Source organism: Agarivorans sp. QJM3NY_25 (assembly GCF_050870875.2).
Lineage (GTDB): Bacteria > Pseudomonadota > Gammaproteobacteria > Enterobacterales > Celerinatantimonadaceae > Agarivorans.
Genome location: NZ_CP194041.2, coordinates 4,264,437 through 4,322,107, shown reverse-complemented (window position 1 = coordinate 4,322,107; position 57,671 = coordinate 4,264,437). Strand labels below are relative to the sequence as shown.

At 45.0% G+C, this 57,671-nt stretch carries 52 protein-coding genes and 1 pseudogene (1 of these 53 only partly in view); 25 read left to right on the top strand and 28 right to left on the bottom strand.

The window, feature by feature from the left end:
- Positions 1-254: 254 nt before the first annotated feature.
- Positions 255-464: a hypothetical protein gene (locus ACRRSW_RS19720; protein WP_432455859.1), complete on the bottom strand. Its 210-nt coding sequence runs from the start codon at positions 462-464 to the stop codon at positions 255-257.
- A gap of 165 nt (positions 465-629) precedes the next feature.
- Here ACRRSW_RS19720 and ACRRSW_RS19715 point away from each other — a divergent pair, with 165 nt between their 5' ends.
- The 9 genes from ACRRSW_RS19715 to ACRRSW_RS19675 all read left to right on the top strand — a co-directional run bounded on the left by ACRRSW_RS19715 (position 630) and on the right by ACRRSW_RS19675 (position 8,660).
- A complete protein-coding gene (locus ACRRSW_RS19715) occupies positions 630-1,433 on the top strand; it encodes a helix-turn-helix transcriptional regulator (protein ID WP_432455860.1) in 804 nt (267 codons plus the stop codon).
- Between the two features lie 203 nt (positions 1,434-1,636).
- Positions 1,637-2,707 (top strand): ABC transporter ATP-binding protein, encoded by a 1,071-nt coding sequence (locus ACRRSW_RS19710; protein ID WP_432455861.1) that lies wholly within the window; start codon positions 1,637-1,639, stop codon positions 2,705-2,707.
- The gene (locus tag ACRRSW_RS19705) at positions 2,707-3,630 is read left to right on the top strand and encodes an ABC transporter permease (protein WP_432455862.1); all 924 of its coding nucleotides are present in this window, start codon (positions 2,707-2,709) and stop codon (positions 3,628-3,630) included. The genes ACRRSW_RS19710 and ACRRSW_RS19705 overlap by 1 nt, the downstream gene beginning before the upstream one ends.
- Positions 3,630-4,448 carry an ABC transporter permease gene (locus ACRRSW_RS19700; protein WP_432456136.1) on the top strand — a complete coding sequence of 273 codons (819 nt, stop codon included), beginning with the start codon at positions 3,630-3,632 and terminating at the stop codon, positions 4,446-4,448. The genes ACRRSW_RS19705 and ACRRSW_RS19700 overlap by 1 nt, the downstream gene beginning before the upstream one ends.
- Positions 4,449-4,464: 16 nt before the next feature.
- The gene (locus tag ACRRSW_RS19695) at positions 4,465-5,490 is read left to right on the top strand and encodes an extracellular solute-binding protein (protein ID WP_432455863.1); all 1,026 of its coding nucleotides are present in this window, start codon (positions 4,465-4,467) and stop codon (positions 5,488-5,490) included.
- Positions 5,491-5,518: 28 nt separating this feature from the next.
- On the top strand, positions 5,519-6,286 hold the full coding sequence (locus ACRRSW_RS19690) for a carbon-nitrogen hydrolase family protein (RefSeq protein WP_432455864.1): 768 nt from the start codon (positions 5,519-5,521) through the stop codon (positions 6,284-6,286).
- Entirely contained in the window at positions 6,287-7,651 is a 1,365-nt protein-coding gene (locus ACRRSW_RS19685) for an aminotransferase class III-fold pyridoxal phosphate-dependent enzyme (protein WP_432460236.1), read from the top strand.
- Between the two features lie 270 nt (positions 7,652-7,921).
- A complete protein-coding gene (locus tag ACRRSW_RS19680) occupies positions 7,922-8,167 on the top strand; it encodes a hypothetical protein (protein ID WP_432460235.1) in 246 nt (81 codons plus the stop codon).
- Positions 8,157-8,660 (top strand): hypothetical protein, encoded by a 504-nt coding sequence (locus ACRRSW_RS19675; protein WP_432460234.1) that lies wholly within the window; start codon positions 8,157-8,159, stop codon positions 8,658-8,660. Before ACRRSW_RS19680 ends, ACRRSW_RS19675 begins: the two co-directional genes overlap by 11 nt.
- A 56-nt stretch (positions 8,661-8,716) precedes the next feature.
- On the opposite strand, the gene ACRRSW_RS19670 is transcribed toward ACRRSW_RS19675, so the two are convergent.
- Positions 8,717-9,298, bottom strand: a complete 582-nt coding sequence (locus ACRRSW_RS19670) for an excalibur calcium-binding domain-containing protein (RefSeq protein ID WP_432460233.1) — start codon at positions 9,296-9,298, stop codon at positions 8,717-8,719.
- Positions 9,299-9,493: 195 nt separating this feature from the next.
- On the opposite strand from ACRRSW_RS19670, the gene ACRRSW_RS19665 reads away from it, so the two are divergent.
- The 3 genes from ACRRSW_RS19665 (at position 9,494) to ACRRSW_RS19655 (ending at position 11,431) form a co-directional block, all read left to right on the top strand.
- Positions 9,494-9,934 (top strand): hypothetical protein, encoded by a 441-nt coding sequence (locus tag ACRRSW_RS19665; RefSeq protein WP_432460232.1) that lies wholly within the window; start codon positions 9,494-9,496, stop codon positions 9,932-9,934.
- A gap of 339 nt (positions 9,935-10,273) precedes the next feature.
- Positions 10,274-10,537: a hypothetical protein gene (locus ACRRSW_RS19660; RefSeq protein ID WP_432460231.1), complete on the top strand. Its 264-nt coding sequence runs from the start codon at positions 10,274-10,276 to the stop codon at positions 10,535-10,537.
- 156 nt (positions 10,538-10,693) lie between these two features.
- Positions 10,694-11,431: a sce7726 family protein gene (locus ACRRSW_RS19655; RefSeq protein ID WP_432460230.1), complete on the top strand. Its 738-nt coding sequence runs from the start codon at positions 10,694-10,696 to the stop codon at positions 11,429-11,431.
- A 29-nt stretch (positions 11,432-11,460) separates the two neighbouring features.
- On the opposite strand, the gene ACRRSW_RS19650 is transcribed toward ACRRSW_RS19655, so the two are convergent.
- The 12 genes from ACRRSW_RS19650 to ACRRSW_RS19595 form a co-directional block, all read right to left on the bottom strand.
- A complete protein-coding gene (locus ACRRSW_RS19650; protein WP_432460229.1) occupies positions 11,461-12,588 on the bottom strand; it encodes a beta family protein in 1,128 nt (375 codons plus the stop codon).
- A gap of 1 nt (position 12,589) precedes the next feature.
- Positions 12,590-13,087 carry an ImmA/IrrE family metallo-endopeptidase gene (locus ACRRSW_RS19645; RefSeq protein WP_432460228.1) on the bottom strand — a complete coding sequence of 166 codons (498 nt, stop codon included), beginning with the start codon at positions 13,085-13,087 and terminating at the stop codon, positions 12,590-12,592.
- Entirely contained in the window at positions 13,084-13,725 is a 642-nt protein-coding gene (locus ACRRSW_RS19640; RefSeq protein WP_432460227.1) for a hypothetical protein, read from the bottom strand. The genes ACRRSW_RS19645 and ACRRSW_RS19640 overlap by 4 nt, the downstream gene beginning before the upstream one ends.
- 611 nt (positions 13,726-14,336) lie before the next feature.
- Entirely contained in the window at positions 14,337-14,636 is a 300-nt protein-coding gene (fis, locus tag ACRRSW_RS19635) for a DNA-binding transcriptional regulator Fis (protein WP_016402072.1), read from the bottom strand.
- Positions 14,637-14,672: 36 nt separating this feature from the next.
- Complete coding sequence (gene dusB / locus ACRRSW_RS19630; protein WP_432455887.1) at positions 14,673-15,629, bottom strand: tRNA dihydrouridine synthase DusB; 957 nt, start codon at positions 15,627-15,629, stop codon at positions 14,673-14,675.
- A 163-nt stretch (positions 15,630-15,792) separates the two neighbouring features.
- Positions 15,793-16,671, bottom strand: coding sequence for a 50S ribosomal protein L11 methyltransferase (gene prmA, locus ACRRSW_RS19625; RefSeq protein WP_432455888.1), 879 nt, complete (start codon positions 16,669-16,671; stop codon positions 15,793-15,795).
- Between the two features lie 83 nt (positions 16,672-16,754).
- On the bottom strand, positions 16,755-17,135 hold the full coding sequence (locus tag ACRRSW_RS19620; protein ID WP_432455889.1) for a hypothetical protein: 381 nt from the start codon (positions 17,133-17,135) through the stop codon (positions 16,755-16,757).
- 98 nt (positions 17,136-17,233) lie between these two features.
- The gene (locus tag ACRRSW_RS19615; protein WP_432455890.1) at positions 17,234-17,641 is read right to left on the bottom strand and encodes a hypothetical protein; all 408 of its coding nucleotides are present in this window, start codon (positions 17,639-17,641) and stop codon (positions 17,234-17,236) included.
- 375 nt (positions 17,642-18,016) lie between these two features.
- Positions 18,017-19,360, bottom strand: coding sequence for an acetyl-CoA carboxylase biotin carboxylase subunit (accC, locus tag ACRRSW_RS19610; protein WP_432455891.1), 1,344 nt, complete (start codon positions 19,358-19,360; stop codon positions 18,017-18,019).
- Between the two features lie 12 nt (positions 19,361-19,372).
- The gene (gene accB / locus ACRRSW_RS19605; protein WP_432455892.1) at positions 19,373-19,810 is read right to left on the bottom strand and encodes an acetyl-CoA carboxylase biotin carboxyl carrier protein; all 438 of its coding nucleotides are present in this window, start codon (positions 19,808-19,810) and stop codon (positions 19,373-19,375) included.
- Positions 19,811-19,847: 37 nt separating this feature from the next.
- On the bottom strand, positions 19,848-20,294 hold the full coding sequence (gene aroQ / locus ACRRSW_RS19600; RefSeq protein WP_432455893.1) for a type II 3-dehydroquinate dehydratase: 447 nt from the start codon (positions 20,292-20,294) through the stop codon (positions 19,848-19,850).
- A 143-nt stretch (positions 20,295-20,437) separates the two neighbouring features.
- Positions 20,438-21,823 (bottom strand): MATE family efflux transporter, encoded by a 1,386-nt coding sequence (locus tag ACRRSW_RS19595; protein WP_432460226.1) that lies wholly within the window; start codon positions 21,821-21,823, stop codon positions 20,438-20,440.
- Positions 21,824-21,955: 132 nt separating this feature from the next.
- Between ACRRSW_RS19595 and ACRRSW_RS19590 the strand changes: the two genes are divergently transcribed.
- Positions 21,956-22,804: an AraC family transcriptional regulator gene (locus ACRRSW_RS19590; RefSeq protein ID WP_432460225.1), complete on the top strand. Its 849-nt coding sequence runs from the start codon at positions 21,956-21,958 to the stop codon at positions 22,802-22,804.
- Here ACRRSW_RS19590 and ACRRSW_RS19585 read toward each other — a convergent pair.
- On the bottom strand, positions 22,801-23,430 hold the full coding sequence (locus tag ACRRSW_RS19585; RefSeq protein ID WP_432460224.1) for a TetR/AcrR family transcriptional regulator: 630 nt from the start codon (positions 23,428-23,430) through the stop codon (positions 22,801-22,803). The two genes, ACRRSW_RS19590 and ACRRSW_RS19585, sit on opposite strands and share 4 nt — an antisense overlap.
- Positions 23,431-23,604: 174 nt before the next feature.
- On the opposite strand from ACRRSW_RS19585, the gene ACRRSW_RS19580 reads away from it, so the two are divergent.
- Complete coding sequence (locus tag ACRRSW_RS19580) at positions 23,605-24,843, top strand: efflux RND transporter periplasmic adaptor subunit (RefSeq protein WP_432460223.1); 1,239 nt, start codon at positions 23,605-23,607, stop codon at positions 24,841-24,843.
- 5 nt (positions 24,844-24,848) lie between these two features.
- Positions 24,849-28,029: pseudogene (locus ACRRSW_RS19575) on the top strand (efflux RND transporter permease subunit).
- Between the two features lie 174 nt (positions 28,030-28,203).
- Here the strand turns inward: ACRRSW_RS19575 and ACRRSW_RS19570 are convergent.
- The 4 genes from ACRRSW_RS19570 to ACRRSW_RS19555 all read right to left on the bottom strand — a co-directional run bounded on the left by ACRRSW_RS19570 (position 28,204) and on the right by ACRRSW_RS19555 (position 33,434).
- Positions 28,204-28,569, bottom strand: a complete 366-nt coding sequence (locus ACRRSW_RS19570; RefSeq protein WP_432455899.1) for a rhodanese-like domain-containing protein — start codon at positions 28,567-28,569, stop codon at positions 28,204-28,206.
- A gap of 277 nt (positions 28,570-28,846) precedes the next feature.
- The gene (gene acs / locus ACRRSW_RS19565; protein WP_432460222.1) at positions 28,847-30,799 is read right to left on the bottom strand and encodes an acetate--CoA ligase; all 1,953 of its coding nucleotides are present in this window, start codon (positions 30,797-30,799) and stop codon (positions 28,847-28,849) included.
- A 194-nt stretch (positions 30,800-30,993) separates the two neighbouring features.
- Complete coding sequence (locus tag ACRRSW_RS19560) at positions 30,994-31,626, bottom strand: 3'-5' exonuclease (RefSeq protein ID WP_432455901.1); 633 nt, start codon at positions 31,624-31,626, stop codon at positions 30,994-30,996.
- Between the two features lie 8 nt (positions 31,627-31,634).
- The gene (locus tag ACRRSW_RS19555) at positions 31,635-33,434 is read right to left on the bottom strand and encodes a DUF294 nucleotidyltransferase-like domain-containing protein (RefSeq protein WP_432460221.1); all 1,800 of its coding nucleotides are present in this window, start codon (positions 33,432-33,434) and stop codon (positions 31,635-31,637) included.
- Between the two features lie 306 nt (positions 33,435-33,740).
- Between ACRRSW_RS19555 and ACRRSW_RS19550 the strand changes: the two genes are divergently transcribed.
- Positions 33,741-37,274 carry a PAS domain-containing hybrid sensor histidine kinase/response regulator gene (locus ACRRSW_RS19550; RefSeq protein WP_432460220.1) on the top strand — a complete coding sequence of 1,178 codons (3,534 nt, stop codon included), beginning with the start codon at positions 33,741-33,743 and terminating at the stop codon, positions 37,272-37,274.
- A 50-nt stretch (positions 37,275-37,324) separates the two neighbouring features.
- On the opposite strand, the gene ACRRSW_RS19545 is transcribed toward ACRRSW_RS19550, so the two are convergent.
- From ACRRSW_RS19545 to ACRRSW_RS19520, 6 genes are all read right to left on the bottom strand, one after another.
- Entirely contained in the window at positions 37,325-37,984 is a 660-nt protein-coding gene (locus ACRRSW_RS19545; RefSeq protein ID WP_432460219.1) for a response regulator transcription factor, read from the bottom strand.
- Positions 37,985-38,051: 67 nt separating this feature from the next.
- Positions 38,052-38,660 (bottom strand): LysE family translocator, encoded by a 609-nt coding sequence (locus tag ACRRSW_RS19540; protein ID WP_432455905.1) that lies wholly within the window; start codon positions 38,658-38,660, stop codon positions 38,052-38,054.
- Positions 38,661-38,810: 150 nt separating this feature from the next.
- On the bottom strand, positions 38,811-39,185 hold the full coding sequence (locus ACRRSW_RS19535; protein WP_432460217.1) for a DUF5522 domain-containing protein: 375 nt from the start codon (positions 39,183-39,185) through the stop codon (positions 38,811-38,813).
- 70 nt (positions 39,186-39,255) lie between these two features.
- Positions 39,256-40,152 (bottom strand): LysR family transcriptional regulator, encoded by an 897-nt coding sequence (locus tag ACRRSW_RS19530; protein WP_432460216.1) that lies wholly within the window; start codon positions 40,150-40,152, stop codon positions 39,256-39,258.
- A 175-nt stretch (positions 40,153-40,327) separates the two neighbouring features.
- Entirely contained in the window at positions 40,328-41,104 is a 777-nt protein-coding gene (locus tag ACRRSW_RS19525; protein WP_432455908.1) for a substrate-binding periplasmic protein, read from the bottom strand.
- 110 nt (positions 41,105-41,214) lie between these two features.
- Complete coding sequence (locus ACRRSW_RS19520) at positions 41,215-43,002, bottom strand: protein-disulfide reductase DsbD (RefSeq protein ID WP_432460215.1); 1,788 nt, start codon at positions 43,000-43,002, stop codon at positions 41,215-41,217.
- Positions 43,003-43,409: 407 nt separating this feature from the next.
- On the opposite strand from ACRRSW_RS19520, the gene ACRRSW_RS19515 reads away from it, so the two are divergent.
- Positions 43,410-43,892 carry an FxsA family protein gene (locus ACRRSW_RS19515; protein ID WP_432455910.1) on the top strand — a complete coding sequence of 161 codons (483 nt, stop codon included), beginning with the start codon at positions 43,410-43,412 and terminating at the stop codon, positions 43,890-43,892.
- A 54-nt stretch (positions 43,893-43,946) separates the two neighbouring features.
- Here the strand turns inward: ACRRSW_RS19515 and ACRRSW_RS19510 are convergent, their stop codons facing one another.
- The gene (locus ACRRSW_RS19510; protein ID WP_432460214.1) at positions 43,947-44,129 is read right to left on the bottom strand and encodes a hypothetical protein; all 183 of its coding nucleotides are present in this window, start codon (positions 44,127-44,129) and stop codon (positions 43,947-43,949) included.
- A gap of 327 nt (positions 44,130-44,456) precedes the next feature.
- Here ACRRSW_RS19510 and ACRRSW_RS19505 point away from each other — a divergent pair, with 327 nt between their 5' ends.
- Together ACRRSW_RS19505 and groL are read left to right on the top strand one after the other, a co-directional pair.
- Positions 44,457-44,747: a co-chaperone GroES gene (locus ACRRSW_RS19505; protein WP_432455912.1), complete on the top strand. Its 291-nt coding sequence runs from the start codon at positions 44,457-44,459 to the stop codon at positions 44,745-44,747.
- A gap of 47 nt (positions 44,748-44,794) precedes the next feature.
- Positions 44,795-46,450, top strand: coding sequence for a chaperonin GroEL (groL, locus tag ACRRSW_RS19500; RefSeq protein WP_432455913.1), 1,656 nt, complete (start codon positions 44,795-44,797; stop codon positions 46,448-46,450).
- Positions 46,451-46,712: 262 nt separating this feature from the next.
- On the opposite strand, the gene ACRRSW_RS19495 is transcribed toward groL, so the two are convergent.
- Positions 46,713-47,840, bottom strand: a complete 1,128-nt coding sequence (locus ACRRSW_RS19495) for a DUF481 domain-containing protein (protein WP_432460213.1) — start codon at positions 47,838-47,840, stop codon at positions 46,713-46,715.
- Between the two features lie 373 nt (positions 47,841-48,213).
- A complete protein-coding gene (locus tag ACRRSW_RS19490) occupies positions 48,214-48,786 on the bottom strand; it encodes a TetR/AcrR family transcriptional regulator (protein ID WP_432460212.1) in 573 nt (190 codons plus the stop codon).
- Positions 48,787-49,026: 240 nt separating this feature from the next.
- On the opposite strand from ACRRSW_RS19490, the gene ACRRSW_RS19485 reads away from it, so the two are divergent.
- The 6 genes from ACRRSW_RS19485 to ACRRSW_RS19460 form a co-directional block, all read left to right on the top strand.
- The gene (locus ACRRSW_RS19485; RefSeq protein WP_432460211.1) at positions 49,027-49,671 is read left to right on the top strand and encodes a peroxiredoxin-like family protein; all 645 of its coding nucleotides are present in this window, start codon (positions 49,027-49,029) and stop codon (positions 49,669-49,671) included.
- Between the two features lie 294 nt (positions 49,672-49,965).
- Entirely contained in the window at positions 49,966-50,814 is an 849-nt protein-coding gene (locus ACRRSW_RS19480) for an AraC family transcriptional regulator (RefSeq protein ID WP_432460210.1), read from the top strand.
- Between the two features lie 353 nt (positions 50,815-51,167).
- On the top strand, positions 51,168-53,189 hold the full coding sequence (locus ACRRSW_RS19475; protein WP_432460209.1) for a TonB-dependent receptor: 2,022 nt from the start codon (positions 51,168-51,170) through the stop codon (positions 53,187-53,189).
- A gap of 138 nt (positions 53,190-53,327) precedes the next feature.
- Positions 53,328-55,637: a penicillin acylase family protein gene (locus tag ACRRSW_RS19470; RefSeq protein ID WP_432460208.1), complete on the top strand. Its 2,310-nt coding sequence runs from the start codon at positions 53,328-53,330 to the stop codon at positions 55,635-55,637.
- A gap of 114 nt (positions 55,638-55,751) precedes the next feature.
- Entirely contained in the window at positions 55,752-56,672 is a 921-nt protein-coding gene (fepB, locus tag ACRRSW_RS19465) for a Fe2+-enterobactin ABC transporter substrate-binding protein (RefSeq protein ID WP_432460207.1), read from the top strand.
- A 69-nt stretch (positions 56,673-56,741) separates the two neighbouring features.
- On the top strand, positions 56,742-57,671 hold the 5' portion of the coding sequence (locus ACRRSW_RS19460; protein ID WP_432460206.1) for a FecCD family ABC transporter permease. Its footprint extends 36 nt past the window's final position; 930 of the gene's 966 nt are visible here — the first part of the coding sequence; its start codon is at positions 56,742-56,744; its stop codon lies beyond the right edge, outside the window.

Below are 57,671 nucleotides of genomic sequence, written 5' to 3'. Positions count from 1 at the left end.
TGCCAAGTGGAAATGACGCTTGGCTGGAAAGCGGCTTTCGTGTCATAGGCGTCACCGACTTACTTCGCTCAACTCATCATCCGTGAAGTGTTCCGGCAGGTCTTCTTGCAACGGTATTTACTGCTGGGCTTGTCGTATATTCTTGCGGGAAATCATTCAGCCACATCTATTGCAGTGATTTTTAATATAAGCGTGTGGTCACCAATGGCTGAGATCATATGGCGATGATGGTCAGCTTAATTGTATTCCTGAGTTTAAATCGTAAGGTCGTCACTTCCTTGGCTTCGTGCAATGGTTTGATTTACACCGAGAACTGCTTGGTAAGCTTTTTTGATGTTAGATTGAACCGCTTTCTGATTGCCAGAAGTACTATTGTGAGCGACAAGTTGAGCCAGTTCTTCGATGATGTTGTTGCGGCGTTTTCTACCGAACTGAGAATTTGACTCAATAGTGTTGGCAGCCATCGCTTGGCTCTATGATTAGGGCTAATCACATCAACTCTATGTTTGTTGCTGGTTACATAAGCTGTAAACTCGTTAAAAAGTCATAAAACATGCAATCTTGGGGGGATATAACTCCAGCATAGTATGCTTAAATAGTGGCGAAGGCATTTCAGGAGAAGACTAAATATGAGCAAGATATTTGGTGCCAAGCATGATAAAGCACTGGCTGACTTAGTCTGTTCTTTAGGTAGTGCTAGTTTTCCTGAGGCGCTGAGTCATTTTGTAGGTAAGTTGGTTAATTTTGACAACCTTATCATCATTGTATACCACAAGGACCATACTCCAGAAGAGCTCTACAGAGAGTCAAATAATCCACAAGTATACGAAAAAATGCAGACCCATTATTTAAGCGGTGCCTACATGTTGGATCCGTTTTATCATGTTGTATGCAGAGGTATTCAAACGGGTATCCATAATATTTTTGATCTTGCGCCAGATCAGTTTAAACATACTAGTTATTTCAGTGAATATTATAATCAAACCACTCTGATCGATGAATTTGCTTTACTTGCCCGACTTGGGCATGAATCGACTTTAACGGCTTGTTTTGGAAGGGATAAAGTACGAGGGATCCCGTATAGTAAAGTCGAGTTAAAGTATATAAAATCACTTGAAAACGTATTGTCTGCGCTATGTTCACAACATTGGAAAGGCTATCAGCCCAAAGAGGGTAAAAATGTTGTCTTACCTCCTGTCACCGAGCGTCTTCGCGATGCAATGACAAGCCAGTATCGCATCACACTTAGTCCTCGCCAAGCAGAAGTTGCCTTCTATATATTACAGGGGCATTCATCGTTATCCATCTCTCTCAACCTCAGTATCAGTAAAGAGACCGTGAAAGTATTTCGTAAACAACTGTACTCTAAATGCAAAATTAGTTCACAAGCGGAATTGTTTGCATTGTTAATGCCGGTTATTTCAACCCTTTAGACTCCAATATTCATGCCACTTGATGGTGAGTGGTGCTTGTTCCTTCGTTTGCTAGCCATATCCGTCAGTCCTTTCCTCATTGAGTTACCACTGTTTAATGTTTGCTCAATATGTTTCATAACCCTCTAGGGTTATATACCCCTAAATTCAGTTGCTATATCGTTAAAACATGAATCTAAGGGGTATCAAGGGGATAATTAACGATGGCACACAATGTATCGGTGGGGATTGATAATGTGGTTAAGCGCTATGGATCCTTCACTGCTTTACATGGCGTTTCTCTCGATATACGGGAAAACGAGTTCTTTACCCTGCTTGGACCATCCGGCTGCGGAAAAACAACTTTATTAAGGTGTATCGCTGGCTTCGAAGATGTCAGTGAGGGGAGCATTCGCCTGCATAATAAAGACCTTACTGGTTTGCAAGCGCATCAACGCCCGGTTAATACGGTTTTTCAACAATACGCTCTGTTTCCGCATATGACGGTAGAACAGAATGTGATGTTTGGTCTGTTGTGTAGTGGCTGGGATCGACGAGAGGCCGTTCGCCGAGCAGATGACATGTTGAAGCTGGTTCAACTGGCCGAATATGCCGATCGTAAACCTACCCAATTATCTGGTGGCCAACAGCAACGGGTCGCTTTGGCCCGTGCTCTGGCGCCTCGCCCTAAAATATTGCTTCTTGATGAACCTCTCTCGGCTCTCGATCTGAAGTTACGTCAGGCTGTGCGTGTTCAGCTCAAAGAGATCCAACGGGAAACTGGTATTGCTTTTGTGTTTGTGACTCATGATCAAGAAGAGGCATTAACGATGTCGGATCGCATTGCTGTGATGTCGAACGGACATGTTCAGCAGGTCGGAACACCAAAAGAGGTTTATGAAGTACCCGTTAATCGGTTTGTGGCTGATTTTATCGGTGAAACGAATCTTTTGGATGTTGAGGTGCAATCGGTTACCAATGGAACTGCACAGATCATCCTGCCTGGAGGGCATTCATTTTCTTGTCCTGCGGCTGCCAAAGTGGGTCAGGGGAGCGGACATTTATCTGTTAGGCCGGAGCGAATCAGCTTGTGTTCAGCAGAGCAAAGTGATTTACAAGGCGCGGTTACGGCTCAAATCTATCTGGGAACCGACACCCATGTGCAGCTAAAATTGATTGATGGCGAGGAGATGACCATTCGAATGCAAAACTCTGCAGCGTTGGCAATTCCTGCGGTTGGTCAATTGGTCGGCTTAAAGCTGGAGGCAGGTGCTGCAAGCCTGTTGATTGACTAATGGCTGCTGGTGCGTCTTTAGGCGCTAACCTCTCTTCAAATATATATAAAGGTAAGGCCTTACGCCTTATGCTTCCAAGCTGGGTGATGATCGGTATCTTTTTATTGATCCCAGTGATTTTAATCGGTGTTTACTCCTTTCTTACTAAAGAGTTTCGCGGTGGCGTGCTGTGGGATTTTTCCATCGCGTCCTATGACCAATTTTTCCTCGACCGAGGGTTGTTTGGTGATGAACCACCCACCATCGAATGGACCTATATCAATATCTTTTTCCGTTCGATACAACAGGCCGCGATAGCCACCTTTCTGTGTTTGATCATCGGCTTTCCTACCGCATGGTTTATCGCCACCCGTAACGAAAAGTCGAGACCGGTATGGCTGTTTCTAATCACCATTCCGTACTGGGTAAACTTGCTGATCCGCACCGTATCAATGAAGTTTCTGATTAGAGACAGCGGACCTTTGAACGAGTTTTTACTTTGGAGTGGGCTGATATCGGAGCCTTTGGGCTTAATCAACACCGATTTCGCAGTGCAGCTAGGACTATTTTATAGCTATCTGCCGTTTATGGTACTTCCGATTTACGCGTCTGTAGAGCGTTATGATTTCAGCTTATCCGAAGCCGCAGCAGATCTATATGCCGGTGCTTGGACCACATTGCGACTGATCATTCTCCCGGTCGTAAAACCGGGGATCATTGCAGGTTGCATCCTAGTATTTGTTCCATCTTTGGGGGCCTTTTTAGCACCGGACCTCTTGGGCGGCGCAAAAAACTTCATGATCGGCTCTCTCATTGAAGAGCAGTTCAAAGGTGCGGCAGGCAATTGGCCCTTTGGTGCAGCAATTTCGATAATTCTATTAACCATCGTGATGGTGGTTCTTATTATTTACGCCAGAAGTCAGTATAAACAGGAGCAGAAGTGATGAAAGGAATGACGGATTTAAAACGATTCGCAGGCTTTCGGGAAATCACCCTTGTTTGCCTAGTGATTCTTTATGCACCGCTGGTTATCGTTGCGATTTATTCGTTCAATGCATCCCCTTCCATAACCAATTGGGGAGGCGTGTCGTTGAATTGGTACCGGGAAGTTTTTACCGGCCCAGAAGCACCTAAATTCAAAATGGCGGCAATTAATTCAATTGTAATTGCTATCTGTGCTGCAAGTGTTGCAACCATGATTGCATTGGCCGCCGCCGTTGCCATGACAAGAGCAGGCAAATTTAGAGGCAAAATAGCCGGTTTTGCTTTGATTAACCTACCGCTGATGGTGCCAGAAGTCGTTACCGCAGTGGCTAGCTTGGTTTTCTTTTCAGCAATTGGCTTTAAAGGAGGCTTACTCACGATCCTTCTCGCTCATATTGTGTTTTGCATTCCTTTCGCTTATTTGCCTATTTCTGCCCGGATGCAGAGTATTCCTTCGATGTATGAACAGGCTGCAATGGATTTATACGCAACTCCCAAAGAGGCGTTCACTAAAATACTTTTGCCGATGATGATGCCCGGTATTTTGTCTGGATTTCTACTGGCCTTCATTATCTCTTTAGACGACTTTTTGATTACCAATTTTGTAAAAGGTGCGGGCGTAGAAACCCTGCCAACGGCCATTTTTGGCTCGGTTAAACAGGGAATTAAGCCAAATATTATGGCCATTTCCACACTCATGCTCGGCGTATCGGTGATTCTGGTTGCTCTGTCCTGGTTTATTGGACGCACAGGACCAGAAAAAACATCAAAATCTTAACAGGGAAGAAAGACTTATGAAAAAAACAACGATTGCATCTATGTTATTGCTGGCACTTTCTGCGAATGTGCAAGCAGCCGGAAAATTATCGATTTACCATTGGTTTGAGTATATTCCTCAGGAATTATTGGACAAGTTCTCAAAAGAATATGATGTCGAAGTAACGATGGACACCTTCGACAGCAATGAAGCCTTATTGGCCTCACTTAAAGCTGGGAAATTAGGCAGCTATGATGTCGCGGTACCAGGCGATTACATGGTTAAAATTATGCAAGGTGAAGGGATGCTCGACACCTTTAAACCAGAGGAATTGCCTAACTTTAGCAATATCGATAAGCAGTGGCTTGAGGTTTCTTTTGATCCCGGAAGGAAAAGCTCTATTCCTTATCAGTGGGGAACCACCTCATTTTCAGTGAATCGAGATGTTTACCAAGGCCCTATCGATTCAACGGCACTTATCTTTGAGCCACCCGAAGCACTGAAAGGCAAAATTAATGTTCTCGATACCGCAGGAGAAACCCTCACTCTTGCTTCCTTACACCTCGGTATTCCGCAATGTAGTACCGATAAATCCCAGTTAAAACAGTTAAGCCAGTTAGTCAACAAAGCCAAGAAAGACTGGGCATCTTTTGGTTCCGATGTGGCGAAAGATGTACTGGTTTCCGGTGATGCTGCGGTCGGTATGATCTGGTCTGGATTTTCCGCCAGAGCTAGAGCCGAAGGCGCAAACATTGAATATGCATTTCCCAAAGAAGGCTACATTGTCTGGATGGACAACGTCGTGCTGCTGAAAGATGCCCCGAATCGCGACAATGCGCTGAAGTTTATGAACTTCTTACTTGAGCCGGAAAACGCGGCCGCTGTGACAAATTATGCGCAATATTCTTCTGGAGTAAAAGGGACCACGCCTTATCTCTCTGATGCGGTGAAAAACTCACCCGAATCTAACCCGCCGAAAGGCTCTAAAGGGGTGTTTATCCAAGTCTGCGATCAAAAAGTACAAGAGATGTACGACGCTATCTGGACTCGTTTAAAGAAATAAATAATTAAAAGTAATAAGGGAATCAACCATGAGAATTGGTCTTTGTCAGAGTTTACCTATCAACGGCGATATCGAAAAAGGATTTTCGACTGTAGAAAATTGTCTTTCAGTCGCCGCCAAAGGCGGAGCCGAGATGCTTGTATTCCCTGAGCTTTATTTCCCCGGTTACAACCAGCCTGACTTACATCGACCGTTGGCACAAACGGTCGATGGCATCTGGATCGAAACATTGTCTGAACTGACCCAAAAATATAGTTGTGGTCTGACTCTGGGTTGGGCCGAAGCCAGCGGAAATAAGGTTTATAACTCAGCCAGTTGTTTCGACCAAAAAGGGAAAATTCTGGCTCATTATCGAAAAATTCAGCTGTTTGGCGAAATGGAAAAGCAAAGCTTTACCGCAGGAGAGGCTTATCAAACTTTTGACTGGAACGGACAAAAAGTTGCATTGCTGATTTGTTACGACATTGAGTTTCCACAGCATTGCCGGGCTTTAGCTGAGCAAGGCGTTACGCTTATTTTAGTTCCGACAGCAAACCCGATGGGATTCGAACACGTGTCCCGAACCTTGGTTCCAGCCAGAGCGGCAGAAATGGGACTCACCATCGTTTATGCAAATTACTGCGGAATCGAGCAGGGACTGCAGTACGCAGGCTTGTCTTTGATTGTTGGCTCAGATTCACAGCCGATAGCGATGGCCGGATCGACCGAGACTCTGTTTATCACCGATCTCAGCCCAATTAAAGCTGCGATGAATGCCAACTCGACACAGCTTGAAGATTACCTAGAGGTTATATAAATGACAATTAATCTACCGACAGACAGAAAGGCAGTTCTGGCTGCAGATGAACACTTGATCCAGTCTTTTGCCGATCTAAATAGCTTAAAAGACCAAGACTCGTTGACGGTGATTACTGAGGCAGAAGGGTATTACGTTAAAGAAAGTGACGGAAACCAGCTCATCGACGGAATCGGCGGCTTGTGGTGTGTGAATGTTGGGCACAAGCGTAAAGAAATTATCGATGCGATTAGCGAGCAGCTTAATACCCTGGATTACTACTCGACTTTCTACAATTTTACCCACCCGACAGCCGCAAAATTAGCCGCGAAAGTTGCCGAACTTGCCCCCGGTCATCTTAACCATGTGTATTTCGCCAACTCAGGTTCTGTTGCCAATGATTCCGCTATTCGGATGCTGCATCACTACAATAATCGCCTCGGTCGCCCGAACAAGAAAAAAGTACTCAGTCGCATCGGTGCCTATCATGGGTCTACGCACCTATCAATGGCGATGACCACGCCCGCTTACAGTAAGGGCTGGGACAGTGCTTCGGAGTTAGTTCATCATATTAAATGCCCGCATTTTTGGAAGGAAGGCGGTGACATGACTGAAGCTGAATTCCTTGACAGCTTGATCACCGATCTTAAAGTGAATATTCACGACATCGGTGCCGAAAATATAGCAGCATTTATTGCGGAGCCGATTATGGGGGCGGGGGGGGTTATCACCGCGCCAGACGGTTATCATGTGCGTATGGCAGAAGTATGTGCAGCAAACGATATTAAATATATTTCCGATGAAGTGGTGACCGCCTTTGGTCGACTGGGTCACTTTTTCGCATCTAAGGATGTGTTTGGTATTACGCCAGACATCATTACCACCGCAAAAGGTTTAACGTCTGGTTACCAGCCCTTGTCGGCGACGATTATTTCCGATGAAATTCATGAGGTGATTTCTCGGCCAGGCGAGACCTTTTTACACGGTATGACATATTCCGGTCATCCTGCAGCCGCTGCGGCCGGATTGGCGAACATCGCACTGATGGAGCAGCAACGGATCCCAGAGCAAGTTCGAGTAACAGGCAAGCTATTTGAGCATTCACTAAAAGAATTAGCGAGCCTTGAACTGGTCGGCGAAGTTCGTGGTAGCCACTTCATGATTGGCATCGAATTTATTAAAGATAAAGCGAATAAAACGCCATTTGCAGAGCAGGATATGGTGGGAATGAAAGTAGCGCAGGCGGCCCAGAAGCGCGGTCTTATCGCTCGTCCTCTGGGCAATTGTCTGATCCTCTCGCCACCGCTAATTCTTGATGAGAAGATCATTGCTAGCATTTATGACATCTTGCGAGAAAGCATCATTGAAGTGAGTTCTAGCATATAGATGGGGGCTAATAAATAGCAGGGCATCATAGGGTGCCCTGCTATGTTAACCATATAGAGGTATATCCAATCGTTTTGCTACCACCTCACAAGATAAAGCAAAACTAAATCGTCAGACACATTTAAATTGATTGGGAGGTGAGCTACTGATAGGGTTGACAATTATTTTATGGAGGCCTTATGAATAAGGGAAGTTTTTGTCATTTGCAGGGCTTTGAGCCTAGCGATAGAACGTTACGATACATCGCGCAGATGAACGATGGCGAGTTTGTTGGATAAGCTCATTAGCATCGTACCGTTTTTTCAGATATTTGCAGGTCGAGGCACCTATAAAACGGCAGAGTTGAGCTCTACGGGTTATCAGATTACAACTTACAACTGGGAGTTGTACGCCAACGCTTTAAAAAGTATTCCCGAAATAAAACGGAAAAAGCTAGAAGACATTGCAGGCACCGCATCTATTTACACTCACGGTAAAGAAAGGCGTTTTTGGGAGTGCGTATACAATGCTCTATAGGCTTAAATTATTAACAATGTGCTTAACTCTTACGTTTTCAGCGGCTGCTACCTCTGCGTCTTTGCTTACAAGCAATGAAGATCTAGCAAAAGATTTGGAGCTTAAGTACCAAGCCTTAAATGCTAAAACTGAGATTTGCAGAGAAGGCCGTAGAAGCCAGATAGAAGTAGATAAAGTCACTAGTAAATGGTTTGCAGGCCTACCTTCAGAAAGTAAAAAGGTCGTATTGCTGATTGCCAGCCACGAAGCGATGGAGCGTTGTACTCAAGTGCAGGCCGATGAATACTCTCTATCACTCGTTGAATATGCGGCTCAAACTGAAGATAAAAAACAACTCGAAGAGTGGCTTAAGTTAAAACAGAATTTTAAACCCGAAGAGCTAGCGAATGATATCGACGCGCTTAACTCTGAAGAGCTAATCGCTTTTCTAAAAGAGCCTCAGCTTAACAAACCTTTTGATTTACTTGCGATTATTAAACAGCTCAATCTATAGCTCTGCTGCTCATTATGAAAGCACTAGGCAAATAGATTTTATCCTTAATCTCAATTCTAGAAAGAAGTACAGTGCTGTCGCTCGCACGGCACCCCATCGCCATCACCGTCCATTTTAGTATTAGGGCAGTTTGCTAAGTAAAATTTGGCTTCCTCACATGAATTCATTTGGCTGCAATGCGTTTTTCCTTCGCAGCTAAAGTTGCTACTGGTAGAAAAGCTTGAAGAGTTCTCAAATGCAGAACTTTCTATATTGGGGAGAAGTGATGGGCTCTCAGTAGTCGAGTATTGAGGAGCAAATGTTTGATACAGAAAAATCGCACCTATAACCGCAAGAGCAGGGATCAATATTGTCAATACACTTGGCTTTTTATTGCGATCTATTTTCCTTTGCTGTGAATGGTTATAAGGCTTATTGGAGCTTGTGGGGGGAAGCCCTTGAATACTGCAGTTGTAGGCTTTGGTTTTTCCATTGGGTTGATGTTCTATTTGAAACAGAATCGTATCGCCGACACGCGGTTTTCTGGGCATTAATTTTAAAGATGATATATGGATAAACACATCTTTGGGTTCACCAGTTACGGATATGAAACCAAATCCTTTGATGTTATCCCATTTTTTCAGTATGCCTTTTTCCATATTTACCCCGCATCCTAAGAGCAATAATACATTCTATATAGATACTTAAGTTAATTATCATGATTTGTATCAACTTGCTTCACTCTTGTTGTTTATTTTCATAGTTTTAGCATATCTAATTGAGTCTCAAGTAAACAGTGACGGTTGTCAGCGTAACTGATTTTCTAACGAAAAGTGAACAAAGGAAGCTTCTGGATGGATAACGATGTAGTTATAGGTTTATTAGGTAGCGCTGTTTTGGCTTATTTGGTTCCCAAGGTTGCACCGTACATTGACATGTTGATAAGAAAAGCATCAAATTTTCTGGTGAGGGATGTACCGACCAGCGTAAAGGGGGTTTTTCGAAAAAGAAGACTTCGCAGACTCAAAGGTATTTTGGAAATTAGATTTAATGACGATGCTGTTATGTTTCAAATGATGAAAGCACAGACCTATTTTCTTCTTTTCTGGGGGGCCATAGGCTTCTATCTTATTCTTTTGTTTTTAGGACCTCTCGTAAAGTTAATTGAGGCTAATACGACTTTAGCAATGATTAGTGTCATACCAATTTATATTGCGGAGTATTTTTGGCTGGTCGAATCAAGAAAGGTGAAAAATTTGGTGAAGATGCGAGGGTATAAACGAATTACGGGATAGGTCAAGTAACGTATTTTTCTTACCTGAAAATAGTGATGAACAAAAGGAATTGTTTTGGAAACGTTTGTAGCGATAGCTGAAGTAGGGCATTTTTCCAAGTAAACCGAACTTGATGCCTTTGAAGAAGATGGTGATGAAAAGGGCGCAGACTTACACTGATTTAAAGCAGTAGAAATAGACCTCAACAAAGGCCGTGCAGCAGGTTACTTAGCTAAGTATGTATCTAAGCACATTAACGGCAAATCACTAGAGAGTGGCATACATGGCGAAGAACCAATAGAAGCCGCCGCTAGAGTCAATGCTTGGGCGGCTTGTTGGTGCATAAGGTAATTTCAACAAGTGGGCGGGGCATCGGTCACCGTATGGCGAGAACTTCGCAGACTAAAGAAGGTTTGCCAGTTTGATGAAACCATCCAGCAAGCCTTTAAAGCAGCCGATACCGCCAACTGGAAAGAGTTTACCAAAGTAAATGGGCGGTGTGTGGTGCAAGTTAGCCAACAGGCCGTTAAGGGTGTACTACCAACAAATCGTAGATACCGAAACGGGCGAGTGCAAGACCAACGCTATTGGCTTGAATACAAAACCGTGGCCAATTTAACTTGACCATACATAATGGATACTCTTTGAAAGCCAAAGAGTGTTTACGTGACTTAACGCTAATACTAAAACAATTAATAAGGAAACTATTCACTTCTATCTGTCGAACTTATGCTAAGATCTAAAGAGTATATTGAAACCTTTTTGTCATAAATATTTGAAATGAAAGATAAATTTAGATTTCTTGAGCCTGATATTAAGGCGTTAACACTGAACTTTCTAAGAAACAAAAACATAATTGATGAAAATTCAATAATTATGAGCGAGTTAACCGTAGGAGATTTCTCTAGGCGTGTTGATCTAGCTATTTACAGTCAGGGTAAATTGATAGCATTTGAGGTTAAAAGTGAAGCAGATTCGCTAGTTAGGTTAAGTGGTCAAGTAGATAAATACTTAGAATATTTTGATAAGGTCATAGTGGTTTCTGATACTAAGTTTATTCCAATGCTCAGTGGTTCGCTCCCCGATAATGTTGGTCTGTGGGAGGTTGATAAGACTAAAATTAAGATCAGACATAGAGGACAACTTCAGCGAAAAATTGAAAACTCTAAATTGCTTGATATGATGGATCTTGTCGATCTACAAAAACTATCCTCTAAACTGAAGCTGACAAAAGTCAAAGATAGGGACGCTATAGAAAGAGCTTTAATATCAGTATCTAACAAAGCTTTGAGGCAAGGCGTTGAGGCTACACTAAATCGAAAATTCTTAAATGTAACTCGTTCATTTATGCTAGCGACAAAAAATCGAGAAGTAGAGAAGAGCGATATAAAAATCCTTAGTCGCTTTAGCGAGCGTCGAGAAAAAATAAGACTTGAACAAAGCCAAAACAGAGCTTTTTGGGATAACGTAGAGCAACATGCTGCTGATTTTAAGCGTTTTGCAGAGGCTTCAGCTTGAATCGCTAAAGCCTCCAATCTTTTAAGTCACTAGTCTTCCCAATAGTCATCAGTATTGCTAATCATTTCTATCGAGTCGAAATGTAACTGAGTATGAAGATGTTTGTTTATTCGAACCGCAGTGGCTAACTGGGCGCTATTGATGCCGTATTCATCGCTTTCACTGGTTAGCTCTATTATATAATTGGCCCATAAAGCAAGCTCATTTTCCCAATAAGGCTCTTTCATGATTTTTTTAGCAATCAATGTGTAGAGTTCCTTTTTTTCTTTTCGTATTTGAGCCTGCTTTTCACTTTTTGTCAGTGAAGGTGAAGTTTCACTAAATTCCATACGAATGAAGTTCCACTCATTTCTACACGCGTAATCAATTCTTGGTGGCGGAACTCCTGAACCTCCAGACATCTTGGTTGCTCTAGCACTGCCTCTATCAGAATAAATCAAGTCAGAAATAGCTGTTTTAACTTTATCAAATAAAGCTCTTTCATAGATGCTTTTTACACCTTTATGATAGCCTCCAAAGCTATCTGGAAAAGATGTTGCGGAAAGAGATATTAACGCTCTGGGAAGAATTGTTTTTATTGCATTTAGGTATGTAAGAACTTGTTCGCTTAAATCTACGTGCTCTTTTGTTATCTGCTCTAAATCCAAAATGACTAGTAAATTACTTACGTCTTTTAACTTAGGAAGGATAGTTTTATAGCTTTGAGACTCAATATCAACCTGTTTTAGTATTACAACCAAGCCTCTCCCTAGTGAGTTCAGTACCTTTATTTGAGTGGACACTTGACTTAGAACTTTTAACTGGAGGCAAGGGACTGCATTAGGGTGTTCTTTTATGAAGTTGTACCAGTTTCTATATCCTTCAACTGAGTCTGTTAGTTTAAGAAGATCACGATGAACAGGCCGGTATTCTTCTTCTTTTCGATTGAGTAAGTCTTCGTAGTCTATATCTGCTATCCATTTTCGTTGTTCTCCAATAGATTCTTCTATTTTTTGGATGGAGCTTTTAAGCTCTCTTGCTGCAGCCCACGATTTAAGGGGGAAAATAGGCAAAATTAAGCTTTTGTCTTTGTCTGGTAACTCTCTGAGCCCTCTTAGTTCTGACGGACTGACTGAAAGTATTGGACAATATTGATAAGAGAAACTGCTGTTAAACATTCTAGAACCCCTTTTTACCCAGTCTTACTTCGATAGCTGGTATCGATAGCTTAGATATCTTAGCAATTTCTTCTACTTTGATTTCAAATCTCGTTTCATTTGGAAATTGAATTTCATTTATTAGAGAAAACGGCATGACTATATCTGCTGCTAGCCTGTTTGCCTGTGCTTCTTGTGTATTTGATAATGCCGATCGAAATAGCATTGTATCTTCGATACCATCGCCTATTTTGTCTCTGTGTAAGAAAAAATGTGCAATTTCGTGAGCCAGCGTGAACCTTTGCCTTTCTTTGGAATCATGTCTGCTAATCTTTATTTCTACAATTCCATTAGTCTCTTTTATTACACCTGAAATCCCTGGTTTTAGAGTTGACTTTTTAACTACAATTCCTAGAGCGTTAGCAATAGCTCCTACTTTAATCGGAAAGCTAGTTTGATGTTCAAGGATGACTTTTTGTTGTTCTGGCGTTAGTTGTAACCATTCATTGCATCTTTTCATGCGCTAGCTTCCTCTTCTTCAGGAAAATCGTCTTCAGATAGAATGTCTCGATAAACAGCTCTCTCAACTGCGGAATAAATGACTTCATTGAATTGACCTTCTTGAATTGCTTTCTCCAGCAAGAATTCAGATTTCTTTACTGCCGCGATAGTCGCAGTCTTTTTTATATTGGAGTAACCAAAGAATGCTAAAAGAGCGATTATCACACCCAGTCCGGTAACGATAAGAGCAACGCATGCTAAGACCAACCCTAACCATACGTCAAAGCCTGTACTTTCATTCTCTAATGGTAGCTTCTCTTCAATACTATCAAGCTTTTTTGTCAATCGTTCTATCTTTTCTAGCTGACTTTGATTTTTTAACGCAATCAGCTGCTTCTCTAAAGCCAGCTTTTCATATTTAAGCTGCTGAAATTCAGATCTCTCTCTTATATTACTATTTTTATTAGAGTTGTCGATTGAGGTGACACCTTTTGTATCAGGCCTGTATGCACTTAAAATAAGTTGCAGCTGCTTTTCTTCTGTAGTTTTTAAGCTTCTATGTTGAGCTTTTTCGACGGTGACAGCTTGCATAATATTGGGAAAAGAAAGAAATGAAATCAATAAAACCTTCGAAAGTAAATTTTTAAAATTTAACAAGCTACATACCTTATTGACACATTGTTACTAGGGGTTAACATAACTCAGGCTGAAATTATCTCTAATACTTCCATGAAAATGTTGGCGTATTGAATAGAGTTACAATTAATCTAAGCTTTTTGATAATCAATTAAATATAAATGATAGAATTTTTTGATGTTGGTCAATAATTTAGATGTAGGTTTGCAATAATTATTAAACAGAAGGTTGAGATATAATTATTTCTGTTGTTAGCGGGTTTGTTTTTTCGTTACCTGTCTATCCTCTTCACTTTCCAAGAATGCATGTCTCTAAGCTGAGGTAGTTATGTAGAGGTGTAGAGGTTCTGGTTATTATTGAGCTAGCAGTACTTTAGCTTTAAGTGTTTCATATCCGCTCTTACTGTTGAAATGGGAAAGTCATTCGAAGGAAATGTTCGTGATTAGTTCCTCCCTTTGCTACTTGGCTGAAGATACTATCTAGGTTGGGAAGCAGGCATCTAAGAATTTTTTGGAGGCTTCATGATGTTTTTACACTCTTTCTCGTGTGTAGCACGGTGTGTAGTAAACACAAAAAAGCCAAAGTGAAATTAACCACTTTGGCTTTTTAATCAATGGCTTATGAACGGGTGTTTAGTTCATGCCGTATTTTTTTAGTTTTTTGCGTAAAGTACCGCGGTTGATACCTAACATGATTGAAGCACGGGTCTGGTTGCCGCGGGTATATTGCATAACTACGTCAAGCAACGGGGCTTCAACTTCAGATAGTACTAATTCGTACAATTCAGACACATCTTCGCCATTTAACTGGGCAAAGTAGTTGCGCAAAGCTTGCTCAACAGAATCGCGCAATGGACGTTCTTTCACTTCAGTACTCGTAGCACTGCTAGTCATAGTAGAAAGTGTGTTTGTGGTGGTATTTGAATCAAACATACTTGACGCTCTTTTTATTTAATTAATGATCAACAATTATTCGAAAAACTGCTCAATTGCGGACGTTTGTGCCAGGGCTGATTCAAGCTGGTTAAACTGACAACGAAACTTGTCCGTGTCCGCGATTTGCTTCAAGTACCAGCCCACATGTTTGCGGGCGATACGAACCCCTTGGTACTCCCCATAAAACGAATATAGGTTGTCTAAGTGGTGAAGCATGACTTCCTTCACTTCTTCAACCGCAGGAGCACTTAAGTGCTCGCCACTGGTTAAGTAGTGGTTAATTTCTCTGAAAAGCCAAGGGTTACCTTGAGCTCCACGACCGATCATGATGGCGTCCGCGCCAGTGTAATCCAAGACATGCTTGGCTTGCTCCGGTGTGGTGATGTCGCCATTTGCCACAATAGGTATCGAGACTTCTTGTTTTACTGCTTTTATGGTGTCGTATTCAGCCAAACCTTTATACATACATGCTCGCGTCCGACCATGAATTGCTAGGGCTTGAATTCCCGCCGCCTCTGCAAGTTTGGCAATCGCCAAAGCATTGCGATGTTCGGGTGACCATCCAGTACGGATTTTTAAGGTCACTGGTACATCAACGGCCTGTACAACAGCATTAAGGATTTTTGCGACTAGTTCGGGTTGCTGTAACAACGCCGAGCCAGCTAATTTTTTATTTACTTTCTTTGCTGGGCAACCCATGTTGATGTCAATAATTTGCGCACCATTTGCCACATTGTGCTGGGCAGCTAGCGCCATCAATTCTGGATCCGCTCCAGCTATCTGAATACTGCGTATGCCGCATTCATCTAGGTGAACCATTCGGTTCAGCGATTTTTTGCTGTTCCATACCCGAGGGTTACTCGACAACATCTCTGAAACCGTAAGCCCCGCGCCTAGGCGCCAACACAAACGCCTAAAGGGTTGATCGGTAATGCCAGCCATGGGTGCTAATATCACCGGATTGTCCAGTTGATAACGACCTATTCTCATGACTCGCGTTCTTCTCAATCTCAGGGCGGCGTAGTTTACGACTTTTTGAGCACGCTGAAAAGGCTATTATTTGAACATTTCTTAAAAAAAAAGCTGGATTTTTAGTTGGATAATATGGCAGGAAGCTCGGTAAAACGAGGAACCTACCACATAAAAGGTGAACTTAGCGCTTTATTCCGCTTAAACGACACCATTCTTGATCAAGAACAACGGCATCCATATCACATTGTGTTTGGTAGGCTGCTAATACCGCTTCGCTTTGTTCTTCTAAGATGCCTGAGAGCGCAATGCTGCCCTTCGGTTTTAAGTAGGCAAGAATGATATCCGAAAGTTCTTTGAGTGGCCCAGCGAGAATATTAGCCACCACTATGTCGGCTTTAAAGTCGCTGGGTTGATCTTTGGGCAGGTAAAGTTCGAGTTTTTCGGCCACAGCATTACGCTCGGCGTTATCTTTACTGGCCAGCAGCGCTTGAGGATCAATGTCGATGCCAACCACCCGCTCGGCACCTAGTTTGATGGCTGCAATGGCGAGGATGCCACTACCGCAACCAAAGTCGACCACGGTTTTACCACTGAGATCGAGCTGGTCGAGCCATTTTAAACAGAGAGCAGTGGTGGGGTGGGTGCCTGTACCAAAGGCAAGTCCAGGGTCTAGCAGCACATTAACGGCCTTGGGATCGGGCACATCGGTCCAGCTTGGGCATACCCATAGGCGTTCGCCAAACTGCATCGGGTGGAAGTCTTTCATCCACTCGCGCTCCCAATCTTTATCCTCAAGCTGGTCGAGTTTGTAGTTGTTGTCATCCACGACTTTGGCTTGACGCAAAAAGTCGAGAACTGGTGCCATGTCGGCGGATGCATCGTACAAGCCTTGCACGTCGGTATCGCCCCAAAGTGGTGTTTCTCCTAATAGGGGCTCAAATACAGGGGTGTCATGACGGTCTAAAAAGGTGACGGCTTGGCAGCCGGTCTCCATTAATAAGTCGCCGATCTGTTCGGCACTGTCTTTTGTGGCGTTAATTTTTAGCTGGATCCAAGGCATCGTCCGCTCCTCTAGTCGATTAGCCGGCCAGTGTACTGCGTTAGATTGTGCTTAGCATCTAAAAATTGTGTGGGTGCCTCAGTCTAATTGGCTCTGCTTAGTCTATGGTTTCGATACTGTGAGCGCTTATAAAGCAATTGCAGGCCCCGATAACAGGCTACGAGCGCTAAAAATAGCGAAGGAGTATTGGAGAGTAGACTGAGTAGCAATACTGCGCTTGCTAAATAGGCAAAGGGGATGAATTCGTAGAGCGCTTCTGGCAGTACTTTATGTTTAGTAATAAATGATTTGCGGTCGCGGTCGTCTCGCCGATAATTTGAGCGTATCACCCAAATGAGAGCGCCCATGGCAAATAGTATTGCACCGCCAAGATTGGCTAACCATGGGTCTAGCAATAAGATCGACCCGGTACCAGCAGATAAATAGCCGCTAGGAAGTAATTCGTATATAACTTTGGGTAGCATTGAACACTCCTATCTGTTGGTTGATACACTTACTTAAATATTAGTACTTCCCAAAGAAAAGGGTCGTACGTCGTTCTTGGTTGTAAAATTTGCTTCATTTATGGTTGTGCTCTTTTATTTGCGACTGAGCTGCTTTGGGCTTTCTGCCAAGCGTAGCTGCGATAGCGATGTCGCAGATACAGTAGTTGTGTGCCGCGATATAAGCAAAATACGGCAAGAATATAGGCCCAAATATGCTGTTGGCTGGAAATAAGACTTAAGGCGATACCAATTAAAAAGAAGGGGGTAAACTCGTATAAAGACTCTGGCAGAGTGATGCGTTTCGAGAGAGTGGTTACCTCATCTAAACGGCGGCAGTTGGAGCGCATTACCCAAACGATGGCCCCCAAACAAAATAGCAATATACCGCCTGCGATTCCAAGGGTAGAGTCTAGCCAGATCACTGAACCTGAGCCAGCAGTCAGGTAAAGGCTTGGCAGTATTTCGTATATTGGCTTAATAATCATGACCTAAAGCTATCAGTCCTTGATTCAGTAATAAAAACATCAATAATCTATGCGCCACCCAATTTGAGTTACCGCATTCTTAGTGTAAGCCATAAATATAGATGCCGCCGTTTACAAATGCCACAACGCTTAACCTGAGTGTAACAATTGCCTTACACTTATGCGACGCAGCTCGAGGGTTTAGCCACGCGATATGTATACCCGATGGCTTGGTTTATTTAGCTAATAGTCAATGGTTCAAAGCTTGGATAACCAGCATATAATCAACGCAAATCGATTTTTAATGGGATCAAAGTTTATGTTTTTAAGGGGGAATTGGGCAAAAAAAAGCCCCCGTATTAATTCGAGGGCTTGTTATCTTCTATTCGTTTACGCTTACTGAAGACCGAGTTTTTTCTCAAGGTAGTGGATGTTGGCACCACCAAATTGGAAATTTTCGTCTTGCATGATTTTTTGCTGTAAAGGCACGTTGGTTTTTATACCATCGATAACTAACTCCGATAAGGCATTTTTCATGCGTGCAATCGCAATATCACGATTCTCGCCGTAGGTAATCAACTTACCAATCATTGAGTCGTAATAAGGCGGCACTGAGTAACCGGCATATACGTGAGAGTCCCAACGGATCCCCATGCCACCCGGAGGATGGAAGCGATTAATGCGACCCGGTGAAGGAATGAAGCTTACTGGATCTTCGGCATTAATCCGACATTCGATGGCGTGACCCGTAATTTTCACCTGATCTTGACTAAAGGACAGCGGTTGACCTGCTGCAATCCGCAGTTGTTCTTTAATTAAGTCGATGCCTGTCACCATCTCGGTGACGGGGTGTTCAACCTGAATACGGGTATTCATTTCGATGAAGTAGAACTCACCATTCTCATATAAGAACTCAAAAGTACCAGCACCACGATAGTTAATTTCTAAACAAGCACGGGTACAACGTTCACCAATGTAGCGCCGCATGTCTTCGGTAATACCCGGCGCTGGTGCTTCTTCTACGACTTTCTGGTGACGGCGTTGCATCGAACAGTCTCGTTCACCTAAGTGAATTGCGTTGCCTTGACCGTCGGATAATACTTGAACCTCTACATGGCGAGGATTTTCCAAGTATTTTTCCATGTAGACGATATCATTATTAAAGGCCGCTCCGGCTTCAGCTTTGGTCATCGCAATGCTTTGCACTAATTCACTTTCTTGATGAACCACGCGCATACCACGACCACCACCACCACCAGCGGCTTTAATGATTACTGGGTAACCAATTCGCTTGGCGATTTGAATATTTTTCTTTTCATCTTCACTAAGCGGGCCGTCTGAGCCAGGTACACAGGGAACACCAGCTTTTTTCATTGCCTTAATCGCTTCAACCTTATCACCCATCATGCGGATGGTCTCAGCTGTGGGGCCAATAAAAATGAAACCACTTTTCTCGACGATTTCAGAGAATTCGGCATTCTCTGATAGAAAACCATAACCCGGGTGAATTGCGACTGCATCGGTGACTTCAGCTGCGGCAATAATGCGTGGAATATCTAAGTAACTTTCACTTGCAGCGGGTTTACCAATACAAATGGATTCATCGGCTAATAAGACGTGCTTTAAATCGCGGTCTGCGGTTGAGTGTACGGCAACAGTCTTAATACCGAGCTCTTTACAGGCGCGCAAAATCCGTAGGGCAATTTCACCACGGTTAGCGATAACAACTTTATCTAGCATACAAATGCCTCTTTATTCGATGATGAATAGCGGTTCATCAAACTCAACAGGATTACCGTCTTCAACTAATATCGCCTTCACAACACCGGCTTTGTCAGAGTCGATTTGATTCATCATCTTCATCGCTTCAATAATGCAAAGTGTGTCACCCACATTCACTTGCTGACCTTCTTGTACAAATGGTTGTGCTTCTGGAGAAGACGAGCGGTAAAAAGTGCCAACCATAGGCGATAGCAGTTGATGACCTGATGAGGCTTCTTTTTCTGCTGGGGCTGCGCTTGGTGCGGAAACTGGCGCGGCTACGGGGGCTGGCGCATAGATTGTTTGTTGCGCAGCACCACTAAAATTGCGGCTAATGCGTACCGATTCTTCACCTTCGGTAATTTCTAATTCGGCAACACCTGACTCTTCTACTAATTCGATTAATTTTTTAATCTTGCGAATATCCATAGGGGCTCTCTTTTATCGTATTAGGTTAATTAAATGGCTACTGCTGCAACTGGGCGAGCGCAGCAGTTAAAGCAAATTGGTATCCTTGGCTACCTAGACCACAGATCACGCCTTCGGCCTTATCAGCAAGATAAGAATGATGGCGAAAGGGCTCACGTGCATGCACGTTAGATAGATGGATTTCTATAAATGGGATGTTTACACCGAGCAAGGCATCACGTAGTGCTACACTGGTATGGGTAAACGCCGCAGGGTTGATTAAAATAAAATCAACTTCTCCCATGGCTTGATGGATCCGGTTAATTAGTTCGCCTTCAGTATTGGACTGAAAATCATCAAGGCTGGCACCCTGCGCTTCGGCTTGGGTACGTAAGAGCTGCACAATATCGTCTAAAGTTTGTCGACCATAAATTTCTGGCTCTCGTTTTCCGAGTAAGTTTAGATTTGGACCATTGAGCAGCAAAATAGAGAATTTGTTAGACATTTTCGTTGAAAACTCTACTTAAGTTATCGAACTGGTGATTTAAGAAAGATTAGCACATTTTTTGAAAATAAATATGCTAACTAACTCTAATTTTCGATGATTATAGTGTTTTCGCAGAAAATGGCAGCATTTTTCTGGTCTAATCAGTTCGTTTCGGCAAATGAACTGGTAGTTAGGTTGCGTAGCCATTTTTTCTGATTCATCCGCCAAAAACATAGGAGAGCCTTACAAACTTCTTCACTTAAGGCGATGCAATAGGCGGTTAACAGGCTAACATCAAACACTAAAATGGCAATAGATGTGGCCATTAAGCCCACGCCCCATTGGCAAAATGTATCGGACATCAGACAAAATCCATTGTCGCCACCGCTACGCAGGATCCCATTAATCAGTACCATGTTAAATATTCGGATCCAGGTGGTTGCCGCGAGTATTAATACTAACTGCCGAGCCAAGTTTAGGGTGTCACTTTCTAGGGCTCCAAATAAGTTGAGTAATGGATAGCTTAGTAACCATACCAGCACGCCAATTCCCATCGCTGCAATGGGGCTTACGATGAGCGACGCGCGAGCATCTGTCCATGCTTGAGTAAATTGGTTTACACCTAATTTATTGCCAATCATGATCGAGCAGGCAGCTGAAAAGCCAATAAAGCAAGAGATTGCGATCCCTTCAATCGGGCTAATTAAACTCATCGCTGCTAGGGCATTTGTCCCCAGTTGCCCATATAAGGTGGCATAAACAAATACCCCAATCGACCAAATACCAAAATTGATAACTAAGGGGGCCGCCAGTTTGGCATAGTTAAGCCATTCGGTTTTATGGAGTTGCCAGAAGCCGATGAAACAAACCTTAAGTAGCGGGTGGTCTTGTAACTTTAAAATAACGGATAGAATCAGTAGTTGTAATGCTCGAGCGACAACTGTGGCGATCCCTGCGCCAACAACGCCCATTGCTGGAATTGGCCCTAAGCCGAAGATCAATAGTTGATTTAAGGCAATATTGGTCACGACCGCAAACATACTAATGTACAGTGGCAGTTTGGTGTTTCCGCTCGCCCGTAAGGCGGATTCAACGAGAGTGACTGGTAAGGTAAATAACAGCATCAGCGCGGTGACTTGAATGTAATCGGCACCAATTGCGATGAGCTGGGCATCGCTGCTTCCCCATTGCATAATGGTTGTTGGGCTTAGCGACATGAGGCCAAGAGCGATAGCGGTAAACAGTAATCCTGCGTAAAACGACAGCGCTACGGTACGGCCAATGGCGGGCCAGTTTTTTGAGCCCCAATGCTGGGCACTGAGTGTGGCACAGGCGGTAGAGAAACCGTTTAAAATAATAATCGCAACAAAAAAAGCGCGGCCAGCATAACCCACCGCAGCCACTTCGGCGTCTCCGATGGTCGCTACCATGAGCACATCGACTAAGCTTAATAAGCTGAGCAATACAGCTTGTAGCGAAATCGGCCAAGCGAGACGCCAAAACTGCTCTAACCAAGCGCGATTTAATGAATTGGGAGATGTGTGCATAAAAACCTCAAAACGTGAGCTTCATCTGATTGAAGCTATCTAGCAAGTGACGATAGACGGCGGGATCCTATCTTATTTGCTCCGCATGGCACATAATTGAAGCTATCCATAATATGTTTAAAACTATCATTTATGAATCTTCGTCATTGGCAAGACAAGCTCGACATCGGCCCTCGTTGTGTCGAGCGCTTCCTCACCACCGAACGATTTTCGGAGTTGGCTGAATTACAGGTGAGTTTAGCGGGGGTTTCTTATCTTCGTGGTGAATATTTTGTGAGTCGGCGGGCACCCAAGGAACATTTGTTGGTGTTATCGATGGCGGGGGCCGGTCGCCTGCATACCCCGCAAGGCCAGCAGCGGATCGGTCCGAATGAAATGCTATTGTTACCTGCGGGGGCACATTATTCGATTAGCCTGGCGAGTCACTTTTGGCGACATAATTGGTTATTATTTTCGGCTGATCTGAGTTGGTATCGTTTCCCATCGCAAGCGAAGGTATTGCAAATAGATTCAGGCCAAAGCATCGACCAGTGTTTAAAGCTATTACTGGATGAGGAGGTAAAACAACAGCCCGATCCTTTGGTTGAAGCGGCCTTAACCCAGCTACTCAAACGTTATTTATTGCAGTTACTCAAACCACTAAAGGGCGAGGCGCCCAATCCTTTGCATAATTTAGAGCAACAGTTGCGTTCTTCACTACATTACCCTTGGTCGGTGACTGATATGGCGCAGCGTTTGTCGGTATCAGAAGCCCATTGTTACCGTTTGTTCCGACAAGAATTTCAAACCAGCCCTAAGCAATATTTAACCCGTTTGCGTTTGGAGCATGCTCGATATCTATTGCGTGAGAGTAATTGGTCGATAGAGGTCATCGCGAGTCAACTGGGCTATCAAGATGGTTTTGCCTTTGCACATCGCTTCAAAAAGTACTTTTCTATTTCTCCAGGACGTTATCGTCGTGATAAACAAGCGAATACTTAGTCTGTAGCAGGATCTCGAGTGGCGTTTTGAAAGGTTGCCAGTGTGAGTTTTGCAATTAGTTCTAGTTGTTGGATGCTGGCACCGTTGGTGGCATGTACGTTCAAGCCTTGTAGTACTGTTGCTAAATAATGCGCTAATGCTTCGGGGCTCGCGTCGGCCCTTAGGTCTTGTTCTTGTTGAGCTCGTTGAAAGCGTTGTAATAAGGCTGCTCCTGCTTGGTTACGTCGGTCTTTGAGGGCTTCTTTAATGCTATTGGCTGATGGTCCACAAGACAGGGCTGCTTGTATGACAACGCAACCCTGAGGTTGTGTGGGGTCGCTAAGGTTGGTAATAGCCCCCTGCAATATATGTTCAGCCACCTGATAAGCTGTTGCTTTTGCTAAGGCCGGATAGAAATAGGCGTTAGGCCGCTGCTCATAAAGTTCGATGGCTTTAAAAAAAAGCTGTTCTTTATTACCAAAAGTGGCGTACATACTGGGTTTGTTAATCCCCATGGCCTGAGTTAATTCATTTAAGGATGCGCCTTCATAACCTTTTTCCCAGAACACTTGTAGTGCAGCGGCTAAAGCTTTCGCCGGGTCAAAATTACGGGGGCGACCTGGATTGCCACAGCATTTCAATGACATCAATGATCCTTAAGTTTTTATTAATCGTTCTCATCTTACCACTTTAAGCGGTTCAAACAATTAAATACCACTCGGTACAAAAAACAGCTTGAACCCGGTCACGTTTCAATACTATTATACCGAGCAGTACAAAAGGGATTTATCTCACTACATTTATTATTTGAGGGACCTGCCATGGCTTCTGTTTTCGATTTAGTCAAATTGTTCTGCATGGGCGTACTTAGTATTAGCCTCGTCGCATGTGGAAAGTCTGAGGCCGCAGGTGATGTTGCACCTCCACCACCCTCTGTTGAGGTGGCTAAGGTGTTGTTAGAGAAAATTACCGAAACAGACTTATATACCGGTCGTCTGCAAGCGCCGCAAACCGTGATGGTGATGCCACGGGTTTCTGGCTATATCGAGCAGGTGTTATTTACGGAAGGTAGTGTGGTGAAAAAGGGTGAGGTGTTATTTAAAATTGATGCCCGCGTCTTTGCTGCAGAAGTGGCTCGCTTAGAGGCCGAATTGGCCAGCGCTAAAAGTAGTTTTGCCTTAGCCAAGAAAAACTACCAGCGAGCGCAGGCCTTGAGTCGTCAACAAGCGATAGCCGATGAATTGCTCGACAGTCGGTTTTCTGCTCAAGAGCAAGGCGCTGCGTCGGTGGCCTCGATTAATGCTGCTTTATCAAGAGCCCGCCTAGACCTCGCCTTTTGTGACGTGCGTGCGCCGATTTCGGGGCGCGTTTCGAATGCTCTTATTACGGCAGGCAACTATGTCAATTTGGGTGAAACGTCACTCACTCGTATTGTCTCCACCCAGCATATGTATGCTTACTTTGATGTGGATGAACAGAGCTTTCTCAAGTATCAACAGTTAACGGGTGTCTTACCACGAGCTGGAAACGCAGATAGTGTCGCGGTGGTGCAAATGGCTTTGGCGAATGAGTCTCAATTTAGTCATCTAGGGCGGATTGACTTTATTGATAATGCGTTGAGTCAAAACACTGGTACGATCCGTTTGCGAGCTCGTTTTGCGAATCCAGATGGCGCGTTATTACCGGGCATGTATACCCGTTTACGGATCGCAGGCAGCAATAGTTATCAGGCAACATTGATCGATGATAGAGCGGTGGGCACTGATTTGAACAATCAGTTTGTATTGGTGTTAGATGAGCACAATGTGGTGCAGTATCGTCCAGTGGTTCTGGGCGAAGAGATCAATGGCTTACGAATCGTCAGCCAAGGTTTGTCGGGCTCAGAGCGGATCGTGGTAAATGGTTTACAACGAGTTCGCCCACAAATGCAGGTCACTCCGGTGGTGCGTAGCATGGCTAGTGAAGCGGTGCTCTCCACCCTGCATGACTCTCAGCGTTTATTTCAGCAACAGTATCAACGCTTAAGTTCAAATCCTGATATTTCTGCTCAGCAAGGATAGCCCTCATGTTTTCTCAGTTTTTTATCAAACGACCGATATTTGCGGCGGTGTTATCGTTATTGGTGTTTATTGCGGGCGCTATTGCGGTGTGGCAATTGCCAATTACTGAATATCCGGAAGTTGTACCTCCTACGGTGGTGGTGACGGCCAATTATCCTGGAGCCAATCCGAAGGTGATTGCTGACACTGTCGCCTCTCCGCTGGAGCAAGAAATTAACGGTGTGGAAAACATGCTGTATATGTCTTCTCAAGCCACCTCCGATGGCCGAATGACCCTCACTGTGACTTTTGCCATTGGCAGTGATGTCGAACAGGCGCAAGCCCAAGTGCAAAGTCGGGTTGACCGAGCCACCCCGCGTTTGCCAGAAGTGGTGCAACGTTTAGGGATCACCACCGAAAAGTCTTCGCCTGATCTGACCATGGTCGTTCACCTGACTTCGCCGGATGAACGTTATGACTTACTCTATTTATCTAATTATGCGGCATTAAATGTTCGAGATGAGCTGGCGCGCATCGAAGGAGTGGGCGCGGTGCGTCTATTCGGTGCTGGAGAATACAGTTTAAGAGTTTGGCTCGATCCTAATAAAGTGGCGGCTTTAGGTTTAAACCCCAGCCAAATTATCACCGCGATTCGTCAGCAAAACCAACAAGCTGCAGCAGGCAGTTTAGGAGCACAACCCAGCGGCGAGTCTGACTTTCAGTTGTTAATCAATGTGAAGGGGCGCTTAGACAATGTAGACGAATTTGAAAACATCATCATCAAAGTGGGCGATCAGGGCGAGATTAGCCGCTTAAGAGATGTGGCTCGGGTGGAATTAGGTGCCAGTAGCTATGCGCTGGGGTCGATGTTGGATAATAAGGATGCTATTGCAATTGGGGTATTTCAGGCTTCGGGTTCCAATGCGATTCAAATTTCGGAAGATGTACGAGCGAGAATGGTCGAATTGGCGAAGGGATTTCCGCAGGGTTTAAGCTACGCCACGGTTTATGATCCCACGGTATTTGTTCGTGGCTCAATTAAGGCGGTGGTTAAAACACTGTTTGAAGCTCTGTTGCTGGTGGTGTTTGTGGTGGTCTTGTTCTTACAAACTTGGCGCGCTTCAATTATTCCTTTGGTGGCGGTACCGGTATCGCTGGTGGGAACTTTTGCCTTCATGCATTTGCTGGGTTTTTCGCTAAACGCGCTGTCTTTATTTGGTTTAGTGCTGGCCATCGGTATTGTGGTAGATGACGCGATTGTCGTGGTGGAAAATGTCCAGCGAAATATTGCCAATGGCTTAAGCCCGGTTGCTGCAACTCAGCAAGCGATGAAGGAAGTGACGGGCCCGATTGTCGCGACCACTTTGGTTTTGGCGGCGGTATTTATTCCGACGGCCTTTATGTCTGGTTTAACAGGACAGTTTTATCGGCAATTTGCCTTGACCATTACCATTTCGACCTTTATTTCCGCGCTAAACTCATTGACCTTGAGCCCTGCCTTGTCGGCCTTATTATTGAAAGGGCATGATCAGCCTAAAGACCGTTTGACTCGGATCATGGACGGTCTGTTCGGTAAATTGATTTTTGCACCGTTTAATCGACTGTTTGATAAAGGCGCCAGCGTCTATGCGGTGATGATTAAAAAAATCATTCGCTTAGCGGCACTGGTTGGGATTATCTATGTGGCTTTGCTCGGGTTGACTGGCTATCAATTTATGAATACGCCAACTGGTTATGTACCTAGCCAAGATAAGCAATATTTAGTTGCCTTTGCTCAATTGCCCGATGCGGCATCACTACAGCGCACCGAAGCCGTGGTGAAACAAATGACAGACATAGTTCTCGCCCAGCCGGGAGTTGCGCACGCGGTGGCTTTTTCCTGGTTTAAGTATTAATGGTTTCACCAATAGCCCGAATAGTGCGATTGTGTTTACGCCTTTAACTGATTTTTCTCAACGCCAAGATCCGAGTTTGAGTGCGAATGCGATTGCTGGCGCGTTGAATCAAAAATTTGCGGGCATCCAAGAAGCCTTTATTGCGATTTTCCCGCCGCCGCCAGTGCAAGGTTTAGGCAGCATTGGTGGTTTTAGGTTGCAGATCCAAGATCGCGCCAACTTAGGTTATGAAGCGCTGGCGAATGTCACCATGCAAGTGATGCAAAAAGCTTGGGCGGATCCGGCCTTAGCGGGGATATTTTCGAGTTATCAGGTGAAGGTGCCCCAGTTACAGTTGGATTTAGACAGAACCAAGGCGATGCAGCTGGGAGTGTCTCTGGATGAGGTCTTTACTACCTTGCAAGCTTATATGGGCTCGGTCTATGTGAATGACTTCAATAAATTTGGACGTACCTATCAGGTAAATATGCAAGCAGATGAGCAGTTCCGGCAGTCGCCAGAGCAGATTAGCCAGCTTAAGTTGCGTAATCGTGATGGTGTGATGATCCCCCTTGGATCGTTTATGTCAATAGACTCGGTTACGGGCCCCGATCGGGTGATGCATTACAACGCCTATACCACTGCTGAAATCAACGGTAGTGCGGCAGCGGGTTACAGTTCGGGGGAAGCGCAGGCCGCGATTGAGAAAATCTTAGCGGAGACGCTACCGATAGGGATGAGTTATGAGTGGACCGAGCTAAGTTATCAGCAGCAGCTTTCTGGGAATACCGCGATGTTTGTTTATCCCTTGGTTATTTTGTTGGTGTTTATGGTATTAGCCGCGCAATACGAAAGTTTACGCTTGCCGATGGCCATTATTTTGATTATTCCGATGACCTTACTTTCGGCAATTAGTGGGGTATTGTTATCGGGAGGGGACAACAATATCTTTACTCAAATAGGTTTAATTGTGTTGGTTGCTTTAGCCACCAAAAACGCGATCCTAATTGTCGAATTTGCCAAAGAATTGCAGGATCAAGGTCGTACGGTGATGGACGCCATCTTGGAAGCGGCTCACCTGCGCTTGCGGCCAATATTAATGACATCCATCGCCTTTATTATGGGGGTGGTGCCGATGGTCTATTCTACTGGAGAAGGGGCTGAGATGCGTCAGGCAATTGGTGTGGCAGTATTTTATGGCATGATTGGGGTCACTGTATTTGGTTTGTTACTCACCCCCTTATTTTACTATTTACTCGCGCGGCGAGTACCTAAGGTAAGCGTGGATAGTCAATCGGCAGTATTCGATGAGACTCATTTGATCGCAAAATAAGCGCTTGTTGTATCATTCACTAAAGGCAGGCTAAATCGCCTGCCTTTGTTATTACTGGACGACTGATCTTTAAGGATGGTTTACTGGCGCAGCGGGTTTATTGTCTGAAGTTAGACTGAATCAAGCATCTAAGATGCAGAGTAGTATCAACCAGCCGTTATCGAGCAACGCCGTTTAGGGCTTTTCAGCCAGCATTTCTTGTAGGCCGCCGCCATTAACCACTTGCTGGTAGCCCATTTGTTGTAATACCTGTAAGGCGTAATTGGCCCGATTTCCTGAGCGACAATAAACGACTATCGCTTGGTTTCTGTCTGTGGTGAGTTGTTCAATATGGGCGGCGACAGTTTGATGCGGCATATTTTGGGCGCCGTTTAAGTGTCCTTGTTGGAATTCATGAGGGCTACGGACATCAATTAGCAATGCCTGTTTATCGGTGATGTATTGCCAGGCCTGCTCGGCTCGTTCAGTGGCTAAGCTGGTAAAGCTTACAACGCTACTGGATAACAGCAGCAGAATTGCCACAATTTTAGTCTTGTTCATATTTTTCCCTACCATGAAGTGAGTCCTATATAAAAACATCAATTTTGATTTGGTTTCAGTTTAATCTTAAGTGACCGCGGATAGTTTGATCTGGTTCCACTACAGCAGGTTTAGCTTGGCCGCTGGATTTTGATCCCAAGCCTTAGGTTGATAGTGGTGAGTCGTTTAAAAATAGGAGGCTGTTTTGTAGAAATGCCAGTTTCTACGCTGTGGTTTTCTCTTATGAACAAAAAAGCCGTTTGCAGTCGATGCAAACGGCTGAATATCGCACTTAGATTTAAGCTGCGTTCGATTTTTCCTGAATTAACTTATCAACCACCGATGGATCCGCCAAGGTTGAAGTATCCCCCAAAGAGTCGGTTTCGTTGGTGGCAATTTTACGCAAAATACGACGCATAATTTTACCAGAGCGGGTTTTTGGTAGTGCTTCTGCCCAGTGCAGGATATCGGGGGTGGCAATTGGCCCAATTTCTTTGCGCACCCAAGCTTTGACCTCTTTGTGTAGCTCGGCGCTGGGTTCTTCGCCAGCCATGAGGGTGATGTAGGCATAGATGCCTTGTCCTTTGATTTCGTGGGGCACGCCTACCACAGCGGCCTCTGAAATCTTCGGATGCGCGACCAAGGCACTTTCAATTTCGGCAGTGCCCATTCGGTGTCCACTCACGTTTAATACATCATCGACCCGACCAGTGATCCAATAATAACCATCTTCGTCGCGGCGAGCGCCATCACCAGTGGTATAGGAGCCGGGGAATGTGGAGAAGTAGGTTTGTTCAAACCGTTCATGATCACCATAAACGGTGCGCATTTGTCCTGGCCAGCTGTCTTTGATGATCAAGTTTCCTTCGGCGGCACCGCTCAGCTCATTGCCTTCATTATCGACCAAAGCAGGTTGAACGCCAAAGAAGGGGCGAGTCGCAGAGCCCGGTTTGAGTTCGGTGGCTCCTGGAAGGGGCGTAATTAGGATCCCGCCAGTTTCGGTTTGCCACCAAGTATCAACAATTGGGCAGCGTTGATCGCCAATGGTACGGTAATACCACTCCCAAGCCTCTGGGTTGATGGGCTCACCCACCGAGCCCATAATCCGTAGGCTACTGCGGCTGGTGCCTTCGATCGCTGCATCGCCCTGAGCCATTAGGGCCCGGATTGCGGTGGGAGCGGTGTATAAAATACTTACCTGATGTTTGTCGCAGACTTCGCTCATGCGTGCCGAAGTTGGGTAGTTTGGCACCCCTTCAAACAAAATGGTGGTTGCGCCATTGGCAAGCGGGCCATAAACCAAATAGCTGTGACCTGTGATCCAGCCAACGTCGGCGGTACACCAATAGATGTCACCTGGGTGATAATCAAAAACATACTTAAAGGTCATGGTGGCATACAGTAAATAGCCGCCAGTGGTGTGCAGTACGCCTTTGGGCTTACCCGTTGAACCCGAGGTATATAAGATAAATAAAGGATCTTCCGCGTTCATGGGTTCTGGTGGACACTCGGCGGCTTGATTTTCGCAGGCTTCGTGCCACCAAACGTCGCGCTTGTCGTGCCAGCCGACTTCTGCACCGGTTCGTTTGAGGACCACCACGCTTTTCACAAACTCACACTCGGGGTGCTCCAAAGCTTGGTCAACGTTTGCTTTGAGAGGTACACCACGACCACCCCGCAAACCTTCGTCGGCAGTAATCACGTATTTTGAATTCGAGTCGATAATGCGTCCTGCAAGCGCTTCTGGAGAGAAACCACCAAACACGATGGAATGTACTGCGCCAATTCGGGTACAAGCCAGCATGGCCACCGCGGCTTCGGGAACCATTGGCATATATAGGCAAACCACTTCACCTTTTTTTACGCCTTGGGCTTTTAGTGCATTGGAAAATTTGCAGACTTGCTCATAGAGTTCTTGGTAGGTGAGCTTGCTGTCTTCGTCTGGGCTATCACCTTCCCAAATAATTGCGACTTCGTTACCACGTTGTTGTAAGTGACGGTCGATACAGTTAGCGCTGACATTTAGTAGACCATCTTCGAACCATTTAATGCTGACGTGTCCGGGATCGAAGCTGCTATTTTTCACTTTGCTGAAGGGTTCGATCCAATCCAGCAGTTCTTTACCGTACTTGCCCCAGAACAGTTCGGGCTGTTCAATTGATTGTTGGTACATGTCTAAGTATTGTTGATTGTCTAGTAGGCAGTCTTCAGCGATATTTGCTTTAACTGGGTACAGCTTGTGTTCACTCATGTTCCTCTCCTTGCTTCCTCATGATGAGGCGGGATATCGTCAATGACGTTTCGGATTTTGATATAAGATTCGCACTGACGTCGCGTGTCGACAATTAGACTTTTGGTTAATTATTTGTAAAGAATAGTGAAATGTTTTATTAATCAAAGTGCTTCTGATTGTTATCGGTGATAATTGAGAGCCTGCTCACGGTGCTAACCAGACCTTAGCTTGGGGAGTGCCATGGTGGGGCGGGGGCCGTAGGTTAAACGTAAATAAATCATCGCGGCGGTTATTGCATCGTCAATCGCTTGATGACGTCCCGACAGCGGAATATTCAGGCTATTACAAATATGTTCCAGGTCGAGGTTGGGACTGATCCCCACATGCTCGACATGTACCTTGTCGGCAAACATTCTGCCCACATCGATGAGTGGATTGAGTAATTTAAAACCGTACAATTGTCGACAATGGCGATTGAGAATGCGTTGGTCATAGCCGATGTTGTAACCCACGATGGCTCGTGGGCCAATAAATTTGAGCAAGGCTGGCAGAGCGTCTTCGATACGACAACCTTGCTGTAAATCACGATGACGTAGCAGGTGAATTTTAATTGAGTCACCAGCCAGTTTATCGGTGGCTTGGATCTTCGCTTCGAAGGGCTGACTAGTTAAGATTTTATTTTCATCGATCAGTACCGCACCTATCGAAACAATGTCGGCTTGGCGGGTGTCTAAGCTGGTGGTTTCCAGATCGAGCGCGACATATTGCTGACCACGATAACGTTGAAATAACTCGGCGAAGTCGCTGTGTTTATATTTACGCTGATACAGAAAACGTTGCAGCATTACTTCGCCTAGTAATCGCGGATATTGAAGTGTAAGGCCAATTGCTGCTTAAACTTTTTCACCACATGTAAACCGTGGCGCAATAGATCCCGTTGACTATGATTCAATTGTTCCAGTTTAAGGGTGTGATAGTCATGCTCTTCGTCGATCGGGAATAGCTGTTGAATACGTAATTTGAAAAACAATAAGAGAGCTTCGGTGAGATTAGCGGCCATGTCGGCTTCTAGGATCTTAAGTTGAGCCAAACATTCAATTCGCTCTAGGGTATTGGTGGGGATGACTGATTGCTCTAGGGCGAGAGCTCTCACGCCATGAACAATGGGGAAGATGCCGCCTTTCTTGATGTCTAAACCAGCGTGTTTCGATTTGATCTTGCCAAATAGGGTTAGTGGCGTGTGAAATTTTAAGGCCGGTTGAGCAAAAAACGCCAGAGTCACGCTGCGTTTGGCCATTTGCGCCATTAAATCTTTACGCATATGCCGTAATAGGCTTTTATTGCCAGCAATGGCATGGGCATCCAAGATAATGGCGATGTTCATCATGGCTTCACCGTGGCCAATTTCGACCCAGTTGGCGATGGTTTCACTCCATTGACTTTGACTTTGTACCCATTGCGGATTGTTGACCATGATCTTGCCAGGACAAGGCGGATAACCTAGTTGTAGCAGGTAATCGCTGAACTGCTCTAGCTGCTGTTGTTTTTCCGGCCAATCGTAACCATCTTCGAGCACCAGACCGTTGTCTTGGTCGGTCTTAATGATTTGCTCTGCGCGCCCTTCACTCCCCATCACCATTAAACACACATGGCTGTGATGCTCTGGGGCGATGGATAAATCAAACACCCGATGAATGATTTGTTCATTCATGGTGGCCAATAGCTTCATCACAAATAAGGTGCGAATACCGTTATTGCAAAGGTTTTCCACGAGCCGGTTGAGAGTGAGGGCCGCTTCGCTGAGTTCTTCAATGCTTGAGGCTCGTGCAATACGTAAGGCTAATACATGGGAATGAGTGGAGAAGAGGCTGAGCAGGTGAGACATTTCCATCACGCCAATGATTTTTTGCTCATCTTTTACCACGACTCGTTCGATGTTATTACGAGTCATCAACAACATGGCATTAAATAAAAAATCGCCTTTATTGACACTAATTAAGTTGAAATTAGCTAACTGGCTAACTGGTGTATCCAGCGATTGCTGCACTAATACTGCAGCGTGTAGTAAATCAGTACCGGTTAACATACCGAAGCAACCATCGTGATTAACTAATAGAGATTCGAGTTTTTGTTCACGCATGATAAAAGTGGCTTGTTGGAGTGAGGTTTCCCCTTCAATCACCACCGCTGGCTGCACGTTACGCTCATCGATGCAGGTTAAAATGAACTCGGCTAGATTTTTATTGCCTTCACGGGATTCTACTAATTGATGGCGAGTCGCCAAATCGCGCTGAAAGTAATCACCAAAATCACTGTTTTCGCTGACTAGCTGACGAAAAATACGGCTGGGCAAGGCATAACAGAGGGTTTCCTCTAAGGCGAGGTAGTCATGTTTGGCGTAACCACCAAACTGTGAGCGTACGTCGAACCAATCTTCATGGGTATAGTGAGCGAACACTTCATCATTGTTGTCAGCTCGCTCTTCAACCTGCCCCTTAATAATAATAAACAGCGCTTCTGCTTCGGTGCCAGCAGTCACTATTTTCTGCTGACTTTGAAAATAATGAATATCTAAATTGCTGCTGACCAGTTGCCGTTGCTGAGGCTCTAGTTGGTCAAAAGGTGGGTGCTGGAAGTTGAAATCTGTGCTCATCGCCTCACCATGGGGTAGGATAACTCTATGTCTTGGTCACAGATAAGCATGTCTTTTTTTGTTAGTTTTACCTAGACGACTTTAGTCTAAATCATGCTAAAGCGCGGCCTGAAAGGGGCGCGCGATAGCGATTTGCGCCAGCCCCTGCCCCTTGTTAGGAATGAGTGAGGGATTTGTTTGGTTTTTGAGGCCGTCGCATTTTTGCCGTGATAAAAGTGCTTTTATGTCGAATTAAAATCGACCACCAAAGATAACCAGCTTTAGGGCTAGATAGGATCTCTGCGAGTCACAAGGAACGGATTCAAGATGGAAATGGTAAGCGAAGGTTGGTTAGTGATTCCGCTGTCGTTGGTTTACTTGGGGGCTTTGTTTGTCATTGCCTACTATACCGATAAAAACCAGAGTGAGCGGCTGCGTTGGCAACCGGCTTTTTATAGCTTTTCGATCGCGGTGTACTGTACCTCCTGGACGTTTTACGGCACGGTGGGGCAAGCCAGCGAAAACCTGCTATCGTTTATTCCTATTTACCTTGGTCCAATCTTGTTGTTTCTATTTGGCTGGAAGCTGTTAGCGCGGCTGATCTTAATTGCCAAGCGTGAACATATTACCACCATCGCTGATTTTATTGCCGCCCGTTACGGTAAATCGCAAACTCTGGCTGTGGTGATTTCCTTAATTTGTATCATTGGTATTTTGCCCTATATCTCGTTGCAGTTGAGGGCCATTGTGATGGGTTTGGATTTGTTTGGTGGCGAGCCAATGCGACAAGCGGTCGGTGAGGGCAGTAGCTCACAAATTGCCTTGTTTGTGAGCATCGCGCTGGCGATTTTTACCATGTTGTTTGGAACCCGCCATATTGATGCGACGGAGCATCACCGCGGAGTCATTGTCGCGATCGCCTTCGAGTCTTTGATTAAATTGCTGGCCTTTGTTTGTGTCGGGCTGTTGGCTATTAGCCTGCTGTGGGATTTACCTGTAGAGGCTCAGCAGGCGGTAGGCGCCTCAATGGGCAATAAATGGCAGCAACTGAGTATCGCCAATGTGAGCGATTTGGTGGTGGCGACATTGTTGGCTATGTCGGCGGTAATTTGTCTGCCGAGGCAGTTTCATGTCACGGTGGTTGAAAATAATCAGGTGAACGACCTACAGACCGCACGCTGGTTATTTCCCGCTTATTTATTGCTGTTGGCGGTTTTTGTATTGCCGATCGCTTTTGCTGGAGACTATTTATTGCCTGCGGGAACTCCTGCCGATAATTTTGTGATTAGCCTGCCGCTGGCGGCTGGGCATAAGATCCTTGGGATGGCGGCCTTTTTGGGTGGGACTTCTGCGGCCAGCGGTATGGTGGTGGTGTCGACCATCGCCTTAGCGATTATGGTAAGCAACGATCTGGTGTTGCCCTTATTACTGAAACAAGGCGGATTAAGTCAACGTAACTTTGCTCAGTTTAGTGAGTTGTTATTAAACGTACGCCGTACCACTATCTTAGTGATCTTGTTATTGGCCTGGGGCGCATTCTTGATCCTTGGAGAGGTCGGGAATTTGGCCGATATTGGCTTCTTGTCCTTCGCCGCGATCGCTCAGTTAGCGATCCCCTTGGTTTTTGGTTTGTATTGGCGGGAAGGCAACCGCACTGGTGTGTATGCTGGTTTATCGGTGGGCATGCTGTTGTGGTTGCTCAATTTATTGAATATTACCGATAGTTTGCCGCATCTATGGCCAAATTGGTGGCTAATGCAGAGTATTGTCGAGGGACTGACCGCTCCCCAGTGGGATGGTCAACCCTTAATCTCGAATAATAACTGGGGGGTTGTACTGAGCCTAGTGTGTAATTTGCTGGCCTATTTACTCGGCTCTAAATTATCCAGTCCGGCGGTTTCTGAATGGCTACAGGCCAGCAGCTTTGTGGGGCAACTTGGTAAGACGGATGATGCTGGGGCGCTCTATCAGTCGAAGGTGAGTGTTGAAGAGCTGCACATGCTGTCGTCTCGTTTCCTTGGGACACAGCGCGTTAACGAGAGCTTTCAAAAGTACGCGGCTTCTCGAGGCTTGCAACTGAGCCCTAACCAACAGGCCCCAGTAGAATTAATTGCTGAAACGGAGCGGATGTTGGGCGGGGTATTTGGCTCTTCTTCGGCTCGTTTAGTGCTTGGTTCGGTATTACAGGGGAAGCAAGTTCAGCTGGAAGAGTTTGCTTCAATCGCTGAAGAAGCATCTGGATTGTTACAATACAACAAACATTTATTGCAGGGGGCGATAGAACATATCGACCAAGGAATTGCTATCGTTGATATTGAGTTGAAGTTGGTTTCTTGGAATCGTCGTTATACCGAATTGTTTGAATTTCCTCATGGCCTATTAGTGGTTGGGCGTCCTATTGAAGAGGTGATCCGTCATAATGCGATTAATGGTTTGTGTGGGCCGGGTGATATCGAAGAACATGTTGAGCGGCGGGTGGAACACTTACGCCGTGGCTCCAGCCATACTTCTTCACGTGTCCGTTTAGACGGACGCGTGATCCAGGTGCAAGGGAACCCGATGCCTAACGGCGGTTATGTGATGACCTTTAGTGATATCACAACCTTCAGGCAGGCCGAAGATATGCTCAAGCAGGCCAATGAAATATTGGAGGCGCGAGTTGCTCAGCGAACTCAACAATTGTCTTCGATTAACCAGCAATTGGTACAGGCGACACTGTCGGCTGAGCAGGCGAATCAATCCAAGTCTCGGTTTTTAGCGGCGGTCAGCCATGATCTGATGCAACCGCTGAACGCGGCCAAACTATTTGTGGGTTCCTTACTGGAATCAGAGATGAGTAAAGAAGCCGAATTTTTAGCGGCAAGCATTGATAAGTCGTTGTATTCGGCGGAAGAGATCATTAGTGATTTACTAGATATTTCACGTTTGGAATCGGGTCGGGTGGAGGTGAGTAATGAACAGTTTGAGGTTGGTCACTTGTTGGACCATATTCATGCAGAATTTTTGCCTTTGGCGCAACAACAAGGGGTTGAGTTGAAGTTGCAAGCCAGCAGACTAACGGTGAGTACCGATAGCAAGTTGCTGCGGCGGATCTTACAAAACTTTTTAACCAATGCCTTACGCTACAACCCTCAAGGGAAAGTACTATTGGGGGCTCGCCGCAAAGGTAATTACCTGCGCTTGGAAGTCTGGGATAACGGTCCCGGTATCGAGAAAAGCAAGCAGCAGCAAATTTTTGAAGAATTTCAACAGCTCAATAAATCGGGCCGAGCGAGAGATGAAGGCTTGGGTCTTGGTTTGGCGATTGCTCAAGGATTTGCTGAATTATTAGAAATTCCGATTGGGGTAGAATCAACCCCCGGCAAAGGCTCGGTGTTCTATGTGACAGTGCCCGTTGTGGAGGCGCTTAATGTCCACAAATTGAGCCCCGTTGAACATGACAATATTAATGTTACCCAAGGGGCCAAGGTGCTGTGCATCGACAATGAGCCCGAGATCTTAGTTGGCATGGAAAGTTTGCTGAGTCGTTGGGGTTACCAAGTGCTGTGTTGTGAAGCGGTCGAGGAAGCGGAAGCGTTGATTGCCGATGGTTGGATCCCTGAGCTGATTCTAAGTGACTACCATCTTGATCATGATAAAACGGGTCTCGAGGCGCTACAGCGGCTGATCCATCAAGGGAAGCTGTCCTGTCATGGCATTGTGATTAGTGCCGATCGTCATACCGACTTGATTGACCGGGTGCGCGCTCAGGGCTTTGCTTACTTAAGTAAACCACTACGACCTTTGCGTTTGAAGAAATTATGCCAACAACTGCTGAACAGTAAAACCGCAGCCAACTATTGGCTGAAACCAAATGCCTAAGCCCCGAATATCATCGAGTCGGATGATTTGGGGGATGTGATCTCTTTGGCTTAAAGAGGGCTATCTTCGGGTCTAGGCTCTAGTTCTAATTGCTGTAGGGCGATCACGGCTTGAGTCCGGTTTTTTACATTGAGTTTGCGGAAAATCGCGGTCACGTGCGCTTTAATTGTCGCTTCAGAGACATTCAGCTCATAGGCAATTTGTTTATTTAGCAAGCCTTCATTGAGCATCACCAAAACTTTGTATTGCTGAGGCGTTAAGCTGGCCAAACGCTCCGCAAGTGGATCTTGTTCGGCACTTTTTGCAAAACTAATACCTTCGGGGTACCAATCATCCCCTTCGATAATATGTTGGATCGCCGCAACCAATTGCTGCAAGGGGGTCGATTTTGGAATAAAGCCTGTCGCCCCAAGTTGCTTGGCTTTTTGTACAACGCTCGTTTCTTCACTGGCAGATATCACAACAATCGGTAAATCAGGATATTGGCCATGTAAGTGAGTAAATGCCGAAAAACCATTTGCTCCGGGCATTTTTAAATCGAGTAATAATAAGTCGGGCTCGCGTTGGCTATCGAGCAATTCAAGTAAATCACTTACGTTTTCTGCTTCGAGCAATCGTGAATCGGGGACAGCGGTATGCACCGCCTGCTGCAGCGCACTACGAAACAAGGGGTGGTCATCCGCAATAATGATCTTGTAGGTATCGTCCATAATCAGGTGTTTCAGCCTTTTTTTTGACCATAGCACCAAGCGCTTGTGGATTCAATTTGCTTACTGGTTAACTGTGAAGGCCGAGCAAAGTTCCCATCCCGAGTAAGCTTGAACCGCTAAAACGATTAACCCATTGTTGGTAGCGCTGCAGTTTCATTTGTACTCGATGATGAGATAACAAATGTACCAACAAACACCACAACAGGCTGGTTTCGAGTAGTAAGGCGGCAGCCAAAATCAACTTGTCGCTAAACGCGGTCTCGCGACCGATAAACTGGCTAAAGACACTAACCACAAAGACCAGAATTTTAGGATTTAGCAAATTACAGGCAATGCCACTCAGGATGACTTTTTTACCCGCCTGGGGCTGTGAAGCTTTGCCAATTTTAAGTCCTTGCGGGCGACTGAGTAGGGTTTTAAGACCGATGAAGATCAAGAAACCTGCGCCACTCCAACGCAGGATTTCAAATAGTAGCGGAGATTGTTGGATGAGCAGTGATAAACCCGCGATAGCGAAGCAAATGTGAATACTAAAGCCTAATAACACACCACATGCACATAGACTGGCTTGGCGCTTACTTTGGGTCGCGTGGCGAAGCACCATCACCATATCTGGGCCGGGGCTGAGCATGCCGAGTAGGTTAATTAATAATAATGCACTTAAGGCTTCGAACACCGGATTAATCCTTGCAATTAAAGAGCTACAGATGAAACAGCGGCTAGTGTAAGAACTTAAGTGAAATATTAAAATGGAATTGTTGATATCTAAAGTATTCCATTTTGGAATTCTTTGGTGAGACTTAGAGGGTTGGTGTTGGCTGGGTATTTATTTTGGCCGTTGGCGCTTAGGATAGGGACAGTTTCTACAGCCATTGCCACAGCAACTGCCTCGCTTTAGATGATACCAAGCACTAAACACCATTAATCCGTCTTTTTCTTGATAATCGATGTGCTGCTGTAGCGGGCTTTGATTATTTTGGTAGCGTTGAGCTAAGGCTAATAACTCATGGTGTGGCATGGTTTGGCATAATTGCTCTAGTTTTTGGCTGAGTTTTTTAGCCAAACAAGGGGCGCAATAACAGCTTTGCTCACTTAAATCGGCACTCACCGGCAAGATACTAGGCATCTTCATACACCAGCAATTTTTGTCGGCACTGCAATTGAGGGCTTGTCCACAGCCGGGACAAGTGTGTTGGCTCATATCTGTTCTCTACTCGATTAACTTATAAATGTGGCCCAGTGGCTTGTTTTAGCTTAACGGCTTCTGTGGGCTAAGTCATTGCTTGGTGTAGTTGCTGCCTAAACCAGCTATGGGCGGGGTCGTGATGGTTACGATGGTGCCAAATCAGTGAGTAGTCGAAGCCGCTCGCAGTAAAAGGTAAGTCGACAATCGCTAGCGGGCGTTGTTTGATTAACTGCTGAGCAATTTGGGCTGGCATGGTTAGAATGAAACGAGTCTCGGTTAAGATCTGCAGGGTGGCGAAGTACGATGAAGCTTTGAGCTGTATTTGCCGTTGTAAACCTTGTTGATTGAGGTAACGGTCGATTTGCGAGTTTTTATCGGCGCCAGTGGTGATGATTGCATGTGGATAACGGCAATAATCGGCTGCGCTGGGCGAACTGATATCGAGGTAAGGATGATGTTTATGCATCAAACAGACGAGATGATCGCTGCCTAAAGTGATGGCGTGCAACTCACTGCTATCTTGTGGTGGCAAGGTTAAACCTAGGTCAACTTCACCGCTATGTAATAAACGGCTGGTGGTGTGGTCCCAGTTACATAGTTCAATATTGAGTTGGGGGGCTTGCTGGTAAATTTTACTTAAGACTTTGGGTAATAAATGTTCGCTGACATAGTCAGAGGTTGCAATACAAAAAGTACGTTGGCAAAGGCTGGGCTCAAAGGCTTGTTGATGCAACAGGCTTTCTACTGAATCTAATAACGGGGCTACTTGTGCTTTTAATTCAAGGCCCTTAGGCGTGGTTTGTAATTGTCCTTGCACCCGAACTAATAGGGGATCGCCAAAAACATCGCGTAACTTGGCTAAATGCTTGCTCATGGCTGATTGACTCAGGTGCATTTTTTCGGCTGCACGAGTCACACTTTGTTCTTGCAACAGATAATATAAGGCACTGAGCAGGTTTAAATTAATTCTTCCCGGTTGCATAGGTCGCCTCAAGTAGGGATGGGGGCTTAGCTTAACTGGCTCGCGGTTCGCTGTATAGTGCGCTTGAATTCCGCCAATGAGTGGCTCGCTAGGGCTGCTTGTCACGCGCCTGGTTTGTTCGAGCAAGCAGCTGACCGCCCCCTGACGGCATCAGCCAAAATAAATATACAGCCTGTCACTGAGTGGGGCGAGAGGTTGCTAAGCTTGTTTGCATGTACTTATCAAAAATAGCTTGATAACTACCGTTGGCTTTTAGGGTGTCCAGAGCGGCTTGCCAGCGCTGAATTTCACTATCCGGCAGGTCTTTGTGAGCGGCGATATATAAGTCGGAGCGAAATACCTGAATCGGTATTTTCTCGATGCGCCGCATATCGACGGCCAGCATACGCATGTTATGGCTTACCCCTAAGTCGGTATCGCTTATGGCAATATCTGCGCGCCCTAGCAGGAGTTTCTGATACACCTGCATGCTGCTGGTGGCTGTCATATCAAGGTTCTCGAAGCCCTGCTCTAATAACAGACTGGGGATGATGCCTTGATGGCGAGTCGCAATACGTTTAACGCGTTTAAGGTCGGCTAAACTGTCTACAGGAATGCGATGGCCTCTGCGCTTATAGAAGTAAATGCTGCCGTCACTGAGTGGACCAATCCATTTGTATTGCTGTTCCCTGCTGGGGGTGCGAAACAGCGAAAACATCATGGTTTGAGGACGGGAATTAAGGACGCGGGTGCTCCTCAGGCTTGGTAGCAGTTGGATCTGATAGTCTTCGTTCAGTAGCTTGAGGATGCCTGCTACTATTTCGGTAGAGAAGCCTACCAGTTTGCCATTTTCTTGGTAATTAAACGGAGCCCATTCCTCGGTTACCAGTAGCATGCCTGGTTTGTCAGTGGCGACAGACAGCGCAATATTGCTACAGCATAGCCATATCAAAAGGAGTAATTTTATGCGCATATACCATCCTGTTACTTGTGCGCCGGCCTTTTGGTTTACGCCAGCGCCACAGCCCTTGCACTGCAATTACGGATCATTACGGGGCTGTTGTGCTGCTCATTTAGCTTAATTTATAAGCCGTTTAGCAGTAAATGCGCATTAAAAGCTTCGGCGTTCATAAATCCAGTGATGCGCGCTTGCTGTAGCTCTTCTCCGCTTGCATTAAATAATAGCAGAGTGGGCAAGCCTAATACTTGGTAATGTGTGAGTAATTTGATCGAAGTGGCGTCGGTTGTTGTGACATCGGCTTGTAGCAATACCATGTTGTTGAGCTGTGCAGCGACCAATGGATCACTAAAAGTCTCTTTTTCAAAGGCCTTACAGGCGGTGCACCAGTCAGCATAAAAATCAACTAGTACTGGTTTTGCCTGGGCCGCGGCTAAATCGAGCTGCTGTTGCATTTCCTGCAAATTAGCCACTTGAATAAATTTGCCCTGTGGCATATTGGGCGCTTCATGCCACCAAGTTTGGCTGGCCCACAATAGGCTAATCAGCATGCAACCAAGAAGCAGTAATTGGCGCAGTGTTTGCCAAGGGCTGAGCGGGCTCAGCCGATTTTGATGGTAGTAATAGCCACTGGCCCCGAGAATCAGCAACAGCCATAGCCCTTGAACGAGTGATTCGGGAATAAAGCGTTCCAATAGCAAAATAGCTACGGCTAATAACATCACTCCAAAGAAGGTCTTCACGTGTACCATCCAAGCGCCGACTTTGGGTAATAATTTGCCACTGCTGGCGCCTAGTAACAGTAAGGGCAGGCCCATACCAAGACTTAAACTATAAAGGATCAGAGCCCCGAGCGCGAGATCCCCTGTTTGTGCCACATAAATGAGAACCCCTGATAAGGGCGCAGCAGTGCAAGGAGACGCCACTAAACCCGATATCATGCCCATGATAGCAGCACCGGAGAGAGAGCCAGCTTGTTGCTGATGGCTGAGCTGGTTGAGTTTTTGTTGGATGCGACCGGGGAGTTGTAGGGTAAAAACGCCAAACATGGACAGGGCTAATAGTACAAATAACAATGCTAAACTAGCCAAAATAGCAGGATGTTGTAGCGCGGCTTGAAACTGTAGGCCAGCACTGGCAACCACTAAACCTAAGCTCGTAAAGGTGAGCGCCATGCCTTGCACGTACGCCAAAGATAGGCGAAAAGCGCGCTGAGTGCTAAGTTGTTTACCCGGGCCAGCAATAATCCCAGTTAAAATAGGGTACATGGGGAAAACGCAGGGGGTAAATGCTAAACCGAGTCCCAAAATAAAGAAGAGTAATATATTCAACCAAATGTTGTTGTTGGTGAGTCGCTCGGCCAATACCCATTGCTGGCTAATCGGCTCACTTACCTTGAGGCCGGAGGGGCTTGGCGTTGCTTGCGCTACAGGAACTGTGGTGGATGGCTCGATATGATTGCTAAGAAAGGCTTCTTTGATTTGCGGTGGATAACATAAACCGGCTTTTGCACAGCCTTGATAACTGACTTCAATGCGAGAGGCATCGCCGAGTTGTGCGAGTGGGATGGTGAAGCTCACATCCTGTGGGTAAATCTGCACTTGGCCAAAATAGGGGTCATCATAGGGCTGTGCTTGAGGTAAGTAGTGACTGAGCTCGATTGGCTCATCATTGACCTTCACGCTAAATTGCCGCTGATAAAGATAGTAGTGAGGGGCCACTTGCCAGTTAAGTTGCAAGCCACCATCTTGTTCTAGAAAATTAAAGGCAAAGGCACTATCGACGGGCAAGAATTCTTCTGCATTACTCGTCACCGAAGGCTTGAGTCCTGGTAATTGATTAAGCAGACTTTCGGCATGCAGTGTAGAGCTGAAGTAAAATGCCAGTATGATGATAAAAATTCGTTTTGCCATGTGAGGTCTTTTCTCGCTCCCTAATCAATATACAACCCTATAAAGGTCATCCGAAATCAGTATGCCGTTCAATCAATACTTACGAGAGCATCGGTCTTGGAAGTACTTTTTTACGACTCATGATAGACAGACCTCAGTTGCGACAAAATAATAACACAAACCCTGATTTTTTTGCTTGCTGAGGATTTTGTTCGAAATCGTTGCATTTTGCTGATTGGTTTTATAAATGTGGCTTGTTCATTTTTCGAGGTATTCATCTCTTAGCGTAATAATGTGTATCATTCAAGATAAATAGCACTGACGATATCAAGCAGACAGCCTTTAAATTTGCGCTGATGCTCCCCATATTTTAGTCTTAGCAGATAAAGCATTGTTTAGTGCTTTGCCATTTGAAGAGGATTTCTCCCTTGTTTTTATATATTTTTTTGTTATTTGCGGGTCTGTCATACGCTGAAATCTTTGTACTAATTAAGGTGGGTAGTTTGATGGGAGCGCTTCCTGCGATTGGATTGACGATCCTCACCGCAGTCGTCGGAGCCTCTTTAGTTCGTAGTCAAGGCCTACAAACCGCCTTCCAAGCACGAGCGGCGATGGAGCGAGGCGAAACGCCTGCGCAACAAATGTTTGAAGGCCTGATGTTGATTGTTGCTGGCGTGATGTTGGTGATGCCGGGATTTATTACTGATTTCTTCGGTTTATTGTTATTGTTCCCGCCACTACGCGCAGCTTTGGCGGCTCGATTTTTGAAATCGCAACTATTAAAAATGCAAACCATGAGAAATCAATCACCAGACTTTGGGCAAGAACAAGAAACGGGGCCAGCCAATATCAAAGACGTCGACAAGTCTGGAAATGTGATTGAAGGTGAGTTTGAAAGAAAAGATGATTAAAAAATAAGGGCTATAAGCCCTTATTTTTGAGTATGCTTTGTTGAGCTATCGATGTTAGTGTTTAGTGGTTACGACTCTTGGGTTCATTCCCATGCTCGTTGACAAAAAACTACCAAACTCTTCGGAGCGAAGGTGTTCTTCCGCTTCTGCTACGCTACCTTGAAAAGGTACATAGACGGTTTTTTCTTTAGAAAATAAACCGCTTAAACGCTCGAAGGCAATATAAATTGGCTGCATGCTTAGTGCTCCCGTTATTACGCTAATAAACTGAACTGGTTGTTATTAAGTTGTTATAGTTTTGTGTTAAATGATGTTTTGTATGACCAGTCGGTGTGATCCTGCTCAAATTTCAGCTTAAATTCAAGCGTTTTTTGTACAACTTGTCGATGAAAATGTTTTCAGATTGATTTCAGTTATGTTTTTTCGATAAAAAAATAAAAAATTTTCTATCCCCCCTTGTATGCGCAACTAACGACCCCCATCTTATTTGCAAGATTAAGTTTGTAACTCTGAGTTACATATACATGAACAAAACACGATTGTTTTTTTAAAGGAGAGATCGCAATGAATATCCGTCCGTTGCATGACCGCGTTATCATCAAACGTAAAGATCAAGAAAGTAAATCAGCTGGTGGCATCGTGCTTACAGGATCTGCAGCAGAAAAATCAAGCCGTGGCGAAATACTCGCTGTAGGTAAAGGTCGTATGCTAGAAAATGGTGAGTTACTTGCCCTAGATGTAAAAGTGGGTGACACCGTTATATTTAACGAAGGCTACGGCACTAAAACTGAGAAAGTTGACGGTGAAGAAGTATTGATTATGTCTGAATCAGACATTCTTGCAATTGTAGAATAATCTCCCTTTTTCGATAGAGAAAACAGAACTCATTTTAGGAAAAAATCATGGCAGCTAAAGACGTATTATTTGGTAATGATTCTCGCGGCAAAATGTTAGCGGGCGTAAACATTCTAGCAGACGCAGTAAAAGTAACTTTAGGTCCGAAAGGTCGTAATGTTGTTTTAGACAAATCTTTTGGAGCACCGACTATCACTAAAGATGGTGTTTCGGTTGCAAAAGAAATTGAGCTAGAAGATAAGTTTGAAAACATGGGCGCTCAAATGGTGAAAGAAGTTGCTTCTCAAGCCAATGATGCCGCTGGTGATGGAACAACTACTGCAACTGTACTTGCGCAGTGTATCGTTAACGAAGGCCTAAAAGCCGTTGCCGCAGGTATGAATCCAATGGATCTGAAGCGCGGTATCGACAAAGCTGTTGTTGCAGCTGTGGCTGAGCTTAAAAACTTGTCTGCACCTTGTGCCGATACTAAGGCGATTGCTCAAGTTGGGACTATCTCTGCTAACTCTGATACCACCGTGGGTAATATCATTGCAGAAGCAATGGAAAAAGTAGGTAAAGAAGGCGTTATTACTGTAGAAGAAGGTCAAGCTCTGACTGATGAGCTAGACGTTGTTGAAGGAATGCAGTTCGATCGCGGTTACCTGTCTCCTTACTTCATCAATAACCAAGAAAATGGCAGCGTAGAGCTAGATAGCCCTTACATTTTATTGGCTGATAAGAAAATTTCTAACATCCGTGAGTTACTTCCATTGTTAGAAGCTTTGGCGAAAGCGGGCAAACCTTTACTGATTATTGCCGAAGATGTTGAAGGCGAAGCCTTAGCCACACTAGTTGTTAACAACATGCGTGGTATTGTGAAAGTTTCAGCAGTAAAAGCCCCTGGGTTTGGTGACCGTCGTAAAGCGATGTTACAAGACATTGCGATCCTAACCAACGGTACAGTGATTTCAGAAGAAGTTGGTTTGGAACTTGAAAAAGCGACTTTAGAAGATCTTGGTAGCGCTAAGCGTGTAGTGATTACTAAAGATAACACCACCATTATTGATGGTTTAGGTGAAGAAGCTGCGATTGAAGGACGTGTTGTACAAATTCGTCAACAAATTGAAGATACCTCTTCTGACTACGACCGTGAAAAACTTCAAGAACGTGTTGCTAAACTTGCTGGCGGTGTTGCCGTGATTAAAGTGGGCGCTGCGACTGAAGTTGAAATGAAAGAGAAGAAAGCGCGTGTTGAAGATGCGCTACATGCGACTCGCGCTGCGGTTGAAGAAGGTGTGGTTGCCGGTGGTGGTGTTGCGTTGGTTCGAGCTGCGGCTAAAATTATTGACCTTAAAGGTGATAATGAAGAGCAAAACGTTGGTATTCGTGTTGCGCTTCGCGCGATGGAAGCCCCACTTCGTCAAATCGTTGATAACGCAGGTGATGAATCATCAGTGGTATGTAACAACGTGAAAGAAGGTGAAGCTAACTACGGCTACAATGCTGGTACTGGTGAATATGGTGACATGTTAGCAATGGGTATTCTTGACCCAACTAAAGTGACTCGTAGTGCCCTTCAATTCGCTGCATCGATTGCAGGCTTAATGATCACCACTGAGTGCATGATCACTGATAAGCCTGAAGATAAAGCTGCTGGTGCACCTGATATGGGTGGCATGGGCGGTATGGGTGGAATGGGTGGAATGGGCGGCATGATGTAATCATAGCGCCAGCTATCCATAGAAACTCATAAAGTTTCTTAAAGCCCGTAAAGCATTGCTTTACGGGCTTTTTTTATATTAAGTATTTTCCTTTCCAAGCCCGGGGCTAAGGCGTGATAGCTTTAAGAATGAACTAACAATGTTCACAGGCCTGCGGGTAAAAGAAGGTATCCGCGGTTGGTGAGAAGGGGGCGAAAGCATGTTAACTGAGTCAATAAATTCATTCTGCCCCTTTAAAGCCTGTCTTCGAAAGTGGCTCTTTTTAGAAATCTAAACCAATCCCTATCACTAGGCGATAGTCATTTGGGTCGGGCGTGATGTCATCTGAGTCTGCCGTGGGAGATTCGGTGTAATCCCAAATGAAGTCGATGTCTAAATCAAGATCGTCGGTAATCTCAATGGCTAGGTTGAGTAGGTTGTGATGTTGGTAGCCGCCAGTCTTTTTCTGAGCCAAGGTCACTTGATAGTCGTGAGTAAGCTCGATGTCTTCGGTGATGTCTATTTCAAAGTTGGAAGCAAAGGACAAACCAATACTACTTTCCTTGTTGGAACTGCCAGCGGTGACTTCTTCAAATCGGGTTTGCTGCCAGGAAGGACCAATAGACAACTCCCACTTTTTGCGATCATTATCCACTGCAATGTAACCTACTTGCGAGGCTAATTGAGTTTGTAGCTTTATATTTTTCAGTGGCGCGTGGTAAAAATCAGCCAATACAGGGCGAAAGAACCAATCATGATGTTTATATAAATCATGAGATAGGGTGACTCTGTGGTTTCGCGCTGTGGTTTCATCATTGGATTCAGAAATAACCCCGAGGTAGGTGATGATTGTTCGATTAAGTGCGGTTTTGCGTTCACTATTAAGTTTGCCGTTTATTTCTAAGGTGTTGGTATTGCCGCTGGCAATATTGGCGCTTAAGGTGGCTTTGTTTTCCCAACGGTCTGCTTCTCGCTCAGCGACCCGATACACCGATATAACATCTTGGCGTGAGGCATAATGGGTGTCTTTGCCAATAATGGTCACGCCATCGTTGTCAACCATTAAGCGGCCACGTACTACGCCTAAGCCACGCAAGTTTACTTGGAACCAGTTGGCGGTGCGTAGTCGTTGAATATCTTCAATATCAATGTTTAGGTCGTCTAATTCATCACTGTCGAACAGGACTTCTTTTTGGTAAAGCTCTTCTAGTTCCCCTTGAATGACTTCGCCAGAGTCTAGTTGGATCCAATCCTTGTCGTCATCTAAATCCAGTGCACTAAAATAATCTTGTTGAAATTGTTCAGCAACAGTTTGCGGTGTCTGCTGGACCTTAGGAAGAGAGGAGCCTGCAGCGAGTGGAAGGCTAAGGCTGGAAAAGCTTGCTAATAATACAACAGCTAAGAGGCGCATTAAGTGGTGGCTGCTCCATCAGGCATTTAATGATAGTGTTTTGATATTAGCGGCTTTTTGGCTAATACGGAATAAGCGCTTGAGAATACTCGATGTATTGTTTAGCCAAGTTCATTTTATACTTAACTGGCATAGTAAGAAGCGCTCGCTATAGCTTAATGGTAGCTGCGGCAAAATAGTTAAAAACTGGCGAAAGTAATTAGGAACATTAAAAGGATACTCTCGGCTCCTTTTTATACTCATTGGCTTTACGACTTTGTTGCTGGGCGGCTTTCGACTGAGCTCAGAAACGATAAGGCATTTTGCTCCCTCTGCACTGCAAACCAATAATTGCCATACGCTTTACGGGATCGCTTTTGCTAAATAACTAAGGCTAATTAGGCAGCTTGCCCCAAGGCAACCATGACAAGCCTAATTCAAGAGATTGACGCATCGCCGCGGCTCGCTGCTGGTGAAAACCATATACCCGCAAGCCAAAAATATGCATCATAAGGCTATTGGCATAAGCGGTCGCCTGTTCTGGTGAGAATACTTGACTCAAGTAGGCAACATAGTGCTGCTCGATTTCGCTCAACAATTTTCCTGCCAGCTGATGTAGCTCAGAGTCGGCTTCTAACTCAAGCCAAGTACGTACTAGAAAGCAGCTGAAATAGTCATTACAACATGATTCTTCAAGCAACTTTATCAACAGTTGACATAGCGCCAATGGAAGATCAGCTGCACTTTGTAACTGTTTATCAATGAGCTGTTTAGAGTGCAAGGCATAGCGCTGCAAACAAGTGGCATATAAGCCCTCTTTGCTGTCAAAAGCCAAATAGATGCTCCCTGGCTTTAACCCCGTTACTTGCACGATCTGCTGCATCGAGCCGCCCGAAAAACCCCGCTGCCAAAATAACTGCATAGCATTATCAATTACTTGGTCTCGATCGAACTTAGCTCTAGCCATTTACTCTCCAACATTATGCATCTACTGCCATAGGCCTTTATCAAAGTTTATACAGTCGTTGCAAAGGTACGGTGTACTGTCTGTCAATTTTAATCTTTAGTTTAATCAATTTTGAATGAATGCTCAAAATAAACTTGAATGACCATTTAAGCTCTGTTTAAATAAAATTGAATGATCGTTCAAGTTAAGTGCGAATCAAGATTAACTATTCACTGTCAATATCCTAGTAAGGACCCTAGCATGAAACTACAAAACGCTATCGCTGACTACCGCGCCAAGTTTAAAGAAAATGTTCCCGAGAATATTCAGCTAATTATGAGCCAAGCCACTCAAGCACTAAACGAATCGGGTATGACTAGCAGGGCACCTAAGCAAGGGGAGGTGCTGCCCGAGTTTGAACTAAGCAACCAGCTAGGCCAATTACGCAGCCTAAATCAACTATTGGAGCAAGGTCCACTGGTTATGACCTTCTATCGTGGAGGCTGGTGCCCATATTGCAACTTAGAACTAAAAGCCTACCAAGCTGTACTTCCCGAATTAAAAAAAGCGGGTGCAAACCTCGTCGCAATTACCCCAGAGCTACCCGATCAAAGCCTATCAACCGCCGAGAAGAATGCCTTAGAATTTGAAGTCCTCAGTGATCCTGGATCTAACTACGCTAAGCGGTTGGGCTTGGTGTTCTCTTTACCAGAAGAGCTACGTACTATCTATTCAGGTTTTGGTATCGATGTGGAAGGTCACAACGGGAAGGGGCAATTTGATTTGCCTTTGGCTGCCACCTTTGTCGTTACTCCAGACAAAGCCATTGTTAGCGCCTTTGTTGATGCGGACTACACCAAGCGTCAAGAGCCGAGTGAAATTATTGCGCTACTCGATAAACTTTAATTAAAGGGTGGGACTGCAGCATTGGCCTGTATATGACAAATAACGTTATAAACAAAGAGCAACACCGTCAGTCAGGCACTAACCAAGCGCCCGACTGACAACTTCAATGAGTCGTTATAGGTTTTATTGGAAGTAATCTTTGCAAGACCTTTAATGATATTGAAAATCAGGGCATCCCCATTTTTATACTCTTACAAAGAAACGCTTCTTTCTATTTGTTGCTAGCGGTATATTTATGGCTAAGTTACTAATCGCGTGTGTCGTCGTTTAATAGACAGTTTTCTTGGAGAGTCGGTGGAGATTAAAAACAAATATGTAAATAAAGGAATAGATTACATCGTTGATAACCTTGAAAACGAATTAAAAGTAGAAGATGTAGCGCGCTATTGCCATTTGTCGAAGTTCCATTTCACTCGTTTATTCAAGGAGGAAACTGGCGATAGTGTCTATGCGATGATTAAAAAAATGAAAATGGAGGAGAGCGCGATTGTTCTTGGCATGAACATGAAAAACAGCATTACCGAAGTGGGCATGAATTACGGTTATAGTTCATCCAATTACAGCTCGGCATTCTCTAAGCATCATGGCATCTCACCGACCCAATTCAGGCGTTTGGAAAAATACAAAAATAACAACTTACAGAGCCCGCTCAGTCAGCCCTTTTTCTATGAAAATCCCAGCTTTTATGCTGACAAGGTGAGGGTGACTGAGTTTGACAGTAACTTGGTTATTTATAAGCGCTACATCGGTAACTATAACGACATGGGCGTGCTGTGGCCTGATTTTATTGAAGAGTATCGTGACTATTTTAAGGACGACTCTCAGCTTATTGAAGTGTGCTATAACGACCCGAATATCACTGATGGTGATCGTTGTATTTTTGACTTATGCCTTAAGGTCGACCAACTCACCGATGCTATAAAAACCCGCGCTAATACCAAGCTAATAAAAGGTGGCCGTTATTGTTCTTATCATTTTAAAGGGAGTGAAAGTGAAATGATTAAGGAATATAAGGGCTTTTTATATGTGTGGTTTCCTAAAAGTGGTTTAGTTTTGGACCGTCGAGTCAGGTTTGATTCCTATAAACTGGCTGAGCCTAGTCATGACTATTTTGAAGTTGATATTAATATTCCGATAAAATAGTTGAATCGCCCACTGCTTAAGGTAGCGCTTGGTTAACGCGCCATGCCAAGCATTGCAAATGCTGCTCCCACTGTTTGTTCACTCCTGCTCTAAGCCATCGCCTCAAAGGTAGCGCTTCTTTTATCTGAGCGACTTGCTCTGATAAGTCATCGAACTATCAATTTCTACTAGAACCCGGTGAGTAGTGCTTTAACTTTGCTTGCTTATATTCCATTTCATTCACAAAACAGCACAAATTCAGAAGAATAGCTTAGCCAGTGTTTTTAGAATAGCTGCATTAAATGGTAATGGTTATCATTGCGGTTTGTGGTGGATTAAGTAATATCTCTTGGAGAATGGTAATGGAATACTCGATGAAGTTGAGTCGGTTAACCGTGGCAGTTATCGCCGCAATTGGTCAAGTGAGTATGGCGGTAGTCGTACCCGCTTGGGCAAATGATGAGGAGACAAAGTTAGAGACGATAGTGGTGGTGGGTGAGAAAATTGATAAAAACCTGAAGGATACGACCTCTGCTGTCAGTGTGATTAGTGCAGAAGACTTTACTAGTTCGGAGCATGCAAAAGTTAACGATATTGTGACCACCGTGCCGAACGTAACAGAGTCAGGTTTTGGCACGATTAGTATTCGTGGTATTGATGGTGCCGGAGCCGCGACCGGTGGTTATACCTTTTATAACGGGGCGCGAACTCGAATATCGACCATTGTAGATGGGAATACCCAAGCTTGGTTTGGTGTTGATTTTATGCCGAGTAAATTATGGGATGTACGCCAAGTCGAGGTTTATCGAGGTCCGCAGTCAACGACTCAAGGCACCAATGCGATAGGTGGTGCTCTGGTTGTGGTAAGTAATGACCCAACCCAACACTGGGAAGGCGCAGTGCGTCTTGGTGCCGAAACTTATGAGAACGGTAACCTAAAATCAAATTTGGCGTTTATGAGCTCGGGCCCGTTGATTGAAGATGAGCTCGCCTTTCGGATTGCGCTCGATGGTCAGGCAGGGGACGGTTACATTAACTATGCCCAAGACAGCACGGAGTTAGATGACTCACCTGATTTGTCATATTCGGAGAATCTAAATGCGCGCTTAAAATTACTATGGCAGCCCAAGGCCTTACCAAAGTTGAGCGTAAAATTTACCGCGCTTAATCAAGTTCATGAAGGCGAGTACTCCAACTGGGCAAATGATGTAGATAGTGCTTATACAACTCAGACCTATACGCTTTCGAATGCGGGGCGCTCCTTCGTTCGTTTACAAGACTCCTACAATCGCTCTATTTCCTCCGACATTGATTACGCATTGACCGATAGTCTCAACAACTCTCTACATATTAATTTGGGGAGCAGCGAAGTGTCGTTTGAACAACACGCCAGTGCACTAGATGTTTCTTCGAAAACGGATCTGTTTAGTTTTGAAAATAGGTTGATGTACCAAAATCCGGCGGTCGATTATTCAGGTGTGCTTGGACTGTATTACGCGAAGGCGAAAACTGATACCGCAGTTTCCAATTATTACACGCGCCAAGGCGAGGTGACCACCGCCGCTATTTATGGTGAAGGTGCCTACCGTATTCATCCCCAGCTTAAGCTCATCGCCGGGGCGCGAGTAGAAAATGAAAAGAATTACTCGCTACTTTCCTATAACACCGAAGGTTCAGATACCAGTAACTCTATCCTGCTGCCAAAATTTGGTGCGATTTACGACTTAAATGCAAGTCATACCCTAAGCGCGTCCATTCGCCAAGGATACAACGGTGGCGGTTATGCCTATAACTGGACCGAGTATGAGTACTACGAGTATGAAGAAGAGTCGGTCGTAAGCTATGAAGCTGCATTAAAGAGTCGTTTTGGCGCAGCGGAGCTCACCACCACGCTTTTCTATAATGATTATTCTGGGTATCAGGCACTTGATAAAGGTGGGTATTTTAGAAATATCGATGACTCTCATACCTATGGTGCAGAACTAGAAGCTACTTTGTGGCCAAGTAATGATTTGCTGCTACAAAGCTCTTTAGGTTTGCTGAAAAGTGAGATTCGCAGTGATGATACCGCCTATGCTGGTGCGGAGTTACCAAATGCGCCGAAGGTAAATATTGCTGCCAATTTTATTTACTACTTAAGTGAAGCCTTGTCTTTTGGCGGGGATGTTAGCTACGTCGGCTCATATTACTCGGATCTGGAAAACGCAGAAGCGCATAAGGCCGGTGATTACATTACTGGTAATGCTCGGCTTAATTATCTGCTAGGTGATTTCTCGATTGACGCTTACATCAAAAACATCAGTAACGAAGCGGTGGTGACCTACGTTCGCAGTGATGGCTGGGCAGCAGTGGGCCAAACCAGAACCTTTGGAATAGACCTGGCATATCAATGGTAATGCGAGTTGTGATGTTGTGAGTGCCAAACCGGCGCGAGCAACATCGCCAAAGCATGCCGAATCATATAGTTATTTTGCCAAGTATAGCGCTAAACCTGAGTGCTTTTACTTCGCTAAATAGAAGGACAATGAAGAGTAATGAGTGCATTTGAATTGCTAACGGAAGCCCGTCAGAGCATGGTTTTTCGTGATCAGCAAAATGGCAATCTTGTTGAGATCCAATGGTCTGACGAAGGTGTTCCTCATATCAAAGCGAAAGATTATAAAAGCCTGGGTTTTGGTTATGGTTACGCCCATGCCTTAGACCGTTTGTGCGAGCTCTCTGGACAGGTGATAGCATTGCGTGGTGAGCGTTCTAAGTACTTTGGTGCCGAACAGATCGCCACCATAGGTTTTCTAAAAACCAGTAATTTAAACTCCGATTTAATGTATAGGATACGGATGCCCGATAACTGGGTACAGCAAGCACTAGACTCGCTGGATCCACGTAGCTTAGATTATATTGGCGGCTATGTTGCGGGTTTAAATTATTACGCAGAATCGCTTGATCAAGTTCAGCGGCGCGAGTTGTTTAAACAAGAGCCAATGGTGAGTTTTGAACTGGCAGATGTGATCCGTTCAACCATGCGCTTTGGGGTGATGAAAGAGTTGGTTGAAATTGGCCCCGCGCTATTGGCTTCAACCTGCAAGCAACAGCCTATCGCTCAGAACTCTGCTCACTCCAAACCGGTTAAGGTTGAAGGTGGATTTGGCAGCAATGCTTGGGCTTATGGCGGAGATGTTGTTGCAGGAAATGGCGGTTTACTGGTGGGGAACCCACATTCAGCATGGAAACGTAGCCCCCACCAGATACGTATTTACATGCATCAATATCATCTCACTATACCTGGTGAAATTGACGTAGCGGGGGCGTCATTTTTAGGTTTTCCAATACCGATGACTGGGTATAACGCCAATGTGTCCTGGACCATTTTAGATGCGGCCGCAGTGACCGCCTTTGTTTTTCAGGCCATGGATGTAGAGATTAATCAGCAAGCGGCTAGCTATGTGATGGATGGCGTAAGGAAGCCCTTAGAGCGGCAAACTGTCTCTATTGAGGTTTTAGAAGAAAGCGGAGTATTAGCGACTCGACACTATGATTTTTTTAAGTCAGAGCTAGGTTTATTATATAAGTTACCTGCCAGCAGAGCGCGGCCGGCAGGGTGGTATGCCATCACCAATGCCGGAGAAGCCAATGCGCGTGGCTTAGACCAGTTTTTGGCGGCAGCTCGCAGCTCGTCTACTCGCGAATTTGTTCGCGCGATTGAGCAGCATCGTGGCATTTTGTCACAGTTACTGATTGCCGATAGGCATGGCGATGTTGCCTACACGGTAGCGGGTAACGTATTGCCAATTAGCGATGAGCTCATGCAACAGTATCATCTTGGTGAGAAGTCACTGGCTTTTAATGTTTTAGATGGTAGCCGCAGTGAGGCATCGTTTCGTGACGAGCTGCAACGCCCATTACAGGCACCGGTTGAGTTTTTTCCCAAGATTATTTCACGTGGCATTCTGCACAATACTAATAATAGTTATAAATACACCGAATATGGTCTGGAGCAAGTGGACTACCCGTCGGTATTTGGTCAACACAAACGGTTGCTTCAGGCTGACCGAAAGTACGCCGCTGGGCTAAGTTATGACCCTCGATTAATTATGTCGGCGCGTCGCATGAAAGAGCTTATTAAGGCGGGTAATATTACTGCCGAAAGCGCCTTACAAGTGATCTTTGATAACCGTAATTATGCTGCTGAAACCTTCCTCGATGCGCTGTTAGCCTTGGCGAATGAAGAATGTTCCGCCGAGGCGAAGTTAGCTTTTAAGGTCTTATCTTCATGGGATAGGCGAAATAATGCAGACAGCAAGGGGGCATTGTTGTTCCATCAGTTTTGGCTGCGAATAGTGGCCTTAGAGCTACTAAGCATCAGCCCTTGTGGTAATCCTGAACTCGGTTCGCAAATGCGGATTACTCCAGAGAGTAGGCATCAAATTATCGATGCCTTAGAGGCTGCGGTGATGGAGATAACGACGCTGGGGTTTGCCCTCGATGTAGCGTGGGGGGAGGTGTTGTATCAAACCGCAGATCAGCAGCGTATTGCCATGCATGGTGGTTGTTACCAAGAAGGCGTTTTGAATGGCGAGATGCCAGCCCCTCTGAGCCAACAAGGTTTCCCTTATATTCTATTTGGTTCGGCCTATATTCAATGCGTATTTTGGCGCGATCAGCAGGTGGTTCCCTATGTATTGTTAAGCCATGGTCAGCGTGATGGAATTGAATCTATCGGTCGCACTAAGCAACTAAAGTTGTTTTCTGATAAACAGCTTTATCATATCCCTTATGCGCCTGCAGAGGCACCAACGGTCGCGGACGATCTGCCGTCGACTATTGATGCAGGTTTAACGGATTGATAAAGCGCTTACTGGAGGGCGGTTTGACGCAATTCGCTGCTTTCTGCTCTTTTAGTTTTGCTATTTAATAGATTGTTATAATTGAGATAACAGCATGATGGAAACGGAATTGTAATGAGAAAGTTAGTACTGCCTTTGGTATTGGCGTGGTTTGTCTGGTTGCCCGCTCATGGTCAGTCTTGGCCTAGGCGTATTTCTAATGCCGACGGCAGTGTTACCCAGCTTAACCAACCCGCACAACGCATCTTGTCTACCTCGGTGACTATTACCGGTTCCTTGTTAGCGATAAATGCACCGGTGATTGCCAGCGCGGCAGATAATTCAGGACGTTTTTTTGAGCAATGGCAGTCGGTGGCAAAAAGTCGGGCGGTGAACAAGCTTTGGTCTGCCGGTAGTGTGGATTTAGAGGCGGTATATTTAGCGCAACCCGATCTCATCGTCGTCTCCAGCACTGGCGCCGATTCGGTGATCGACCAATTGACTGAACTTAGGACGATCGCTCCCACCATTGTGCTGGACTACAGTACTCAATCTTGGCAAGAAATAGCGCTTAAATTAGGGCAGGCCGCCGGTTATGAACAACAAGCCGAACAAACCATTGCCGCATTCAATGTTCGTGTACAAGAGGCGCGCCAAGCCATGGACTTACCCCACGGTAAAGCCAATATTGTAAGTTATCACGGTGCCGGGGTCGTTAACGCGGTGGCAAGAGAAGATGGAGCACATTCTCGATTGTTAAAATCCCTGGGCTTTGAAATTGAAGAGCTGGCGGCTCAATGGCAGGCTGGGCCTATCTCGCATAAAGACTTCATGCGGACTAATTTTGAAAACCTAAGCTACTTGACAGGGGAAACCACCTTCTTATTGGCTGCGTCTTCAACTCGTGCCGACGACTTTATGCATAACATCATCTTAAAAAACCTGCCTTCTGTAAAAAACCAGCAAGTCTATGGCTTGGGTGAGCACTCGTTTCGTATTGATCTATTCAGTGCCAATGAAATTATTGAACAAATGCTAAGTTACTTTAAAAAATAATGGCTTATTTATTGTTCTGTCTAAATTTTATTAGGCCTGGCGACTGACTATAAGAGATTGTGAGATTCTGTGTATAAATTTATTTGGCTGGTAGTACTACTGTTGTTATTAATGCTGATGAGCTTATTTATCGGCCCAAGAGAGATTTCTTATCCCGTAACGCTGCAAGCGATCTTCGATTTTGATAGCAATAATACGCTGCATTTGATTGTTCATTATTTACGTATTCCTCGCACTCTTTTGGCGGTGCTGGTTGGGGCGGCATTGGGCGTATCAGGGGTGATTATTCAAGGTTTAACCCGCAACCCTTTAGCCGACCCAGGCATATTAGGTATTAATGCTGGCGCAATGGCGATGATCGTGGTGGCGATTGCTTTTTTTGGAGTGGCGGATGTTGATCGCTATCTTTGGTTTGGTTTTGCCGGGGCAGGCTTAACGGGTTTGCTGGTTTATCTATTGGCTGGACGTGGTAACGCTTTAGATTCGGTGAGGTTTGTTCTGGCAGGTACTGCATTAACCATCGTACTGCTGGGCATCACCAATTTAATTACCCTAAATAGTCACCAAGAAGTGTTTAATCAATTTCGTCACTGGATTGTAGGTTCTCTTCAAGGAAGAACTTACGAGGTATTAAAACCAGTCAGTTTGTGTGTATCGCTTGGCTTAGTGCTCGCCTATTTATTAGCCAAGCCCCTAGATTCGGTGGTGCTTGGCGAGCAATTAGGTGCAAGCCTAGGGGTGAATACCAAGTTATTGTGGGGGGCGGCTTGTGTGGTGATTATGATTTTGGCGGGCTCCGCTACTGCGGCGGTTGGCCCGATTAGCTTTTTAGGCCTTACTGCTCCTCATATCGCCAAATTAATGATTGGAACAGAGCATCGAAAGCTACTGCCATTTTCGATGCTGGTCTCGGCCATTTTGCTATTAGGCGCGGATATCTTAGGGCGTATTATCGGTCATCCAAACGAGATTAGCGCTGGGGTGATGGTTGCCTTGCTG

Excerpts from the sequence above, each read along its gene's own strand:
- ACRRSW_RS19720 (WP_432455859.1), bottom strand. The coding sequence starts at position 464 with ATGGCTGCCAACACTATTGAGTCAAATTCTCAGTTCGGTAGAAAACGC.
- ACRRSW_RS19715 (WP_432455860.1), top strand. The coding sequence starts at position 630 with ATGAGCAAGATATTTGGTGCCAAGCATGATAAAGCACTGGCTGACTTA.
- ACRRSW_RS19710 (WP_432455861.1), top strand. The coding sequence starts at position 1,637 with ATGGCACACAATGTATCGGTGGGGATTGATAATGTGGTTAAGCGCTAT.
- ACRRSW_RS19705 (WP_432455862.1), top strand. The coding sequence starts at position 2,707 with ATGGCTGCTGGTGCGTCTTTAGGCGCTAACCTCTCTTCAAATATATAT.
- ACRRSW_RS19700 (WP_432456136.1), top strand. The coding sequence starts at position 3,630 with ATGAAAGGAATGACGGATTTAAAACGATTCGCAGGCTTTCGGGAAATC.
- ACRRSW_RS19695 (WP_432455863.1), top strand. The coding sequence starts at position 4,465 with ATGAAAAAAACAACGATTGCATCTATGTTATTGCTGGCACTTTCTGCG.
- ACRRSW_RS19690 (WP_432455864.1), top strand. The coding sequence starts at position 5,519 with ATGAGAATTGGTCTTTGTCAGAGTTTACCTATCAACGGCGATATCGAA.
- ACRRSW_RS19685 (WP_432460236.1), top strand. The coding sequence starts at position 6,287 with ATGACAATTAATCTACCGACAGACAGAAAGGCAGTTCTGGCTGCAGAT.
- ACRRSW_RS19675 (WP_432460234.1), top strand. The coding sequence starts at position 8,157 with ATGCTCTATAGGCTTAAATTATTAACAATGTGCTTAACTCTTACGTTT.
- ACRRSW_RS19670 (WP_432460233.1), bottom strand. The coding sequence starts at position 9,298 with ATGGAAAAAGGCATACTGAAAAAATGGGATAACATCAAAGGATTTGGT.
- ACRRSW_RS19665 (WP_432460232.1), top strand. The coding sequence starts at position 9,494 with ATGGATAACGATGTAGTTATAGGTTTATTAGGTAGCGCTGTTTTGGCT.
- ACRRSW_RS19655 (WP_432460230.1), top strand. The coding sequence starts at position 10,694 with ATGAAAGATAAATTTAGATTTCTTGAGCCTGATATTAAGGCGTTAACA.
- ACRRSW_RS19650 (WP_432460229.1), bottom strand. The coding sequence starts at position 12,588 with ATGTTTAACAGCAGTTTCTCTTATCAATATTGTCCAATACTTTCAGTC.
- ACRRSW_RS19645 (WP_432460228.1), bottom strand. The coding sequence starts at position 13,087 with ATGAAAAGATGCAATGAATGGTTACAACTAACGCCAGAACAACAAAAA.
- fis (WP_016402072.1), bottom strand. The coding sequence starts at position 14,636 with ATGTTTGATTCAAATACCACCACAAACACACTTTCTACTATGACTAGC.
- dusB (WP_432455887.1), bottom strand. The coding sequence starts at position 15,629 with ATGAGAATAGGTCGTTATCAACTGGACAATCCGGTGATATTAGCACCC.
- prmA (WP_432455888.1), bottom strand. The coding sequence starts at position 16,671 with ATGCCTTGGATCCAGCTAAAAATTAACGCCACAAAAGACAGTGCCGAA.
- ACRRSW_RS19620 (WP_432455889.1), bottom strand. The coding sequence starts at position 17,135 with ATGCTACCCAAAGTTATATACGAATTACTTCCTAGCGGCTATTTATCT.
- ACRRSW_RS19615 (WP_432455890.1), bottom strand. The coding sequence starts at position 17,641 with ATGATTATTAAGCCAATATACGAAATACTGCCAAGCCTTTACCTGACT.
- accC (WP_432455891.1), bottom strand. The coding sequence starts at position 19,360 with ATGCTAGATAAAGTTGTTATCGCTAACCGTGGTGAAATTGCCCTACGG.
- accB (WP_432455892.1), bottom strand. The coding sequence starts at position 19,810 with ATGGATATTCGCAAGATTAAAAAATTAATCGAATTAGTAGAAGAGTCA.
- aroQ (WP_432455893.1), bottom strand. The coding sequence starts at position 20,294 with ATGTCTAACAAATTCTCTATTTTGCTGCTCAATGGTCCAAATCTAAAC.
- ACRRSW_RS19595 (WP_432460226.1), bottom strand. The coding sequence starts at position 21,823 with ATGCACACATCTCCCAATTCATTAAATCGCGCTTGGTTAGAGCAGTTT.
- ACRRSW_RS19590 (WP_432460225.1), top strand. The coding sequence starts at position 21,956 with ATGAATCTTCGTCATTGGCAAGACAAGCTCGACATCGGCCCTCGTTGT.
- ACRRSW_RS19585 (WP_432460224.1), bottom strand. The coding sequence starts at position 23,430 with ATGTCATTGAAATGCTGTGGCAATCCAGGTCGCCCCCGTAATTTTGAC.
- ACRRSW_RS19580 (WP_432460223.1), top strand. The coding sequence starts at position 23,605 with ATGGCTTCTGTTTTCGATTTAGTCAAATTGTTCTGCATGGGCGTACTT.
- ACRRSW_RS19570 (WP_432455899.1), bottom strand. The coding sequence starts at position 28,569 with ATGAACAAGACTAAAATTGTGGCAATTCTGCTGCTGTTATCCAGTAGC.
- acs (WP_432460222.1), bottom strand. The coding sequence starts at position 30,799 with ATGAGTGAACACAAGCTGTACCCAGTTAAAGCAAATATCGCTGAAGAC.
- ACRRSW_RS19560 (WP_432455901.1), bottom strand. The coding sequence starts at position 31,626 with ATGCTGCAACGTTTTCTGTATCAGCGTAAATATAAACACAGCGACTTC.
- ACRRSW_RS19555 (WP_432460221.1), bottom strand. The coding sequence starts at position 33,434 with ATGAGCACAGATTTCAACTTCCAGCACCCACCTTTTGACCAACTAGAG.
- ACRRSW_RS19550 (WP_432460220.1), top strand. The coding sequence starts at position 33,741 with ATGGAAATGGTAAGCGAAGGTTGGTTAGTGATTCCGCTGTCGTTGGTT.
- ACRRSW_RS19545 (WP_432460219.1), bottom strand. The coding sequence starts at position 37,984 with ATGGACGATACCTACAAGATCATTATTGCGGATGACCACCCCTTGTTT.
- ACRRSW_RS19535 (WP_432460217.1), bottom strand. The coding sequence starts at position 39,185 with ATGAGCCAACACACTTGTCCCGGCTGTGGACAAGCCCTCAATTGCAGT.
- ACRRSW_RS19530 (WP_432460216.1), bottom strand. The coding sequence starts at position 40,152 with ATGCAACCGGGAAGAATTAATTTAAACCTGCTCAGTGCCTTATATTAT.
- ACRRSW_RS19525 (WP_432455908.1), bottom strand. The coding sequence starts at position 41,104 with ATGCGCATAAAATTACTCCTTTTGATATGGCTATGCTGTAGCAATATT.
- ACRRSW_RS19520 (WP_432460215.1), bottom strand. The coding sequence starts at position 43,002 with ATGGCAAAACGAATTTTTATCATCATACTGGCATTTTACTTCAGCTCT.
- ACRRSW_RS19510 (WP_432460214.1), bottom strand. The coding sequence starts at position 44,129 with ATGCAGCCAATTTATATTGCCTTCGAGCGTTTAAGCGGTTTATTTTCT.
- ACRRSW_RS19505 (WP_432455912.1), top strand. The coding sequence starts at position 44,457 with ATGAATATCCGTCCGTTGCATGACCGCGTTATCATCAAACGTAAAGAT.
- groL (WP_432455913.1), top strand. The coding sequence starts at position 44,795 with ATGGCAGCTAAAGACGTATTATTTGGTAATGATTCTCGCGGCAAAATG.
- ACRRSW_RS19495 (WP_432460213.1), bottom strand. The coding sequence starts at position 47,840 with ATGCGCCTCTTAGCTGTTGTATTATTAGCAAGCTTTTCCAGCCTTAGC.
- ACRRSW_RS19490 (WP_432460212.1), bottom strand. The coding sequence starts at position 48,786 with ATGGCTAGAGCTAAGTTCGATCGAGACCAAGTAATTGATAATGCTATG.
- ACRRSW_RS19485 (WP_432460211.1), top strand. The coding sequence starts at position 49,027 with ATGAAACTACAAAACGCTATCGCTGACTACCGCGCCAAGTTTAAAGAA.
- ACRRSW_RS19475 (WP_432460209.1), top strand. The coding sequence starts at position 51,168 with ATGAAGTTGAGTCGGTTAACCGTGGCAGTTATCGCCGCAATTGGTCAA.
- ACRRSW_RS19470 (WP_432460208.1), top strand. The coding sequence starts at position 53,328 with ATGAGTGCATTTGAATTGCTAACGGAAGCCCGTCAGAGCATGGTTTTT.
- fepB (WP_432460207.1), top strand. The coding sequence starts at position 55,752 with ATGAGAAAGTTAGTACTGCCTTTGGTATTGGCGTGGTTTGTCTGGTTG.